Below are 57,671 nucleotides of genomic sequence, written 5' to 3' on the forward strand. Positions count from 1 at the left end.
GCTGGAGGCACTGTACCTCCGGTAGGCAGATCGGCTTTCAATTTATTTTGAAGTGTTTTGTTCCGGTCACCGCTAAGTTCCCAGAACATCGCTCCGCCGAGTCCTTTGCTTTTGATATAAGCGGTTTTATATCCAATAGACTCCGCATCGTCATAGCTAATAAATCGCTTGTTGGTCGCATTATAGAGATATGGCACCTTGGCTGTGTCATTCCAGTAACGCGTGTACCCGTTTTTGTTAATGTAGTTGGTCTCCAGATCATACAAATCAAAGGAGCCTGCTTCCCATGTTCCAACGGAAGAACCTCCCGCACAGGTCTGATACTGACCATTGCCCGCCTGTGCGCATCCATCCCAGCCGCGGCCATAGAACGGAACACCAAGCACAAGTTTAGCGGCTGGTACGCCAGCATTCAGATGCCCTTGTGCTCCGGCAGCCACATTAAATGTATTGGCATCCGGCACCCCAGCAGCTGAAGCCGCAGGGTCATAGTTCAACGGCGCGTTATGCGCGCTGACTTTTTGCCAAGCCCCGTTAAAATCGTATGTCATAATATTAATCCAGTCGACGATGGCAGCTATATTGGCAAGCTCAGTATTCGCAGCATAGGTCGTCGATGCACCGCTTGCAATCGTAAGCAGATACTTCTTGCCGTCCACAGCTCCGGCAGCATCCAACTTCTCACGGATTTTGCTCAGAAGCAGTGTGTAATTTTGCTTATCCTCAGGACGTTTGCTGTTACCATCAAGTCCGCCTGATACCGGGTACTCCCAGTCCAGATCTACCCCGTCAAAATTGTATTTCCGCAGAAAGTCGACGGCAGAGTTTGCAAATACCTCTCGCGTTGCAACAGTCGCAGCTACATCGGAGAAGCGGTTGGACCATGTCCATCCTCCCACGGAGATGATTGTCTTCAGATTAGGATTGATCTGTTTCAGCTTGTTAAGCTGATTGATATTGCCTGCAATGGGCTGATCCCACGTATCCCCTGCAAATGTCTTGCCGGTATCAATCCATGGATCGCCAAGCACAATCGTTCCATTGGGTACATTGATTGTCTGGCTCTTCTCATTCTGACACGTCCAGGTCACCGGGTTAGGGCCCGAAGGGTCCGGATTTCCATGAACACCATTCCAGCAAATATCGGCAAACGCATAGTTGATATGCGTGACTTTGGTTGGGTCGATGTCCGTTACATTATAGTTTCTCCCATACGCAGCCCAGGACGGGTAGTAACCAACAATTTTATAAGAATCTGCAGCTGCTGCCGTAGCGGGTTGGAGCACAAAAGAAGGAATAATGACGGATAAGAGCAGGGATAGACCCAGGAGAAACTTCGCGGTTTTCTTGACAGCAGTGTGTTTATTTAAATGTATCATCTAATACACAACCTCCTTTGTCGTTTGCGTACTCAGCCCGTTCAGGAACGGACGATGTGCGCTCGAAAACTGGTTATTCGTATATGCATCCCAGTTGATTGACCAGGTCATAATCCCTTTTATCCCCGCATAGCCCGCAGGCTGGAGCAAGGTATAGGAACCGCCGTATGACACACCTTTGATTAGGTAATTCAGTGCCTTTTGCAGCTCGGCTGGCGTTGTATAACCACCTCCAGCAGCCTGCTGGGAAGCCGGTACACCGATGGCAATCTGATCCGGTCGTAAGGGACTAAAGAAAGGGCCTATGCTGCCGCCTACATGAAAGCCTTGAAGCAACATCTCCGCCATGGCCACATGGAAATCAGCTGTTCCTTGGGCGTAAGAGCGCCCATCCAGCCCCACCATGGAGCCCGTGTTATAGTGTTGCACATGAAGCAGGGTCAGGTCATTACGCAATGCATGGATGACTGGCAAGTATGCTCCCCAAGGACCGCCGTAGCTCAGATATCCACCCTGTACATAGGCCGTCTCCGGCGCAGCCGTCAGGATGAAATTGGCGCCGAAGTGTGACTTAACGGCTTTCACGCCTTGGATGAGGTTAACAATTTTCGGTGTAGTTGGACTACGGAAATCGGTATCCCCTGCATTCAGAGACAGGGAGCTTCCTTCCAGATCGATATCTAGACCATTGAAACCATACGTGGAAATGATTGATTTTAACGAATCTTCGAACTGCTGTCTCTTGGTCGCATCAGTGAGCTCAATGGTACCGTTGGCTCCCCCCATGGAAAGAAGTACTTTTTTCCCCTGGCTTTGCAGATAGGCAATATCGGATTTGAATTCAGCTACCGTTGCATTGTATGGAGTAAAAGCAAGCGTTCCGCTGCCATGTGAAATCGGTTCAGCAAAGGAGACATTAATGACGTCATAGGCTGTTGATACGTTACGAAGTCTGATATTCGTTGAACCATTATCGAAGTTATGCCAGTAGCCGATCAGCCATTTGCTGCCGGTTGGCCCCGGATTGGAAGATCCATTGGAAGTTGTCACACTGAGGGAGGTGCTCGCAGCGGATATATTGCCTGCGGCATCTTTGGCTTTTACCGTAAAAGCATAAGTCGTGCTAGCTGTCAGTCCCGTGACTACAGCCGTTGTAGTTGAAGTACTTGTCACAAGAACGCCGTTCCGGTACACCTCATACCCCGCTACGCCCACATTATCCGTGGATGCATTCCAGGAAAGACTAATGGAGGTGTCCGTGATGGAGGATGAAGTCAGACCCGCAGGAACAGAAGGTGGTGCCGTATCTGGCGTTGGCGTTTCCCCTCCTGAACCTTCCCCGACGTATTTCCACAACGCGGGCACAACAGAGGGCTCCCATCCGGTCAACGCTGTGTGGGCCTGAATACACTCATAATCTTTATTTTGATATGTTACGAGGTCTCCTTTCTTGTATGCAGTGCCTGCCTGCCACTGGGCGGCGGCATCGGCTCTCGGTGCAAACCACGAAATAAGTAGAAGAAATGTCAAAGCAAATGTAATGACCGGGCGGAATCGAACAGCTTGATTCAAGCAAAATCCCTCCTGTACTAAGGATACGTTCACCTTGCAAACAAAACTTCAATTGTCCACCTGCATCTGATCTGTGATCGATTAGAGCCAGCCTCATTCAGCCATCTGATGTTGCGTGTCACTTCACTCCCTTCCCTTACCAAAATGGACCTTCCCTCTCGTGTTCTTTTTTTGCAGGCACCATCCAAATTTTACAGGGAATTTACAGATCCTCACCCTGTATTTAATCAGTAAAATGCAAAAGAGATAAGGGATAAAATAGTTCTATCGGGGGCGAAAAATGTAATATAGCGCACAAAAAAGGTTTTCTTTCAACTCCTTAGGAGACTTGAAAGAAAACCTGTGTTAGATATTGCGCAGAGAAGAGGGCGTATCTTACTGCCGCTGCTCCCCTCTCCCTTCCAAAGGCTGCCACTCATCCACGCCGGACAGAATCAGAGGTATAGTGTACTCGGCCGCTTCCTGTTCGGTCAGTATTTTGGCCCAAGGCACACGATCAGCAGCATATCCGGCACCAGGTCCGGCGCTGTTATATTCAGCATACTGAACGGTCTGCTCTGCATCTGTCTTGTTCCAGTTGTGCCATCCCTCCCGCTTCACATGAGCGCCGATCCAGCAGTTCAGAAAACAGACTTTGGCATGATGACGCCACGGTCTGCCCAGATACACCGACTGCGGCGGAGCATTGCTGGTCAGATCACAGTCCAGAAACACATAGCCGTAACGCACATCCTCCGGCGTAGAGGCTGCGGTAATCCAACCGTTCACTTGTCCATCCGCAGCCTCCGCTTCAGTCAGGCGATTCTTCGTAAAGATCTCGCAGCCCTTAAACACCACCGTAGCCGAACCAAAAATAAAATCGATATCACCTTCGATGTAACAGTCCTCGAAATACTGCCGCAGTTTGCGCCGCTCGGCACCGTCGCGTGGCCCACCAAAATAACTGCGATCCATGGGCTGCTCAGGCAGCGGGCCGGTGAAGATCGTATCCTGGTGACCGATCAAACGACAGCGGCGAAAGACCGCCCGGTCTCCATCCACATAAACGGCCAGGGCCTGACCAACCTGCTTGCCCGGCCCGGCAGCATTTACGAAGGAAATCCCCTCTGCCGTGAAATCATCGGTACCAATGAAAGCCGTATAGGAATGAAACGTATGATATGGCGACCCGTCCGGAAACTTCTTGAGTGCATGATCATCATACGTAATGATCGTCTGCTCCGCCCCCTCACCAATCAGGTGGATGCCCGGCTTCTCCATATGCAGCTTCTCATGATAGACACCAGCCTTCACTCGAATTGGAACGATTCCGATGCCATTCTCCGGCAGCGCATCAACTGCGGCCTGAATCGTCACATAATCCCCTGTCCCATCTGAAGCAACAGTCAGACAGGGAGCCGATGATTCCAATGCTGTATTTGGCAATCTCTGCTGCGTCATGGCAGTCGCTCCATTTCCAGTGCTGCCAGCAGAAGCGGAGCCACACCCATAAAGGAATCGCTTACAACCGCTTCGGTTACATAGTAGTTGTACGAGCCATCCCGATCCAGGCTTAGTCCTGCGCCATGACAGATCCCGTTTAACCGAACGCCGTCAGCCGTCTCCTCCACCAATCTGGAGGACAGTCCCTGCCATCCCTTCTCCGCCACCTCTCTGAAATGTGGCTCCAGATAACGCAACCGCACACCCTTCGCAAGCGCATATACAAACATGCTTGACCCGGATGCTTCCAGATAGTTGCCTTTGCGGAAGCCCTGATCCAGCACTTGGAACCATAACCCGCTTTCCTGCTCCTGCACGCGTACCAAAGCATGACACATCCGTTCGAAGATACCGATGATGGTTCCGCGCTTTGGATGATTCACAGGGAAATGCTCCACGCTGTCTACAATCGCCATGGCATACCAGCCCATCGCCCGGCTCCAGAAGTGTGGCGAGCACCCTGTAGATGAATCTGCCCAGACCTGCTCCTTCGATTCATCCCAGCCATGATAGAGCAGCCCGGTCCGCGGATCACGGGTCTGACGTTCGATCAGCAGAATCTGATGTGCAACTTCATCCCATAACTCGGGACGATGAAATGTCTTCGCATACTCGGACAAAAAGGGAGAGGACATATACAGGCCGTCCAGCCACATCTGGAATGGATAGATTTTTTTGTGCCAGAAGCCGCCCTCCGACGTGCGGGGTTGCCCTGCGAGCTGTGCTGCCAAAAGATGCGCCGCTTCTGCGTAACGCTGATCTTCAGCACCATCCAGTAATGTAAACAGGTTTTTTCCCTGATTAATCTGATCCAGATTATATTCTTCCAAAGTATAGGTGCCAATTGAGCCATCCGGCTGGATATACAGGTCCATATGTTTTTTCATAAAATCAACATACTCTTGTTTGCCATAATACTGCCCGGTTCGTGCCATTGCCATCAAAGTCATGCCTTCCACGTATGCCCATCGTCCCGAAGGGAACGCATGATAACCGTCCCCGTCACATTGCTGGATGATCGTTGCTGCAATTCGCTCAGACCAGGATAACTGTGTCTGTACCTGCATAAGCAATTCCTCCTTGAATGTTGTACTCACCTAATACATGTATGACTAACGGCTGTTGAATTGCGAAGGTTCAGCTTAGGCTGAATGACTACCGGAACGTCGACCTGTTCATCACGGATTAACGATACAATCAGCTCCGCTGCCTGCACGGCCAGTTCATCCAGAGACGGGCCAATCGTGGTCAAGGCCACTTCGGCATACTGCATATCCGGCAGATCATCATACCCGATTAACGAGATATCGCGTGGAACGCTGTAACCTGCCTCAAGCAAAGCCCGTAGTGCACCTCGGGTGACCAGGTTGTTCAGTCCAATAAAAGCTGTCGGCGAATCCGCCCCAAACGCATGATTACGTATGGCAAAATACCCGTCTTCCCAAGAGGAATGCGCTGGCAGCACATGGTCTTCGTTAAAATCCAGACCCGTACGCTGCAACGCTTCCCGGTATCCCTCCAGTTTAATATTCTGGGAGTTGCCGATGAATCCGATTCGGCTGTGGCCCAGCGATTTCAGATGCTCCACTGCTTTGAACAGCCCTTCTTTGCGATCAATCTTGATGTAAGGAGAGTTCGGCGCTTCATCTGTACCCAGCACAAAACATGGCATGTTGAGTGTTGCGAACTTTTTCCAGAACATCTCCCGATTGTCCAATGCATAGTCCCACAGAATGCAGCCGTCCACACGCAGCTGGCTGAAGACATCCACGCCATCATCCGCCACAACCAGGATCATCTGATATCCCCGTTTCTTCAGCTCGGTGTGCAGACGGCCGGAGATGTTAGAGAATAACGGATTGCTTAGCTCATCCAGCACAAAACCGATGATATTGCTTCTGCCCGTGGAAAGCTGCCGAGCCAGCATATTTTTCCGATATTGATGTTTCTCCGCGACCGCAAGCACCTTCTGCTTTGTTGCCGGTTTGATTCGGGGATCATCATTCAGCGCCTTCGATACCGTGCTATAGCTCACCCCCGCCAGTTTAGCAATGTCTTTAATGGTTATCAAAATCAATCAACACCTCTCATACGCCTAAAACCCTATTTCTTATTTCTGTGCAGATTTATAACGATCATATTGTGCCTGTCTGCCCGCAATAACCTGCTCTATATTCATCTTCTTCAACGTCTCAATATAACTGTCAAACTGGTCCAGACTGGCGTCACCGCTAATAAACTTGAAGTTCATCTCTTCCACATATGTGGTGATGTCAGGCATCGCCATGCTTTCCACACTCGCTTCATCCGGCAGGGCATAGACAAACGGGAACGGTTCGCGCACATACGGCTCCAGTTCTTTATCCATCTTCGCATGCCAAGGGGCTACGACGGAATCAGCAGAATCGGTGGATTGGATGTTCGGCAGATTCACCGGACCAATGCCAAGCTTCTGGATGTATTCATTGTCCTTGCCTTTGTCCGTAAATGTCTTCACGCCATTCTCTTCCGTATACGTGTCATCCTTGATGCCCCACGTATAATACGTCTGTGCTTCCTCACTTACGGCATAGTCCAGGAAACGGAAAGCAAGTTCCGGATTTTTACTATCACGTGTAATGCCAAAGATGCCACTCACTGGTGTACGTCCTACATAGAACTGATCCCCATGCGGTCCTTTCAGTGGTAAAATGCCTTTGATGATTGGCTCTTCCGGGTTGTAATCCTTGAACAACGGACTGTAGACCATCGACATATACCAGCTAAAATTAAACGTTGCTCCCGTCACATCCTGAGAGATGCGCGACGTGACCTGATCACTCGTGGTACTCGCATAATCCACCCCAAGCAGACCTTCCTTGTACAGTCCGTTCAGATAGGTCAAGTACTCCTTGTAGGCAGGCTCATAATAGCTGAAATGTACTTTGCCCTGATCGTCTGCGTAGAACTGGTTGGACAGATCAAGTCCAAATGCCGGGCCAAAGGCCATTGACACAAATTTTGCTTCCATGGACAGCGGAATCTCATCGGCTTTTCCGTTGCCGTTCGGGTCATCTGTCTTGAATTTGCGCAGCATCGCCGTGAATTCATCCAGCGTGGTCGGCTCGCTTAATCCCAGTTTATCAAGCCAGCGCACATTGACCATAAATACCGGCATGTAGTTGCGGGTTAACGTCTGCTGTGGGATATAATACATTTTACCATCTGGCGTTGTTAAACTGGCTTTAACCGAAGGTGACTTTTCATATATTTTTTTGAGATTCACGCCGTATTTCTCTACCAGTTCATTAATCGGAATGAATAGACCGCTGTTAATGTACTTCATCAGCTGATCCTGATCCGGCAGGTACACGATATCGGGCAAGCCGGTACCAGCAGCCAGCCTCGGATTGACGGCATCCGCATAGTTCTGCGGCGGAATCAGATCCCAATCCACCGTCACACCAGCGTTGCTCTCAATTTTCTTCACGATGGCTGCGGTGGACAAGTCCACATTGGTCGTCCAAGCGTTGGTGCCGAGAATAGACAGTTTGGCATCCGGTTGATCCGTCACCGGCCCTGCTCCGGTATAATTGAAGGCTGGCTCCGAACTGGACGGGGTGCTCCCCGCATCGGTTCCCGCCCCTGTTCCGCCGCTACATCCCGCCAGGCTGATTGCCAGTATCGCTGCGATTACACTTTTTCTTCCTGCCCCTTTAAATCTCATCCATCATTCCTCCTTGGTATGAACCATTTTGAACTCCCTTGAATGACATGACACTTAAGTAAGTAAAGCTATCCTTTCACGGCTCCGAGGGTGATCCCCTTAACGAAGTACCGTTGGATAAACGGGTAGATCGTAACAATAGGCAGAATGCTGACCACAATGGATACATAACGAACCTGAAGGGAGGAGACCGCCAGCGCACCGGATGTCATCGTACCGCCCATCTTCTGCATCACTTCCGGCGAAGCCATGATCAGCACTCTTCGCAGGAACATCTGTAAGGGCTGCATATCCTGTTTGCCCAGATATAATAGGGCCGTGAAAAAGTTGTTCCAGTGGAATACCGCGTAGTACAGCGTGAGCACAGCCAGTGTTGGCTTGATGATCGGAACCGCCAGACGATACAGCATCGTCATCTCGTTAGCCCCGTCTATACTGGCACTTTCGAAAATTTCATTCGGAATGCCTTCGAAAGCTGAGCGGCAGATCATGACGTTAAACGTAATCACCAGCACAGGCAGCACCATAACCCAGCGGGTGTTGTACAGCCCAAGCGAGGTAATCAGCATGTAGACGGGAATGAGTCCACCCGAGAAATACATGGTAAAGGCGATGAAGAAATTCAGCTTGCGACGTAAGAAAAACTGCTGTCTGGACAATGGAAACGCCGCAAGACATGTTGCCACGATGTTCAGCAGTGTGCCTACCACGGTGTACCAGAGGGTGTTGTAGAACGAAACCCACAACTCCTTGTATTGCAGTACCATTTGGTAACCTGACAGGGTAAACCCAACGGGCCACAATACAACTTTTTGTTTGTCGATGGCATCCACCGAGCTGAATGAAATACTAATGACGTACAGAAAGGGATACAACGTGACAACAACCGCCAGTATGGTCAGCAGGTAGACACATCCGTAGAACAAACGGTCACTTCTCGATTTTTGCATACAGGTCTCCTTTGGTCCGGGTTATAGTCTTACCAGAGTGACATCTTGGTCAGGCGGCGGGTCATGGAATTGGCAGCAAAAACAAGGATAAAGGTGATGATGGAGTTGAACAGGCCGACCGCTGTGGCGAAGCCGTAATTCTGGCCCTCAATCCCCATCCGGTATACATAGGTGGACAAGACATCAGCCGTTTCGTAGGTGGCTCCGTTGTAGAGCAGATATACTTTCTCGAAACCTACACTCATAATGCCGCCAAGCGACAGAAGCAGAAGAATGACAATGGTTGGTTTGATACTGGGAAGGGTCAGGTGCCATAACTCCTGGAATTTGTTGACGCCGTCAATTTTGCCGGAATCATACATCTCGGGGTCGATCCCCATAATGGCTGCAATGTAGATGATGGAGCTGAAGCCAAAGCTCTGCCAGATGTCGGAACTTGTGAAGATGGTACGGAACCAGCTCGCATCCATCATGAAGTTCACTTTTTCCATGCCGAGCTTGGCGATTAGCGTGTTCACAATACCGTCTGTTGGTGACAGGAAGTTAATAATCATGCCAGCTACAACAACAGTGGAGATGAAGTGAGGAAGGTACGTAACCGTCTGGGCAAATCGCTTGAATGTCCGGTTCTTGATCTCCACGATGCAGACAGCGAATAAAATCGGAATGGAGAAGCCGAACAAGAGCGGCAGGAAGGCGAGCAGAAATGTGTTACGCAGCAGTCGCCAGAAGTAAATGGAATTCACGAACTGTTCGAACCAGCGCAGTCCCACCCACTCCCCGCTGAGCATGCCCTGCCCCGGCAAGAAATTACGAAATGCCAATAACACGCCAGGCATCGGAAGGTACATGAAGATGAGGTAATACAGAAAGATAGGCGAAAACATCAGTAGCAAATATTTATCCCGTCTGATCAGGCTGAACAGCGTGGACATGCGTTTTTTCAACGTGAAACACTCCCCTTCGCTACATAATTACAACGTTTGAATTTTTGAATAAAAAGGAACCGTCATTTCACTGACGTATTTGTTATTCATCTCATTCACATTTTGTAACAACCTATACTAATCTGCATAAAAATGAGATATTTGCTTGGAATAGTCCTCCTCGCACCGTATTTCTGTCTTTTCAATACTTGCCATAACCATAATTACAACGTTGTAATTTTAATCTAAATGTATACGCTTACATAAACTTTTTCCCATCTTAGCAAAGTCTTCAATGTTTGGCAACAACAAAAATCAGTGGCATGCTGTAACGTACTAAATACAGTCTCGCATGCGCGAGACTGCCCGTTAAAATCTACACATGATTCCGATATTCCATCGGTGTCATAACATACACTCGCTGAAAGGCTCTGTAAAACTGACTGACGCTGGAAAATCCCAGTTCATAACTGATTGTGGTTACTGAATCCGTTGTATGGCGAAGCCTCTTGGACGCTTCTTCTACGCGCAAATTCAGCAGATATTGATACGGTGTTGTTCCCGTAAGAGCCTTGAAAGAACGCATAAAATGATATCGGCTCTGATGTGCAACCATCGCCATCGAATCAATATCCATTGGGCCTGTATAGGCACTGTGAATGTAATCCAACACTCGTTGGAGATGAGGATCAATGAATGTACCGGGATTTACAGTCCTTTTTCCATTTTCCTGCCCCGTCAACATACGTCTTAGATACGTCTCGATCGCCATTTCTGTTTCCTGCACTTGTAGCATTTCGGGCACATCATCTAACAAAATGGAATTCCAGCCTCGAAACAGACTGCTGATCTCAGCAGGATCAAAATTCTGGATAGGTCGAAACTCAGCTCGCCCCCCTCTTGACTCCACACCTTCGAAACTGCCTAATGGCGGTTTACGGAACTTGATCACAATGACAGCCGAATCCGACCCTATCTCAAAATAATGCTCAGTCTGGGGATGAGCAATAATCCCTATGCCTGCTTTTAGCGGGTATGCATGCCGTTCCTGTACCAGATGACATTGACCTCTGACCGGCAGCGTTAACTGATACCAGTCGTCATGTACATGCGGCTCATTCGCAAACCCTCCGGTAGCTTTCCATAATTCCAACCCATTTAGCGTCATGTTTAATTCCATCGTTTGCTCACCTGCTGACATTATAGCAAATCGTGCTCACTTTCCAAGCACTTTTCACAAAGACATGATCTGCCCCCATCTTTTATCATTGAAAAAAATAATTCGAGGTGATCTCCCATGGCTCAGGCCACTTTAAGCAAAATGCAAATCAACTCCTCCGCCAATTGGGCACTTGCCGGAGTCAGCTTCGCCCATCTGCTGAATGATGCGATGCAGACAGTGGTTCCGTCTGCTTTCCCGTTATTCCAGCAGACCATGCAGCTCAGTTTCGCCCAGATGGGCTGGATTGCCTTCACCCTGAATATTACCGCATCCGTCCTTCAGCCACTGGTCGGTTATATGTCAGACCGCAAGCCCATGCCGATCCTGCTTCCCGGAGGCATGTTATTCTCCCTGATTGGTGTTCTCGGCTTAGCCTTGTCTTCCGAGTTATGGATGTTGCTTGTTTCGGCAGCATTGATTGGCATAGGCTCATCCATCCTCCACCCCGAATCCTCACGCGTGGCTCATATGGCAGCCGGCCGTGGACGCGGAATGGCGCAGTCAATCTTCCAGGTGGGAGGCAACACAGGACAGGCCATTGCTCCATTACTGGTCGCCTTCATCCTGCTGCCACATGGACAGCGAAGTTTTCTATGGCTGATGGGTTTTGCCCTGATCGGCATCTTCATTCAGTCTTTGGTCAGTCGTTGGTACAGAGACAAGCTTGCCGAGACTCGCATTCGTCAGCAACGCCCTCTAAAATCAAGCGGCGCAGAGCCAGCAGCTCGGCCTGTAAGCCGGGGATTCATCGCTTTCACAATGGGAATTCTCATCCTGCTGCTGTTCTCCAAATTCGTATATATTGCTGGTATGACCGGGTATTACGCATTCTATTACGCCGATGCGTATGACTTGCCTCTCTCCCAGGCACAGATCTGTCTGTTTATTTTGCAATTTGCAGGCATGGTCGGAACCTTGCTCGGCGGCCCACTCGCTGACCGTTACGGACGCAAACCGATGATCTGGTTCTCCATTGCAGGCACTGCACCGTTTTCCCTGTTGCTACCTTATGCGGGCCCCGTCTTGTCCATGGTCTTGTGCGGAATGATTGGACTCATCCTGATGTCCGGCTTCAGCGTCATCATTGTTTATGCACAGGAATTGCTTCCTCGTCATATTGGAACGGTATCCGGATTGTTTTTTGGCCTGTCGTTTGGCATGGCTGGACTTGGCTCGGTTGTGTTAGGTTCCTTAATTGACGTGACCAGCATTGCGTTTGTTATCAAGTTATGTTCGTTTTTGCCACTGCTTGGTGTGTGTGCTGTATTTCTGCGCAAGGACCAACCAAGAACAGCGTGATAACCGTTGAAACCTCACTGATTTTGTGACTACAATACACCTAAGACACTCGAGGATATCAGAAGGAAGGAATAACGCATGATTATTGATGTACAGCATGTTACTTGGAAAAGGGGACCCCTTACCCTACTGAACGATGTGAACTGGCAGGTGAATGACGGTGAACACTGGGCGTTGCTTGGCCTGAATGGCTCCGGCAAAACAACACTCCTGAACATGATCACCGGATATCTCTGGCCGACCGAAGGCAAGATATCCGTGTTAGGCCATGAATATGGTGATGTGGATCTGAGACAGCTTCGCAAATCCATTGGCTGGGTCAGTTCATCTCTGCAAGAGAAATTGCATGGCACAGACCGCACGCAGTATGTCGTGATCAGCGGCAAACACGCCACCATTGGCCTGTATGACAAGCTGTCAGATGATGATCTGGATCAGGCACAGGAATTGATGCAAACGCTGGGTTGTCAGCACCTGTGGGATCGCGAATATCGTACCTGCTCTCAAGGCGAGAAACAGAAACTTCTCATTGCCCGAGCACTGATGGCCAATCCGCGCGTACTCATTCTGGACGAGCCTTGCAATGGACTGGATCTGTTCTCAAGAGAGCGACTGCTGGATAGCATCCGTGAATTATCACAGCGTCCAGATACCCCGTCACTCATCTATGTCACCCATCATACCGAGGAAATATTGCCTGTCTTTAGTCACAGCCTCCTGCTTCGCCGGGGTGAAATAGTCCATAGCGGATTAACTAACAATCTGATGAACACCGAAGTGCTGAGCAACTTTTTCGAGGCACCTGTTGAAGTGGATCGGCACGGAGAACGTGTCTATGTCAGAGCAGCGGCGGATTCATAATTGCGGGGTTATACACAGCAAACGTAACATAGGTGAAGAAACTTAACAGTAAAAGCCCAATATCTTATCCACATGTGGATAGATTTTGGGCTTTTAACTGCTATATCTAGTGTTATCCACCGTTTTCTGTGTAGAACTTTCTAATTTATGAGTATAACTTTACGGTTTCATCTATATATCTATACGTTTTACCACTATCCTATTTCCGCACGCCTAAAAACAGAAATAGCGGAATGCGTTGCCTGCGCAGATAGGTTTCCTCGTTTACAAAATAAGCACGTTGTGGTGCCGACTCGCGTAAATGCTCTACACGGAACCCTGCACGCTGCAATGCCATAAAGTATGATTCAATGGAACGATGCATCTTTTTCACAGAACCGCCCATCCACTGCTGCTCCCGATATCCTTCTACAAAATACTGATCAACCACCCAATCCGTTCGCGTCCCGGAAGGTTGCAGTGTGGACGTGATCACAGGATGTTCTACCGAGAATACAAATGTCCCGTTCTCTTTCAAAGTATTGTATATGTTGCGGAACAGGCTCTCCACATCTTCAATATAGTGAACAGCCAGTCTTGATATAACCAGATCGTACGCTCCGGCCGGGTAGGTCCAGTCTTCCATGAACGCTTGCTCAATCCGGGCATTCAATCCTTTTACCGATTCGTTAGCTGCCTGAATCATATTCACAGAACCTTCAATTCCCGTATACGTCGCACCTTCGCGCTCCCGACTCAGCAATTCTGCGGCGAACCTTGCATCTCCACAACCAAGGTCCAGTATGTTCTTGCCGGCAACATCTCCAATCAACTCCAGCATCACCGGCTTCTCCAATGTATCATTGGCATTCTCCTGCCACTGGCGACGTTCCATATACTTCTCAAAGTTCGCCTGATCATCGTAAAAGTCCGATCCTCTGTCCTTCATTCCGTGACCCTCCATTTCGGATAAGCATACTTCCTATTTACAGCCTGTAAGAGTATACAGAATATGGATGTGTCTGGCTATAACAAAAAGGCTGTTGTCTGGAGTTATCCAGCAAACAGCCTTTCTGCCTTACACTTCTACAATTTTAGTCGCTTAGCCAAAACGTTCTGTTTTGTACCATTTGCTTTCGCGTTTCCGAATCTTGTCCATAATCAAGGAGTAAAAAGCCTTGATCGAGATCAGGATGAACAGCTGTGCATACGTGAAATAGGATACGCAGGCATAGATGAAATTACGGGTATTGCTCTGTCCAATATCTGCGGCAAGTGCCAAATTGATCTGTAACACATAAATAAAGTACATGAGTGCCCAACCAATGACCAGGAACACATACGCATCGCCGGCAAACTGGAACGGTGAACTTACCTCTGGTTTAAATATGGCAATGACCCGATAGACCAGATTCACGAGAAATATAATATCCGATACAATGATCGCAAGCATAAACCAGAAATAACTGACGGCATAATAGATGACCAGCAACTTATTACGCCAACTGGAACGGTTAAACAGGTTATGGATATTATCCAGTACCACCTGGTAGTTCCCCTTGGCCCAGCGTTCGCGCTGCTTCATGTACACACTAAGCTGTTCCGGCTCCTGCTGATAAGCTTCCGCTTGCGGCGCAAGTGCCACAAACTGTCCGCGATTCAAAATCTCAAATGATAACGCCGTATCTTCTGTAATAGCTGTCACATCCCAGCCGCCAATCTCCCGGATCAACTCGGTTTTAATAATGTAATTCGTCCCCGGGATGGAACCAAGCTGGAACAATTCCCACAGACCCGTGTGATACACACGTTGCGAAGTAATGATCTCCAGATTGATGCATTTGGAGAGGAAATTCTGACCTCTGTTGCGTGCTTTGTTTCTGCCAAAAACCACGCCATATTGTTCAGGATTCTCAAGCGATTTTTGGGTCAAAAACATTAATGCATTCCGTTCAGGTGCGGCATCTGCATCGAAGATACAGATCCAATCACCTGTGGCTATGTCCAGTCCGTCATTTAATGCCCCGGACTTGCCACCTGTTCCTTTACGCTCCATTACTGTTACATTGCGATGCATATAACTGGTCTGACTGAGGAATGATCTCAGCTTCTCTGCGGTATCATCTGTACAGTTATCCGCGATCACGATGACCTGAACTTTATCCTCCGGATAATTCAGGCGCAGGATGTGCTCTACTGTCGCAACAATGACCAGACCCTCGTTATGCGCAGGTACCATGACCGTGACTGTTGGATAATGATCCATATCTTCAGGGATCTGAATGCCTTTTTTGTCCTGTTTATTAATAAAACGAATCGCACCTGCCATAATAACAATCGACTCGAATACGGCAATCCAGATACTAAATATGGATAATATTAATATAAAATCAGCCACTTACTTTCCTCCGATCATACTTGCGAATAACTTTCGACCGAAAGCGAAGGGTTGCAATTGTTAACCAAATCGTGAATACCGCAAATAAAGAACTGACGGCGATACAGATCGGGATGAACCAGGACATATAGTCCACAGCGCCTCTCTCCTTCCCGTTATATATATTCTCCGATGAGATCGGTCTCTGTGTTTCGTTCAAGGGCAGCAATAACCGCGTCAATGTCCTCGTACTTGCTGAATTGCTCCTTTTGGAATACCAGAGCACCAGAGCGTATCACCGTTTGCAGCTCATTTCCCTTTTTATCGATAATATGAAGATCCATGATGGCCTTTTTGATCCGCTGTGTAAGAAGTGGAAGATATTCCACATTCACCATAGGACATATGATGACAAATCGCCCACGATCCACGAAAAATTTATAGTCCTCATACCGAATCTGCTTCTGAATCGTACCCGAGATTTCAAGCAGGAACTGTGCATACCGGACAGAACCGAGGGATTCCATCACCAGTGGCAAAAATTCAATCTTGAACATGGCAATGCTGAATCCATACTTTTCGGAGTACCGACGCGCAAGGTTACTATGTTTGATTAACGTATCTGCCAGCGCTCCCTTATTACCAAGCGTGGTATCCAGATCGATTTCCGGGTTACGGTCCTGCATATCCTGGAGACGTTCCACTACACGTGCACTGCGCAGCAGACTTGCCTTGATGAACGCAGCCACGGCAACGTTGGCAGGGATGAGCAACCACCAGGAGAACACAAGCACATTTGCATCAGCATAAGTAACAAGCCACACAAAATAAGAAACCAGATATACAAACCCCGTCACGACGGATACACCAACAGGCAGAAAAAGACCAAAAACCAAGGCACCCAGCGACACGATACTAAAAATCAAATCCCCTGTAGTGTAGCTCTGATCCATGTACACTTTAAGATAAATCATCAGTTGCTGCACGAGGGCTAGTCCAATTAAAAGGGCATATCCCCACGCAATACGGCGGGTAGGTGCTTTATTCCTCATAGATCCTTCTCTCCGTTGAAATTATAGGACGCTTGTTCAACCTCACTTCTTTTATATCACAACAATTTATGACATGTTTAGACAAAGCTATGCTAACACATTGCAGAATTCACTAAATGACAAAATCCTTACTTTTTAATATTTTTCTGTAAATTAACTTCTCCCAACAAAGGAAAAAGATTATCAAACAGATGTGTGTTACCGTCAAATACATATCCACCTGGATAACGAGAGTCCTGACCACGCAACGTAGTCATATGGTTATACAACTGTTTGGCCCATTTTGGATCACCTGAACGAACGGCGAGTAAAATGGCAAGGCCATATACCGAGGAAGATTCATAAGATACCGCAGGTGTGCGTGATTCTCGCTTATACTGTCCGGGCAGCTGATGCCGGGTGTTGAACTCTTTTTTCAAAAAAGAAATGAGCTTGTCCGGTTTGCGGTCGGTCACGGTTAGATGATTCGCCACGATCAACTGGTCGATCAGATTCACCGTATCATCATACGTAAATTTTTTACGGACTACATCGAAGGTCTTCGGATAGAACAATCCATCGTCAGGCATCTTCTTCAGCAAAGCTTCGTACTTGGCATAGGTTCCCGGTTCCACCAACTGATGTTTTTCCATCAATTGAAGAGACGGGAGATCAACATAAACCAGGCTTAATGTATCTGTGGAGTGACCACTCGCAAAATCGTGAAAATCCACATAATATCCTTTATTCTGAACCGATTGCGAAAGTGTACGGGAAATATCCGAAGCTGTTTCCAGTTTGGCTTCTCTTCCTTGTTCCCATTGATCTGCTGCCTTTAATAAAGCACCGACAATTCGAAAATCATCGCCAAGCGCATTGGTGGTCACTTGAGATTTACCTTCGGCATCCAGCTTCCAGGCAATATATTTTTGCGGCATGAGGAAATAGGTGGTCAGCAGTTCATAGCTTTCCTCGAATAACGCCTGATCATTCTTGGCTACAGCATATTGCATCCAAAGACCAAGTGACTCAGATAAAGCCTCTCTGCCTGCTACGATGTCCGCTCTCTCTGAGGTAGCATCTTGCAAATAGGTCGCAATTGTACCATTAGGATTAGTCATATGATCTTGAACAAAGGATACCGTAGGAGATGATTCATTCATCACAAACCGCTCCTTCACAAAAATAGTTAACGCTGCCGTGATACTGACTGCCAATATGATCCACCACGTTAGCCTTTTCCGGTTTACCCGTCTCATGACGCCCTCCTGTACTGATGCTTCTCTGGCATAATGGCTCTTCTCCTTTGGATAGGTTCGGTTAGAGTCTGGGATGCAGGGGTCAAGAATCGTTCCTCTGTTCATTCCGAAATATCCATGTAGGGTCGCCGTCCACCCTTTTTGACAAATTTCCAGTCCACCTCGATATTATGTCGCATTCGACGGAGAAGCATGACCGCGGTCTCGATCTCTTCCTCCGTCAGACCATCCAGAGTCACCTGATCCGAATGCACGCCCTCTTTACGAATGAATTCCCATGCTTCAAGCCCAGCTTTGGTGGGATACAACACCTTATTCTTTTTATTACCCATTGCTGGCTGTTTAATAATGAACCCATCGGATTCGAGTTTGCTAATAGCTCTGGCCGCCGTCGTGCGATCCACTTTGATCAGTTCAGCAAGCTGATTCGGAATAATGCCCGGATTCTCACAGATTCGATACAGATATAGATATTGTCCACGGGACAGGTTCAGATGCTGAAACTCAACATTACTGATTGAATCCAGACAGCGGGCAATCATACCAATTTCACGCAGCACTTCTTTTTTCTCAGTCAACACACTCACGCCCCTATAAAATTGTTGCATTCGCAACATAATTGATGGTATAACTACAGTTGAATTAGTTTCAATTTTAAACAATAGCTCAAACCGTATATATGGAACGAAAATCGTTCCATATTCCTGTTATGTACCAGTTTATCACGTCAGGATAACATTACGATCACCCAAAGGAGAAACATTCATGAATACAACGATTGTTGAAGTTAATAATCAGGAATTGCTCGATGCCTGCTTCGCCATTCGTACGGCTATTTTCGTCGAAGAACAAGGCGTATCCGCAGCGGACGAATTCGATGCTTATGATACATTAGACGCGGAGGTGCGCCACATTCTGCTCTACGTAGACGGTGTACCTGCTGCTTCCTCCAGACTGCGCATTGTGGAACAGGTCGCCAAATTGGAACGGATCTGTGTCATGCTTGATTACCGCAAACACGGCCTGGGCCGTGTGCTGATCGACAAACTGGAGCAGATGGCTGTTGCTGATGGTCTTGAGAAAGCCAAACTGCACGCACAGGTACAAGCTTCCGGGTTCTACGAACGTCTCGGATATGCACCCGCGTCGGAAGTATTTATGGAAGACGGCATTCCCCATCTGCTAATGACCAAAAAACTGAAATAATGAAACTCCAAAAAACGCCTCCGTTATCACTTCTCAGTGATTACAGAGGCGTTTTGCATTCAGGCAACGCATTTGCGAACCCAACAACGGTAGGTGGCACGTACAAAGTACAGGCACTGATTATAACAACCAAGTATCCTAACTTACTTGCCAGATCCGCGTTGTATCTTATCCCAGTGCCAGACGGCCTGGCTCGGATTCGGCAGCGTTGTTCTTCATTTGTTTACTGCGCAACTGTCCGCAGGCAGCATCGATATCCGTACCATGTTCCATACGTACAGTGGAGTTGATGTTGCTCTTTTTGAGCGTATCATAGAAGCCCAGAATCGACTCTTCTGTACTCCGTTGATACTGACTGTGCTCATCCACCGGGTTGTATGGAATCAGATTCACACTGACCATACTTCTGCGACTGGACAACAGTTCAGCGAGCTCCGCGGCATGCTCACGTTGATCGTTAACATCACGTAGCAAGATGTACTCAAACATGATGCGTTTGTTCGTTTTAGCCAGATAATAATCCACCGCATCCATCAATTGCTCAATCGGGAAAGCCCGGTTGATCTTCATGATGTGTGTACGCAGTTCATTATTCGGTGCATGCAGAGAGATCGCCAGGTTAACCTGCAGACTGCTGTCTGCAAATTCCTTGATTTTGTCCGGAAGGCCACTCGTGGACACAGTAATCCGTTTGGCGGCAAGTGCCAGTCCTTTGCGATCCTTGATGACTTCGATGAAATCACTCATGTGTTGGAAGTTGTCAAATGGTTCGCCAATCCCCATGACAACCACGTTGGTTACCCGCTCGTCTTGACCCGCTGCATCCAGATGTCGCTGCACATGCATAATCTGTTCCACAATCTCTCCAGCGGTCAGGTCCCGGCTCTTCTTGATCAGACCGCTCGCACAGAAGCTACAGCCAATATTACAGCCCACTTGTGTGGTTACACAGACGGTAAGTCCGTATTTCTGTCGCATCAATACTGTCTCAATCAGGTTGCCGTCCTGCATCCGAAGCAGAAACTTCACGGTACCATCTGCCGATTCCTGCTTCACATGTTCGCTCAGCGAGTTCATTGTGAAGTGCTCTGAAAGAACATCCAGACATTCCTGACGGACATCGGACATCGCGGGGAAATCGTGCACACGCTCTTGATATAACCATTCCCAGATCCGGGATGCACGGGATTTTTTCTGCCCATGCTCCGGCAGCCAGGAACGTAATTGCTCTAATGTTAATCCATATATGGATGATTTGTTCATTGTATAATCCTCTTTTCGCAAAAAAGCATATGGCTTATCGGTCCTACCCAAAAAACCTCTACTCCGTATTGTCCCAAAATTGACGAGGGAAAACAAGGGCTTTTGCATTTCTTCCAAGAGGTTTTATCCATGGTAAATCTGCACAACAGACCATATTTCACCCTATCGGGTCTTCACCATTAGAAGTGAATGATACCGGATGTGTGCAGTAGAACCAGCAGAACCAGGATCGGAGCTACGTAACGCAGCATGAACAGCCACACCCGGAACCATCCGGAACGCAGGCCGGAAGCTTCCGCAGCCGTTTTCCAGAAGTATCCGGCAAAAATCGTTACAAGCAGTCCACCGACAGGCAACAGGATGTTGGATGCTACAAAGTCCATCCAGTCGAACACACTCTTCGATCCAATCGTCCATTCAGGCAGCAAGCCGAGCGACAATACCGAAGGAAGTCCCACGATGAAGACCGCTAGTGATATAACCCATACCGCACGACTTCGGCTCCAGGACAAACGTTCCATGAAATATTTCACCGGAACTTCCAGCAAGGATACTGCTGACGTTAATGCCGCAATAGCCAGCAGGATGAAGAACAGTCCACCAAACAAGAAACCAAGTGGCATTGCCGAGAAGGCCGCCGGAAGTGCCACAAAGATCAGTGACGGTCCTTGGTCCGGTGCAATACCAAACGAGAATGTTGTTGGGAAGATGATCAGACCCGCAATGAATGCATAGATCAGGTCACCTGCACCAACGGCGACGGTTGCCGCACCGAGGGATTGATTTTTATCCACATACGAACCGTAGGTTACAAGAATACCCATCCCCAGTGACAGGGAGAAGAAGGCATGTCCAAGCGCCACCAGTGCAGATTCCGTTGTAAGCTGCGAGAAGTCCGGATTCAGGAAGAAGGAGACACCTGCGCCTGCACCCGGTAATGTAACCGCACGGATCATCAGGATAATAAGCAGTACAAGCATAGCTGGAATCAGAACTTTGTTGAATTTCTCGATTCCGTTGGATACCCCTTTGGCTACAATCCAGCCTGTAATGAGGACCGCGACCAGTTGCCATACAATCGGCATATAACCACCTATGAAGGAATCGAACTGTCCGGCATAATCCGGATTGTTGAACAGTGTTCCACTGAATGACGTAATTGCATATTGGAGGGTCCACCCTGCAATAATGACATAAAAAGAAAGGATGATAAAAGGCGTCAGTACTTGCAGCAATCCGGCTGCGAGCCAACCTTTATGTCCACCTGCTTTGATAAAAGCCGTAGCTGCACTACCTCTGCCACTGCGACCAATCGCAAGTTCCGCCAGTAGCACCGGCAGACCAATCAGCAGCAAACAAACGATGAAGAGCAGGAAAAACGCAGCTCCTCCGTTTTCACCCGTAATGTATGGGAATTTCCACATGTTGCCCAGACCAACCGAACTACCAATGGCCGCCAGGATAAATCCAGCTTGAGAGAAACGTTCTCCTTTGCCAGCGTTGTCTTGATCTAGATTAGGCTTACTAAAATTCATCGTATCTACTCCATCACTTTAAAGTTTTCCCGTAATTATATACTACTCACCTTGTCAGGTCATTCGAAATCCGAAATTTGTCGAATTGTTATTTTTTTACATATAAAACATACGGAAATCTTCATCTCATAAGTTCCTTAAACACAGTATGTGATAAAGTCCGTTAGTCCAACCGTATGAAGTTTCAACAAATCCGTATTCCCAACTGTTCAAAGCCCAATAGAATCAAAAAGAGGTGTCCCCTCAGCCATTTGGATGACTGCGGAGCACCTCTCTTTTTGAATTACACTTTAATTTGAAGTAACTCGTACTTGATAACGCCCATCGGAGCATTGACATGAATGACGCTGCCCACTTCTTTGCCCATTATCTCCTTGCCCAGCGGGCTCTCGTACGAAATTTTATTATCCGCAACATCGGCCTCGGCAGGACCAACCACTTTATATTCAATCTTCTCGGCGAACTCAATGTCATTAAGCAACACCGTCGATCCAATGCTCACTTTGTTGGAGTCTATATTGTCTGAAGAGATGACTCTTGCTTTTGTCAGCATCTTCTCCAAGATCAAAATTCGGGTCTCCATAAAGGCCTGATCATCTTTGGCTGAATGATACTCACTATTTTCCTTCAGGTCACCGTAACTGATTGCGAGTTTCAGACGAGCTGCCAATTCCTTACGCTTCACCGTCTTCAAATCCTTCAGTTCGTCCTCCAGCTTTTCCAAGCCTTCCTGTGTCAAAATCACTTCATCATTAGCCATTTTTCCATCTCCTAATCCTGCTATCTATCTATATTCTAACCTATATCCACTCCAAAGGGTTAGCATACCCCGGAAAAAGAAATAGCTCATCCATATATTGTATTTCAATGAAATCAGAACCATGTCCATCTCTTGAGAAGAATTTCAAGGCTTTGTTCAATAATTGTACCGTTACAATCTGCTCAACTGATGATGTTGTTTTCATCCGTTCACTTTTACAATGAACTCAGGGCAGCAGAAGTTTATAAAAATTTGGGCTGCAGCCCACTATATGACGTGAGGTGATCTGAATGACTGAACTATTGAATACAGCTGAAATACAGGCCTATCTGAAATGGATCGGCATAGATGATATAAAGGAACCTACACTGGAATTCTTATTTGAACTCCAGCGAGCACATGTACAATATTTATCTTGGCAAACGGTCGATATTTTTGCAGGTCGTCCTGCGGAAATCAGTCTTCAAGATTCAATTCAGCTTATATTACAGGGACGTAGCGGCTACTGCTTTCATCTAAATGGTGCATTTAGTGTTCTTCTCCGCTCGCTGGGTTATACGGTTGATTGGCATCGCGGGGGAGTACAGCCTCATGGGGAACAACCCCGTGTGAACTCATTCCATCTCGGTCTATCTGTGCTTCTGCCAGATGCTGACCCGACAGTTGAACGCTGGATTGTAGATGTAGGTCTCGGCGGAATGCCCTTTGAACCTCTGCCACTTCGTTATGGAACCTATGGTTCAGCTCCGTTCACGTACCAATTGATGCCATCATCTGTTGTGGCTGGGGGATGGCGGCTTGAGTACGAGCCGAATGGGCCAAGTGAAGGTGTGGACTATGCTCCTGAAGCAATTACCAGCCTGGAAGAGTTCATTCCCAAACATGAATTCTACAGTCGGGCAGTCGAATCACCTTGGCATAACGTATTTTTGCTTCGTCAGCGGAATGAGATCCGCAGTCATGAACTACGTGGATGTATGCTTCGAACACATGATATGGAAGGAATCCGGAAAAAGGAGATCCGGAATTATACCGAGTGGCGTAACGTATTAACTGAAATATTCTATGAACCCTTGGTGAATTACAACGAACTGGAATGCCAAGATATGTGGGAGCGAGTGCAGTCTGCGCATACAGAATGGAAACGAGTACAGGAAGCATGATGAAGAAGATGCACAACCTGAGGCCTTAACATAAAAAGCGAGACAACCGGCTTGCTTTTTAGGGGCATCCGTATAGTGATGATTTGGGAGGAAGAGTTGAGGGCCCATTCCATATGAAGGAAAGTTACTGATCCACGCCGAATATGTCCTCAGGTGATTAATGATGATAACTATTCGTGTACTCCAAGTTCCAGAAGTATTGCCCGAGGCGAACTGGAACCAATTGCTGTCGCAAGTTTCTGCGGAGCGACGTGCTCAAGCTTCGCGTTTTGTGCATCAGGCTGACGCGTATCGTTCCGTGCTGGGAGAGATATTGACCCGTGTGACTTTGAGCAAGTTAACTGGACTGAGACCTGCTGAGCTTTCTTTTACCCGTAATTCCTACGGCAAACCTTCGCTCAGTCACCATTCGGATGTACAATTCAACGTCTCCCATTCTGGTGATTGGATTGCTCTGATCTCCGGCAGTACAGATGAACTGGGCGTGGATGTAGAAAAAATAGCTCCAATTGACATGCAGATTGCAGAGCGTTTCTTCTCTCCTAAGGAGAGCCAGTTCTTGGCCGCCGAGCCTGACGATCGGCGGCTGGAGACCTTCTACCGTCTATGGACGCTGAAGGAAAGTTATATCAAGGCAGTCGGTATGGGCCTGTCCATACCACTGGACTCCTTCGCCATCCTTCCCAGTGAGCGGGAAGATTGGCATTGCAAACAGGCCGGGACATATCTCTTTCTCAGTCAGCGACTGGATGATGGACATATGCTTGCAGCCTGTTCGGCTGGGGGAGAGCTGCCGAGCAAGCCGGAAATCGTAACCTTGGAGGATCTGTATACAGAGTTAGTATAGAGTGGTGCCGGGCCTCAACGAGTTGGAATCAGTTGAGTTTTGTAAGAGGGCGCCATTAAGATAATCCTGCTAATGTTAATCAAAAAAAGCTAACGACGTGAGTATCACGCGTTAGCTTTTTTGGCTTTATAACTTTACATTCACACTACGTTTACGTCTCTTACGAATTGAATAGGACTAATCCCGGCTCCGCAATTTGCCAAGCAGACGGATGATCTCAATGTACAGCCATACCAGCGTTACCATCAATCCAAATGCACCGTACCACTCCATGTACTTGGGCGCACCACGTTCAGCACCACCCTCGATGAAGTCGAAATCAAGGACCAGATTGAGGGCAGCCACAATGACGATAACGACCGAAATACCGATGCCGATCAAGCTGTTATCATGCAGATAAGGAATTGAAATTCCGAAGAAACCCAGTACAAAGCTCAGCAGATACATGATCATGATACCACCAGTTGCAGCAACAACGCCCAACTTGAAGTTCTCCGTAGCTTTGATCAATCTGGTTTTGTATGCCACCAGCAGAGCGATGAATACAGCCATGGTCAACAGAGCCGCCTGCAAGGTAATTCCGTTATACAGTGACTCATAGGTCGCAGAGAGTGCTCCCAGGAACAGTCCTTCTGCCACGGCATAGACGGGTACTAGATACGGTGCCGCTACTGGTTTGAACGAAATCACAAGTGCCAGAATGAAACCAACGATTAATCCACCATAAGCGAGCGGCATCACTTGTTGTCCGTTAAAGAACATCATCCAGGTTGCAAACGCACTGCCCAGCAGGATCACAAGTGTAATAAACGCTTTGTTCACCGTGCCGTTGATTGTCATGTAATTCTGATACCGATCTTCTCCATATCCTCTGTTTTCAAACGTGCTGTCTTTAAGTGTAGGGTTTCCGCTACGACCGATCAACACAATCACCTCTTCATATGTATTTGATATATCTGTGATACTAAGTTTGGGCGTACTACGTTTCAAAATCTACAAGCTACTCCCTCAAAAAGATCGGGATAGCACCAGAAGGAATCGGATGCAATCCTTCGATCACATCCTTACCCACTGGCGCAACACTTAGGACATATGTCCCAGACATTGCATGTTCATGTGCTTTTTAAGCGTCTTATTTGTACAAGACTTTATCTACATTGTATTTCGCACGCATCGTGTTGATGATATACGTCTCGTAAATTTCACGATCTACCGGATCTTCAACCAGGCATACTTCAATCTTCGTTACTTCTTCGCGGTGATTCTTAATTGGTGATACTGTGTCTTCAAAATGCTTTTTGATACGTGGTCTTAATTTTCGTGCTTTCCCGACAAATAACAACTCTCCAGCGGCATTGTAAAACATGAAAATCCCGCCTAGTTCCCGGGTAATCAGGTGAAAATCAGTAAATCCATAAATGTGGCTAAGCTGTGGATCAGCCTGCTTTGTGATGGTTACATCCGGTGTTGGCACGGTAATATTAATCAATAGGCTCACTTCCTCATTATCTATAGGTTTTCATCCTATCACATATTATAAAGGGACACCATTTCAATCTATATGAAGTACAATTCACGCAATTTTCGCTATTACGACAAATATTTCAAAAAAAAGGTTAACTTCCCTGATTCAAAGTGGTACTATAGGGGTATGAGGAAGAAATTGGGCACTGAGACATACGTCTTTATATCTACCTCCGTCTATTGTACCCTATGATTGAAACTCTTTTTCATGCTGAATTCTGTTACGTGATCACGACAAGAGTACAGTTAGCAAGAACCCTAGCTTATAGATTGTGGATTCATCATCTAATCGACCCTTGCAGCAAGCAAACCTAGAAAGACCTAGATTCATGATTCACTGTAGATTATAAGTATCACCTAGAAAGCCTGCAATTATAGTCGTACTGAAGTTAATAGACACACGTAGAAGGTCAGATAGCTATCGATCCTAGAGAGACTAGTCATGCAATACAACTGTAGAAATTATAGCAGCAGTACTATAGAAAATGGATCAAGTTTCACCACCAGGCCCCGGCATACTGCCAGGGCTTTTTTGCGTTTGTGCGAACAACCAACCACACACTCAGGGAAACAGAGGTATCGTGGTTCTTTCTGCGGGGTTTATAATATGGCAAGATACCAGTAGAGGGAGTGATGGGATGTATTCCGATCTGCAACTGACGGAGGACCGCCCTGTATATATACAAGTCAAAGATTATATGAAGCGATTGATGCTCAAAGGCGGCCTGCAAGCCAAACAAAAACTGCCCTCGACCCGTGAACTCAGTACACTCATGAAGGTTAGTCGCAGCACGGTCCTGCTCGCTTATGCCGAGCTTGAAGATGAAGGTCTGATCTATGCAGTCAAAGGCAAGGGCAATTACGTCAGTGCCTCCATCGAAACACCTGAGGCAGCGGCGAGCTGGGAACTGGACTGGACGACAGAGGTAAGCGAGTATGCAATTCAGGCAGAGCAGTACGATCTGATGAAGCATGGCTCCGGAGCAGAGCGCGGTGAGATATCGTTTACCAGCATAGCACCGGATGAAAAGCTGTTTGATCTGCACAACGTGAAACGGGCTTTTCTGGATCGCATGTCACTTGAGGGCGAAGTACTGCTGAATTACGGATATGCGCAAGGATACAGACCGCTGATGAACTATTTACTACGTTATATGGAGAACAAAGGTGTTGACCTCCGTGGCAAGGACATTCTGATCACCAACGGATTCACGGAAGGTTTCGACCTGGTGCTTGGAGCGTTGCGCAAAAAAAGCGGAAAAGCGCTATGCGAGAATCCAACGCACCACACGGCGATTAAAAATCTAAAATTGCACCAGTTTCAACTGACCGGTGTGAACATGGAGCCGGATGGCCTGGACTTGAAGCAACTGGAACATGAACTTGAGGCAAGTCCATATGATCTGGCATATCTCGTGCCATCTTATCACAATCCAACCGGGATTGTGACGTCCCCTGCGAAACGGGTAGAGATCATCCGGTTGATGAACAAGTATCAGGTACCGATCATTGAAGACGGTTTTAACGAAGAATTGCGATATTCCGGTTCGCATGTCTCTCCCCTGATCGCCAGCATGGGCAAAGGCAATGGACTGGTGTATCTGGGCAGCTTCTCCAAAGTCCTGTTTCCAGGCCTACGAGTTGGTTGGATTATTGCGGATGCGGCGCTGATTGATTATCTGGAGAGTATGAAACGGGCACGCAGCATCCATACCTCCACGCTGGACCAATCATTATTGTATCAATATCTGAGCAACGGTAATTTCGAGAAATATTTGAAGCGTGCTCGCACGGAGTATAAGCGAAAATATGAATTGGTTGTGCGTTGCCTGAAGCAGCATCTGCCAATGTGCCGGATTTCCGGTGCGGGTGGTCTGCATCTGTTCGTGCAGTTCCCGTCCGAATACAGAACCCGTGAACTGCTGGAAGCCTGTAAAGTGAAGGGTGTAACGTTCACACCAGGGGATACCTTTTATCTGGAACCCGGTCAGGGTGTAAACACGATGCGTCTGGGTTTCTCCAGAGTCAGCGATGAGAATATACGTAAAGGCATTCGCATCATTGGCGAGACAGCAGCTCAAATGAGATAAGGAGGATTTCACATGAAAGTTGGCGTGATTATGGGCGGTACATCTTCAGAGCGGGATATTTCACTGCTCACCGGACAGGAGATGATTGCAAACCTGAATAAAGACAAATACGAGGTTGTACCCATTGAGCTGAATACCAAGCGCGATCTAATCGACAAGTCAGTGGGGATCGATGTGGCACTGCTTGCCCTGCATGGCAAATACGGCGAAGACGGTACGGTTCAGGGCACGTTGGAATCTCTGGGTATTTCCTACACAGGTTGTGGCGTGCTGGCGAGCAGTGTATGCATGGATAAAGACATGTCCAAACAACTCATGCAGCATGCAGGTGTGCTTACAGGAGAGTGGCTACGAGTGAGTCATATTGAGGAACTGTCCTCAACTGCTGTTCAACAATTAACGTACCCTGTGGTGGTCAAACCCAATTCAGGAGGTTCCAGCATCGGTACCCAAGTGGTGAAGGAAGCTTCCGCCCTGGCCGCTGCTGTAGAGGCTGCCCTCGCCTGGGATGATACGGTCATGATTGAACAGTATATCGAAGGTGAAGAAATTACCTGTGCCATTCTGGATGGTAAGATGCTGCCGGTGATCTCCATTCGTTCGAACGCGGAGTTTTTCGATTATTCTTCCAAATATGATGACCACGGGGCCGATGAGCAGGTTGTGCAATTGCCTTTAGACCTTCACAATCGCGTTGAAGCCGCGGCCTTGGCCTGTTATCAGGTGCTCAAATGCAGCGTCTACGCGCGCGTGGATATGATGATTCGGGAAGGCATGCCTTATGTGCTTGAAGTGAACACGCTGCCGGGTCTTACCCGTAACAGTCTGCTGCCCAAAAGTGCAGCCGCTGCAGGCATTTCTTTTGCAGAGCTGCTGGATACCATTATTGAACTTTCGTTGAAGGAAAGACCCAAGGAGGATACAACATTATGAGCCTGGATGTGACGATTAGACATAGCTCCACTACCGATCTGCAAGATATGGTCATTCTGATGGACCAACTTGGTTATCCCACCACGTACGCCGAGATGGAAGAGCGCTATACCCATATCTCATCGGACGCAAACTTTACTACACTCGTTGCTGAAGCACGAGGCCGCGTAGTTGGACTGATCGGATTACAGACTTCTTATATGTATGAAAAAAACGGAAGACACTGCCGCATCTTGGCATTGGTTGTACACGACCAGTTCAGGGGCTCAGGCATCGGCCGTCAGCTCATTCTTGAAGCCGAACAATGGGCAGCCACGCATAACGTGGATTCCTTGTCTCTGAACAGTGGCAATCGCCCAGAACGTGAAGCTGCACATGAATTCTATCGTCAGATGGGCTTTACAGCCGGGAGTACCGGGTTTAGCAAAAAGCCGCAAATTCTACAGCACACTTAACCTGCCGGATACGGGATACGCCCCCTTAAATATCACACCAAAAAGAACGCCCCATCCGCACATTGGCGAAAAAGGGCGTTCTTCGGTATATATCTATGTCGCATCGATGTGCTGTTGATGATTATGGGATCAATATTTGGCTGACTGCGCACCATCAATCGGAATAATGGCTCCATTGATAAATGGTGCTTCGCCGGACAGCAAGAAGGCAACGAGACGCCCTACTTCCTTCGGTTCACCCAAGCGCTTCGCCGGGTTGTCCTTCACGAACTCTTTGGATGCTGACTCCCAGTCATTCGGATTGATCTGTTTGAACGAGCCGATAACCATATCTGTCAGAATGGCTCCGGGTGCAATTGCATTAACGCTGATCCCATGCTCGGCGTATTCAATCGCTGCATCTTTGGTCATGCCGGCTACGGCATGTTTGCTCGCTCCGTAGGCAACCAGGTTTGGCACGGCGCGAATCCCTCCAACAGAGGACGCGTTCACGATGTAGCCTTCGCCCTGTTTTTTCATCACAGGTAGAACGTGCTTCAACCCGAAAAATACACCCTTCAGATTGATATCGATAACTTTATTGAACATCTCCGTCTCGTAGTTCTCGATCAGGTTTTGCTTGCCTTCAATGCCTGCATTGTTGAAAAATGCATCGATACGCCCAAATTCATTAACCGTATCACTAACATACTTTTTTACAGCTTCTTCATCCGATACGTCACCTTCGATTAACAGAAACTCGGCATGCTGTACCTCTTCCGAGATCACACGCTTGGTCTCTTCCAGCGCCTTCATGTTCACATCCACTAGGGCAAGCTTCGCCCCTTCACGTGCAACTTCCACAGCAGCTGATCGTCCAAGACCGGAGCCACCGCCTGTAATCAGTACCACTTTACCCGCAAATCGTTCAGTCATAATCCATAGACCTCCCTTTGCTGTTTTGACATCCTCCATACGTAAATACCCATTTCTTCATTTGCTCTAATCTAAGAGGGAACAGTTACAGCCATCATCTCAACCGGATTAGTATGCTTCCGTATGGGCCCTGCCATTCGTCCTCAGGACTTCATAGCCTCATAGGTTGCAAGTAATTTCTCTACTTCTACTCCGTTGATCTTCATCCCGTTCACTTGACACTGTTCCAACTGTACTCCAGATAGATCGCAATCGATAAAACGACTTCCCCCAAGATCACAATGCGCCCACTGCATGGGTACACGGTCAGATCCAAGATGTGTGTCCTGGAATTGAACGCCATCCAAAGCACAAAATTCAATCTTGCTATCAGTTAGGCGTAAATCAGCTAGCAATATATTGGTCATATTTAAATTGGTAAATTTGCTTCCACCCAGGTTGCAGTCGGTAATCCGACTATTGGTCAGATTACTGGTGCTGTAACGGACTGAGTCCAGATTAGCTTGAACATATTCAACCACCGACTCACCCGAGTCCTTGGCTAATGTCTCATCACATGTTGGATCAAAAGAATCAACGGACATGTTCTTCTCATATACAAACTCATCCTCAGATGCATAGATACAAACATATCCCATTTTTTCGTAAAAATGATGATTATCCAATTGCCGACCTGAGGTCTCCAGCTTCCAGGTTTCAATCTGCGGAAATTCAGCCTCAATAAGCCTCATGACTTGAGTTCCAACGCCACGTCCCTGGCATACGGGGTCAATATAGATCTTATCGATCCTGGCATGTTTTCGTCCAAGCACGTTAACACTCACTCCGCCAATAGCGCATCCATCTGATTCTACAACATAATAATCCCATTCACGGATCACGTAACGATGCATGCGAACTGACGAATAATCAGGCGGGCATAGATTGTTATCGATATCCTTCTCATTATCCGCCCAGACTTTTATGACATGATCAAAAGCACGAGTGCAAATCTCTGTAAGTACAACAGCATCTTCCTGCTGTGCTCGTCGTAAGCGAATTTCAGAATGTACCTGCTTCGGTTGCACTGGTTCGGTCTTTACTTTGAGCAGTTCAAAATAATCGTAGCACTCCTTGTCCATAAGCATTCTGCGAGAGATATAACGAAAACCCGCATGCTCAAGAACTTTGCGTGACGGCTGATTGAAGGGCTTCACAATGCCCACAATTCGATCCAGCAAGGTATGCTCAAATAAATATGCTGTTAGGGCATGCACCGCCTCTGTGATATATCCTTTATTCCGGTAATCCCGGGAGATGGCGTAGGCCACTTCACGGTCATCCCGATCCAGCAGTTCATTTGGAAATACGCCACACCAACCAATGATACGCTGATCTTTATTGTGTACAACAGCAAGCAGGATGCGTACATCTTCCGGGTTAAACTGTTCGTAACTGCCAACGACAAATTGTAAAAATTCACGCAACTGCTCCTCGGTCATCTTCCAATCTGGCAGGACATCTGTGATTTCAGGTTGTTGGGTTAATGCATACACGGCAGCCTGATCTTCAAGCGTAAATGGACGCAACGTAACGGAGTTTGAATGGATGAATAATTGACTTTTCATATACAACACCTCTGGGGATTTATTTAGGATGAAACGACAAAGAGGAGCACCTCCAATAGAGGCACTCCCCGATCCGTTTCATCATTTCAGAAACGCCGAAGCTCCTCGTAATGGGTCAAAAGGAGACACGTATCCCGTTCATGGTCAAACGGAATTTTTGCGGTGTTCTTTTCACGATCATTACGAGAAATCTGGCATACTCTGAAATCCCCTCTCATACTAAGGATTACTTATAACGTCTCACTTAAGGACGGTCAATGTAAATCCAGCCTGTTTCTTGTTCCTTATCTACAGTAGCTCCAAGGGATTCAGCCATAAAGCGCAGCGGCACATACGTCTTGCCGTCTTTGCCTACATAAGCGGATTCCACCATGGTTACTTCTTTACCAGCAACGGTTGCCTTCTTGGAACCTACGGTCAGGACAATCTCATCACCAGTGATGTCGTCAATGACAACGATTTGGTTCGAGCCTTTGGTCCATTTCACTTCAGCATCCAATTCTTCAGACACGTAGCGAAGCGGTACAAATGTTGTGTTCTTAACAGTGATCGCCCCAGCGTATTCATCATCCGGGAAGAGCACTACACTTTTACTCGTGATCCCAGCCTCATCTTTCAGCAATTGGTATGCGAGTGAACTGGAATCAAAATTGCGCAGCATCTGTCCAGGCGTAATATCATCCTTCATCAGATCCATAACGCCGCCCGATACATCCACTTCATCAACTGCAACCGTTCCACCGATATTCCACTGTTCACTATCTCCACTTACCGTTACAGAGTTTACCGGCAGATCCTCAGAAGCAGGCAGTGCTACTTTCAGTTCAAAGTTTTGCTTGCGAATATCCAGCTTGCTGTCGAGATAAAAGTCCAATTTCAGTTTGGTTTCTGTGCCAAAGACCGTTTTGAATTCAGGAGTCTCATTCAACAGGTTGTTCAGCTCCTGATCATAATTGACCAGCATACTGTCCAGTCCTACTTTGATGATGGCATACAGAGACGCAACGGCTTCATCTTTCGATTCAGGAACGATCGAATTCAGCGTGTCGTCTCCCCCACCTTCTACCTCATTCACTGCTTCCAGTACAGGGTAGAACACATCGTACAGATCGCCAATCAAATCTTTCAGTCCTTGCTCATCCTTCGAAATACTCGTCAGGAACGGTTTAACCATGGCAAGCATCTCTTCACCACTAACTTCCAGATGCAGCTTGGAGAGGCTAAGTGCTTCGCCATTCACGGATTCCTGTACCGGTGTTACGGAGATGTTCTTCGGATTGGACAGATGCTTCAGGACAAAAGAGAACAGTTTCGGGGAAATTTCCTCGAGTTGTTTCTCCAGAGCCTTCGTATCTACCATCGGAAGCGCCTGTGCATCCTGGAACGTATCCAGAGACATGTACAGCGGTTTCTGGGCTCCGTCCAGATCAATGACCAATTGGGACTCATTCATGGACACGTGGAAAGGTAACTTCGTTCCCTCCATGCTCAGTGTACCTTTGATCGATGCTGTCTTCGCATCTTTCATTTTGGCTTGATCAATATCCAGGGAAATGGAATTAATTAGTTCGATCATTTCAAGGTCTTTCTCTGTAGCAAATTCCTTAGCCGGTTCTATGTTTATATTCATGGATTGTCTGGATTCACCGGACTTGATACTCGCGCCATTGGCCATTGCTTTGCCAACGTCTACTCCACCCACAGCCTGACATCCTGTAAGAACAACCATTAAAAGTACTAGTGGCACTGCCATCCATTGGACTAACTTCCGATTCGTAATATGAACTCCTCCTTAGAAAAATATGGTTCATTTCCATTATGAAGGTATAGGTAATTCTTGTAAACGGATACGCAAAAAAATAAACCAAAAGGCCGGAACATGTCCGACCTCTGGTCTATCTATATTTCAACATATCGTATGTTTCGATAAAACATCCTGCTTCATTGTGCAATGCTGGGAGTTATTCTTGCTCCTGATCTTCTGCGAGTTTCTCATCCGTTTCTTCATCTTCCGCAGTTGCGGGAGTCTCGAATTGATCCGGCTCGTCCTCTTGAATCGCTTTGTTCTCTTCGTTCTGATCCTGTGTCATATCGCATTCCCTCTCTTCTACCGGATTGTCATGTCATCAAGGCCTGAGCCTTGTGTCTATCAATAACCCGAATAGGCGTAGTTCAAACCTGCCTCAGTGTCAGCCAACCATTTTCCATCTTAATTTCAATGCTCACTTAGAAAACATAAAAGATGATCCCGTTCCCACTTGCAGCCGTGGCCTGAAATAAGGCCTGGACATCATCCACAGTCTGAACGATCTCCTGAAATGTCTCTTCCGCGTCCCAATCTTCCATGACAGGATAGACGCCTTCAGCGATCATATGGTCAAGGCTATACCGCTCCTTTAATTCTTCCGGTGTGAGCTGTTCCAGTGCCATGTAGGCTTCCAGCACCTGCTCGTTACTAAGCAAAAACAGATCCATATCCGAATAGTTTCCCACGTATTGCTCACCTGCGAGAGGCACAACATATCCCAGGGGCGGCTCCCCTTCTACCAAGTTACCGTTCAGCGTGAACTGCAGCATTTGCCATGTTTTATCGATATCCAGATCCACTGCACAATCATGCACACTAACCTCACCTGACTTGATGGATTCAACTAGCTCCTCAGTTACCACAAGATATCTGCCGGACATTCCCATACCGCTACCCCTCCTGTGTAATTGATTCTGTTGTTCCCCATTAACCGTGCTTGATGTAAAAGAATCGGGGTAATCCCTATCAAGGAGGGCGTACACATGAAAAAATTTGATTACAGCCTCAATTATGAAGAGCTTGATCTGCGCAAACATCCTGAGCTGTACACCGTAGGCCGGGGAGAGCAGGGTGTTCTGATGGTAGAGCCGTACAAAGGCGAGATTCTGCCACACTGGCGGTTCAAAACACCCGAGATTGCGACAGAGTCATCGGAGAAGATCTATGAGCTATTTTTGGAGTATAAGAAAAAGGGAGATTTTGTGGGTATGGATATGGCTCGCAAATTTCTCCAGATGGGTTATACACGGGCTAGACGGTATACGAATCACAAAGGAGGACGCAAATACTCAAAAAAGGATGGCTCAATCTTGCCCTATCAGAATGATAAGGTGAAGGCAGAAGCCGCGGCCATATTCAAAGCGCAATGGGAGATCGTCAAGACCGATCCGGACTATGTGAGGATGAAGAAGGAACATCGTGAAAAGTACGAGTCTGATGAGGCGTAGGATCAACGGTGAAAAGATTGACTTATGGAAACATTTGTCTCAGAATCGATCTTGTTACTGTACATTTTCAACCATTATATTGGAGAAGAGAGGCGCATCCCATTATGACAGATTCGTTCATCCACTTAAACACAGGCCAGAATATCAGTATCAACGAATTCGCCCAACTTCAGGTAACCATTCAATGTACATCATCTCCTTCTCCCTTGGATGTTAGCTGCTTTATGGTGAATGAAGAGGGGAAAGTCCCATCTGACGACTATTTTGTATTTTATAATCAGAATGCCGATCCCCATCAAAGTGTGCTCCTGCAACAGGCAGAGGAACTGAAATCCTCTTTTGTACTGGATACAAATCAATTACGGCAGGCCCCTGTGGAAAAATGTGTGTTTACGGCTACTCTGGATGCGGGAGGCACATTCGCCGATGTTCAGGCATGTCAGGCGATTGTACAAGCGGGTTCCCAGCAGATCACCTATGAGATCACACAGGTCACTGCGGAAACAGCACTTATTCTCATTGAAATCTATAAGTATCGTGACGGGTTCAAAGTTCGGGCGATTGGGCGAGGTTTCTTTGGTGGATTGCAGCCGCTGGCAGAGTCCTTCGGTGTTGAAATTGAGAGTAACGACACCTCGGAAGCCGAACAAGTTCTTCTCACGGCACAAGCTGAAGTAGCAGCGGCCTCTCCAGAAGTCTTGGCACCTGTTGCTGCACCAAACACGATTCATCCGCCGCTTAACCTGACCAAGATCGATCTCCTCAAGCGTAAAGTAACCCTGTCTCTGCAAAAGAAAAAGATCGAACCTATACAGGCACGTGTTGCCGTTGTGTTTGACGCATCAGGTTCCATGTACCATCTGTATCGCAAAGGCATCGTGCAAGAAGCCTTCGAACGTATTCTGGCGATTGCATCAGCTTTTGATGATAACGGAGAGCTGGACGTCTGGTTCTTCGCCAAAGACTTCTTGCGTGCACCTAGCGTCACCGCCAGGGATTTCGAGAATTATATTGAACGCACATATACGCTGGGAAGCAAAGGCGGTACCAATAACGAACCTCCTGTGATGCAGGATGTCATTCGCAAATACACGATCGAGGAACCCGATGTGAAGATGCCAACGTATATTATCTTTTTTAGCGATGGCGGAGTCAGTCAAAAAGGGAAAATCATGCGGCTTATTACCGAAAGTTCAACCAAAAACCTGTTCTGGCAATTTGTTGGCCTAGGCCAAGCCAATTACGGTATTCTCGAGAAACTTGATGACATGACTGGACGTTTCATCGATAATGCTGATTTTTTTGCTCTCGACGACATCTCCAAGATCAGCGATGAAGAATTGTACGATCGTCTCCTCACTGAATTTCCAGGTTGGATAAAGGAGGCTCGGGCCAAAGGCATTTTGGCCTAAAGCTTTTACCCTATACCCCTAATCAGGCTTGTACTTTTTCTGGTTTAACACCCTCGGAACGTGGACGGAGCATACTTCCTACGATTCGCAACATGGACTTGCGTGGTATGAGGCGGGTGAACTGTGCTGTCCAATAATTCCTGGCCCCCGGCACAGCATAAGGTTTGCCTGACTCGAGTGCACTCATGGCCACCGCCACGACATGCTCAGGGGTATCACGTTTACCCACCGAGGCTTCCTCAGCACCCACTACATCAAAGAACGAAGTCTCGGTTGAACCTGGGCATAGTGCCAAAAACTGAACGCCACGCTTCCTGTTTTCTTCGTATAATGCCTCTGTAAAAGAAAGTACAAATGCCTTTGTCGCTCCATACACAGCCATATAAGGATCAGGTTGAAAGGCAGCCGTCGACGATACATTAATGACAGCACCATTTTTCTTCTGTAACATGCCTGGCAAGAAAAGATGCGTCATGTTTGTCAAGGCGAGCACGTTCAACATAATCTCCTCCTGTTGCCGGGAACCATCCAGTTGTTCAAAACATCCATGGGTAGCAAATCCCGCATTGTTGATCAGCATATCGATGTGTATTCCCCGATTCTGACATTCCTCATATACGTTCTGAGGTGCCTCTACTTCGGAAAGATCCGATACGATTACCTCAGCCCTTACTTGATATGTACGTTCTATGCGTTCTGCCAATTGATTCAGTTTGGATTCTGTTCTAGCCACCAGCACGATATTTTTACCCTTAGAAGCCATCTCGAGTGCAAAAATTTCCCCAATACCTGAAGAAGCACCTGTAATAAGTACCCATTGATGCTGTTCCTTTATCATCTCTCATCCATCCTCTGTGTATAATTTAAACACTTGTTTTCATTAGGAAACATTGTTTCTGTATAGAATCATCGTAACCAAAACCCATGACGCTGTCAAATGCATTTGTTAAATTTGAATCTAGAACGGGGTGCTTACTTACTAAACTCGGATTAAATTGACGTTATCCGGCGTAAAACAGTAGAATGACCTTAAGAAAAGGAAACGTAGTTTCTGTTCAACAACAATACGGTTACGAGGATGAAATCAATGAAGGATCTTAATTCGGGTTCTACGGAATCTGCACATACGGTAACAACCTTTCAGGAAGCCAGACTGCAGCACTCGGATAATCTGCGGCAAAATATTGTGCATGCTGCTGCTGCTTTACTGCAAGAGCATGGACCAGAAGCCGTCACAGTACGCCGTGTAGCTGAACGCATGGAGTGCTCCACCAAAATCATATATAATCTCTTCGGCAAAAAAGAAGGGTTAGCCAAACATCTGTATTTAGAGGGATGCTCCCTCATGGCCCAGCGTTTTGAAGCTATGCCCCGGCAGGCATCGTTCGAACAATATTTCCGTGATCTGGCCCACGTCTATTGGGACTTCGGCATTTCTCAATCCAGCTTCTATCAGCTGATGTTTGGAGGATCTTTTTCCGAATTCAAACCAGATGGAGAGACCTTACAGGGAACAGCAACTGCACTGAAACAAGTGTCTGCCTTGGTTGAGGTAGCGATTGAACAGGGAATGCTTCAGGTGCAAGATCCCCTGCTTGCGGTTCGGATGATCTGGGCTCCCTTACACGGTGTTATTCATCTGTATTTGGGAGGCCATATTGAGAGCGAAGAAGCTGCCAAAACCCTCTATGATCATACGTTGTCCATGGTTATACGCTCCCTTGTGAGTACATCTGCGAATGGGTAAGCATTAAACCTGTGCTGTTTTAGATACTTTTAGAAGATAAACGAAAAAGGAGCAGCCCCATTGGCGTAATACGCCTAGGGCATGCTCCTTTATTTGGTTGACTCATCTAGTTCCGTAACGGTTTCAGTCGATTAACGTGCCTCTTCGTTCTCAGCTTCCCAACGTGCAATTTCTTTACGCACGATTGGAGCGACTTCTTTACCAAGCAGTTCGATCGCTCTCATGACCTCGTTGTGCGGCATGGTTCCGAGTGGGGTGTGTAACATGAAGCGTGTAATCCCAACTTCTTTGCGTAGGTAAATAATTTTCTGAGCTACGGTATCCACATCACCTACATACAATGCACCTTCCAGGCTGCGCGCCGCATCAAATGTCGCACGGCTGTAGTGTCCCCATCCACGTTCACGACCCAGTATGTTCATGACCGCTTGCGCTGGCGGGAAGAACTTCTCCACGGCTTCGTCTGTTGTATCGGCAATGAAGCCGTGAGAGTGAGAAGCAACGGTCAGCTTGGAAGCATCATGTCCTGCATGTGCAGCTGCTTTCTTGTACAGCTCCACCAGTGGTGCGAATTGCACCGGACGGCCACCGATAATGGCAAGCACCAATGGCAAACCGAGCAATCCTGCACGAACGACGGATTCCTGATTACCACCACTGCCAATCCATACCGGAAGTTTCTCCTGTACCGGGCGCGGGTAGATGCCCAGATTGTTAAAGGAAGGGCGGTGTTTGCCTTCCCAGGTTACTTTTTCCGAATCACGCAGTTTGAGCAGCAAATCGAGTTTCTCGTCGAATAACTCATCGTAGTCGTTCAGATCATAGCCAAACAGTGGGAACGATTCGATAAATGATCCCCGCCCTGCCATAATCTCTGCACGCCCGTTCGAAATGCCGTCCAGTGTCGCAAAATCCTGATAGACCCGTACCGGATCATGCGATGACAGCACGGTTACCGCACTCGTCAAGCGAATATTCTTGGTCTGTGAAGCTGCGGCCGCCAGAATGACAGCTGGTGATGAAGCGGCGTAGTCGGCACGATGATGCTCCCCCACGCCGTATACATCCAGACCTACCTGATCTGCCAAAACAATCTCTTCAACAACATCCCGAATACGCTGCGCATGACTGATAAGTTCTCCTGTTTTTACATCCGGATTCGTCTCCACAAATGTACTAATTCCGATTTCCATTGTCTGTTCCTCCCTGGTATGAAGCGATCCGTTATTCATCTTACCTATTGTAAGTAGATCACCTTTTGTTATGTATCTTAATATTGAACTATTTTGATGAAAAACACAAGTACCCCCTGTTTCCAGAGGGCACATTTATGTTTATTTTCTATAGATTACAGCTTATCTATACTTAGTTCCATCAGGTTGGCATTAATTACAACACCGGTCTGTTTCATAAAATTAAATCCCAGAATTCCGTCAATCTCCAAACCACAATCCATATTTCCTATTTCAACTTGAAATTCATTAATCGTTGTTCCATCTGAAATTTTCATCGAGGACCTCTCATGCCAACATATCGTTCTCTTGCCACAACTTCTGGACGTGAAGTGTGAAAAAAGCAGTATTCCCGTCTGGGATCTTCCTGATGCAATTCACCATAACGTTTTAGTGCCTTTGTAGAATCATCAAATGAATCAATCACTGCCATCTCTTCAATGTAACGCTGGCCTTCTCTAGAATGCGCCTTGGTTGCCTCAAAAACGACCCACTCATTAGGGAATCGCTCCTGAACTTCCTTCCATTGCATAGTGACACCTCCAGACCATTAGATAGAGATATTATATCATGTGGAAACAGTATTCCACGGGCTGAAATTCTAAAATACATAGATTTTTAGAGCATTGCCTGTAAGTCTATTATTTCTTCCTCCCGATGTACAGCAAATGAGACGAGATTCCCAATATGGAAGGGTCTTTGGCGGCTTCAATCATATATTGCATGAGTTCATCATACTCGCCACGCTCTTTCCAGTATTGCTGCTGCTCGTCCGTAAGCATCGCTCTAAGGCTAGATGAACCAATTAAATCAACGGTTTCAAATCCATGTTGCTCCATGAAGGGTGTAACGTCCTGAATATTAAAATAGTATGCTCCCGTAAATCGTCCTTGATCCTGATGATCGAATATACCCTTTTCCACAAAAGAACGGATGGCTGCCATGTTATCATTCGGCTTCCAATGCTGCGGGGATTGCAGCGAATTGATACTCATGCGCATTCGGCTTTGCATGGCTACAAACACCACGCCCCCTCGCTTGGTCACACGGTACAGCTCCCGTACAGCAGCCGTGCGCTCTTCGTCTGTCTGCAGATGGTATAACGGCCCCAGCATGAGGGACGCATCGCACGTCTCGTCAGCCATACCGGAGAGCGAAGTCGCATCGAGAACATGGAATCCATCGAATTGTTGTGTCAAACCAAACTCCTGAGCCTTTTGCCGCGCAGTATCCACGGAGGAAGGTGTCAGATCCGATAAAGTGACCTTGTACCCCAGCTTCGCAAGCTCCATGGCATACTTTCCTGGCCCTGCGCCATTATCCAGAATACAACCAGTAGCGGGGAGATGTTCCCTGATGTAATGCATGTTAATGATGAATTCAATTGGTTCCCGCTCCAGTCTGCCCCACTCATCAAACCCGGAATAATATTCAATAATATGATCTCTCTTCAACGCTCTGACACCTGCCTTTTCTTATATGTAGACTACTCATCCATGTTCAAAAAAATTAAATTCCAACCAGTATATATCTACTAAATATTTCCTGTCAAACAAAAAACGTTCAATTCCCATTGAATGCGGAACTGAACGTTTCTCGATCTTATATCTTTTTCACAAACTCAGACTTCAACTTCATTGCACCCAAGCTGTCGATCTTGCAATCAATATCATGATCCCCATCAATCAGGCGGATATTCTTCACCTTCGTGCCCTGTTTGACCACGAGCGAGCTACCTTTTACCTTCAGATCTTTAATGACGGTAACGGTATCGCCATCACTTAGCACATTTCCGTTGGCATCACGGATTACTTTTGCATCCTCTGCATTCTCATTGTCTGCTTCCAAAGACCATTCATGCGCGCACTCCGGGCAAACCAACAGGTTACCATCCTCGTACGTGTACTCTGAATTACATTTGGGGCAGTTAGGCAAATTAGACATATGTATTAAACTCTCCATTCTACGATTGGCATTCCCGCAAGTATACGGGATTTCGACGGTATATTCCATACGCTTGGTCACTGCATGGATGGATTTAAACCAAATTTAAGGTTCATGCATCCCTCACTTTAAGGGTAACTACTTATGATGTAACTAATAGATACGCACTACACATACATGAATTTTAATGTCTCTATGAATGTTATTATATTTAATACCAAAGGAGTTCCTGCTCATGTCCTCATATGTTTTCCCTGTGCAAATGGCTTTTTTGATCTTTGTTGTTGCGGCCATGTTCTTGCTGGTTCCGTGGTTGATCTATGGGTATCGTAAAGACGGTTTCTTCAGCTGGTCACGGTTTGGCATCAGCTTTTCATTTATCTTTTATATTCTGGCCGCCTATTGCCTCGTCATTCTCCCGTTTCCAACTACGCGAGATACCTGTGCGCAGCAAGCCGCTGACACGATCTACTACAATCTGGTTCCATTCACTTTTGTCAAAGACATCATGAAGGAAACACCCATTGTATGGACCCAGCCTTCCAGCTATCTCAGCATGATTCAGGGCAGAGCCTTTCTGCAAGTTCTATTTAACGTCCTGCTTCTCATGCCGCTGGGTGTATATATCCGTTATTTTTTTCAAAAGAGATCATTCTGGAAGTACGCCCTGCTTGGTGGATTAGGGCTTTCCTTATTCTTCGAGATCACTCAAATCACCGGATTCTACGGGTATTATAATTGTCCTTACCGCCTCTTCGATGTAGATGATCTGTTATTGAATACTTCGGGAGCAGTCATTGGATTCTTCACAGCGCCCATCCTGCTTGCTTTATTCCCATCACGTGCAAGCATTCAGGCGAAGAGTGAACAGATCGTGGAGCAAAACCGAGTGTATACTATGCCTCAATTGCTCGCGTTAATTATTGATGGAGTCGTTGTTGTCTTCCTTTCGAATCTGATATCAATCTTCACAGCATCTGATGTGATCAGTGATGCGCTAAGTACATCCATTGCTATGGTCATTGTACTGTTCTTCATACCTTGGGTGCGAAATGGGGTAACTCCAGGCTCGGCCATCTTGCGATTCCGCTATGTGAATCGTCAGACCGGCACACCTACCAGTGAATCGTTATTCAAAAGATTTGCCGCACTCTATGTTCCATGGCTGCTCGTTACGATCATTCGCTTGGTCAACGATTATGCTTTTTCAGGTCATCAGGATGTTATGCTTCAGCCTTATCAAATGTGGATCTCCTTGGGGACATTCGGTATCTATATGTTAGTCTACGCCGTACTCTTTGTTCATGTCTTGATCGTACTCTTCTCCCGTGGAAAACGTTCCTTCTACTTCGATGAGGTGTCCCGCACACGTGCCTCTCGTAAATAATGTTTGGAGTATAACGGCACAATGTACCTCTTCAGTGCTTACGTTCTGCTTATTATTCAGCCGGATTACAAAAAGAGGACGTTCATTATGAGATGAACGTCCTCTTTTGATCGGGCGCATAGCAGTTATTCAGAGTATCCATTCAAATAATCAGCCTGGATTATAACCCTAACAGCTCTCGCTTGGCTGCATCCGGATCATGTATGACCTCAATCTCATGGTTGAAGATTAGTGTCGCACGATCCTGCTCATATTCAGGCCAGTTCACACCTGCAACTTCAGGTTGGCCATTCTTGGCAAAGGAAATCCAGGCATCCTGTACCTTGAGGGCAAGTGCCGCCGCGGCTTCATCCGGCTCTGCATTCATGAATTTGAGGACATGCAGTGTATTAAACACAAAGAACATTTCGATGCTGTGAATCGCTCTTTTTAACAAGGGATGTTCCGGCATCACCCAATCAAATCGATACATCCACACCGGGGCATACTTCTGCTGTGCCGCAGCATATTGCAGCGCTGACCGCCAGAAGAACATATCGGTCATGACTTGGGCTTGTCCATCTGCCGTTTTTGGATAATTATCCGCGATGGCTACCCGGTTCTCCAGATCTGGCGTCATAAAGTCTACGCCCTGAACCATATCGATTTCTTTTGAAAAAGGTACATGTGGCTGGATAAACAGTGCACCCTCGTGTAATGTCGTACCAATCAGCACCGGAATATCCTGCGCTGAGCCTTCACTCACTGCCTGAAGTGGCATCTGTGGTAGTGTATTCCCATCCAACACAGGTTGGAACAACATTGCCATGCCTGCACCGCTCTGCTGTTTGACCGTTTCACCCGCTGCAATAATCTGCTCTACAGGAATTGTATTTAACTTCTGCAGGTTGTCCCGGTCCACCCCAAGAATCTTTAACATCCCTTCCCGCAACGCTGAAGCTTGCTCTGCCGGCATGAACTGGGATGCACCGCTCTCCATAATGGCACGTTGGAACAGTCCTTTGGCCGCTGGCATCGCCATCAGTGCTGCAATACTCATGCTACCTGCTGATTCGCCGAACACCGTAACTTGATCCGGGTTACCACCAAAAGCAGAGATATTATCCTTCACCCACTGTAATGCCGCAACCTGATCCAGCAGACCTGCATTGGATACATATGAATCACCTAATGGAGCCATATGCAGGAATCCCAAAGGTCCTAATCGGTAGTTGATCGTCACAACGATGACGTCCCCCCGAACCGCTAACTGTGTACCATCATACATTGGCTGGCTACCTGAACCTGTTACAAAGGAACCACCGTGAATCCATACCATGACCGGCAGTGGTGTTGCTCTTTTTCCCTTAGGTGCCCAGATGTTCAGATATAAACTATCTTCTGACTCATTCGGAATTTCTGTCTGGCCTTCTGGTTGATGATTTCGTGGTTGTATATTCTCAGGTCCAAATTGAGTGGCCTGTCTGATTCCATCCCATGACTCGGGCTGTACCGGAGCCTTGAAACGCAGCTCACCTACCGGAGGTTTCGCATAGGGAATGCCTTTCCATACGCTTGCATCGTGCAAAAGTTCGCCTTGAACGGTACCATATGTCGTTTGAACTTGAAGTTCTCTCATGCCACTTCTACTTCCTCTCCGTAAATAGGTTAAATTAACGAGTATGTGCATATCATGTGTACTTATTTGAGTATAGTTTGTAATCATACCCATTTACAACTTTACCCAACTCTAGCCTCCCCTGCTACGTTTCACGTGGAACTTTATGGGGTGGATGATCTGATACATATCTTTAAGATGAACACCAAAAAGGCCACCCATTAAGCAATGTCATCAAGTTTAACTTGTCTTAATGGCATTGACCCTTAGAGTAACCCTTTCCTTTTTACCATCCAAATAACTACCCTTCTACAGGATAACTTACCGTAAACTCAGCACCCTCAATCCATTCGCTCGTAACAAAGTTCCGCCCCTTTACAACCACTCGATCCTTATAAACCTCCACATGAAGACCTTCGCTGCCCTCCAGATGTTCATCCTGATCCGTCCATAGATAACCTACAGACGACGCATTGAACATGGTTGGCATGTGGCCTGCACCATCGTACATCGTATGCTGTGCTTCCAGTTGCCAATGGGTATGACCGGAGAAGAGAATCACTTGCGGGTAATTGGCCAGAACGGCCTTGAGTTCCGCATCCTGATTCACACCATACCAGCCTTGTTCCTTCATCGATCCTGCTACCGTATCCATAAGCGGCTGGTGTAAGAAAAGGAAGATGGGATGATCTAGTGTTGCACGCTCAGACAATTTCGCATCCAGCCACTCCAATTGTTCGGCCGACATATCACAATCCTTCGGATGAGGTTGCTCGGTGCCCAGGAAAATATAATGATACCCATCAATCCAGTGATCGTGATAAGAGCCCTTCATGCCGGTTGTCCCTTCAAAATCACTTAATCGACGCAGCCATAACCCTGCGACTGTAATGGGGTCCACTCCTGAAGAGATCGGTCCCCCATCTTGGCCCTCCTGCTCAGAAGTTACAGCAGACAACGTATAGGTCCCGCCGGATAGTTTCTCAATTAGTGCAGCTGATTCAGCAGCGGTTTGTTTTGTGACCAGTTCCATATCTGCTTCCTGCTCCAACAACTCGGCTACTTCACCTTCTTTCATCTCAAGCAAAACGATCGGCGGATCTTGCCATACCACGGCTCCAATATCATGGTTACCTACCGTGTACCGGATGTCCGGCAAACTCTCCGCATGCTGCTTCCATATGCGTTGCAACTCACGATATTCGCTCGGCAGCCCCCGATCCGTCACATCGCCCACATGCATAATCCCACTGCTCCCCTGACTAAATGTAGCTATGTCGGCTAATGCTTGGTCCAGATGCCGGTTATGAATATGGTCTGCCTCATCTCGCACATGTGTGTCCGTAATGACCTGGAAGCTAACAATAGGTTGCTCCGGTGTATGTTCATTTCCCATCAAGAATCACTCCATTTCAGTCCAATAATGCCAATCAGAATAAAACCGATCCAGACCATCGACGTGAGCCGCAGACGTTCACCAAAAAAGTAATGCCCCACGACGCCAATAAGCGTAATGCCCACGCCAGACCAGATCGCATAGGCCACAGCCAGCGGCATATACTTCACTGCAAAGTTGAGAAAGGTAAAGCTTGCTCCATAACAGACAAACATCAACACCGAAGGCCATAACCGCGAGAATCCATCCGATACTTTCAGCAAGATGGTAGCGCTCAGCTCCAGCCCGATGGCCAGTGCCAACAGTACCCAGCCCAAGTAGGCGTGACTGTTTGTCATCGATTCAGCCCACCATTCAGCAATTCATGGAAGGATTGAATCGTTCTATCCGCCAAGCGGATTTTTCCCGGTTCTCCAATGCCCATCCTGTACCCCGCACCAGCGGTTCGTGCCATCTCCATGTCTCCGTCCGTATCTCCAATGACCACGGTATACTGCACGGATACACCCAACCGTTCACAGGCAAGCAGTAGCATATCGGGAAAAGGTTTGCCCCGCTCCACCAGATCTGTACCAATCACCACGTCAAAAAAGGAATCCAGTCCCATCCACTGTAAATGTTTAATTGCACTGGGTGTATCATCTGCCGTCACGACACCCATAGCGACACCTTCGCTACGGCACTGTTCAAGGAATTCTTGAACTCCCGGTAACGGACGTGCCGGACGATGCTGCTCCATCTCTTCCTCCGCTCGCGCCAAACACTCCCGGACTATAATCTTGGATTCCGCCCAGCTGAGACCCGCACGATATCCATGCCACGTCAGCACGGCATACACTTCATCCATCGTGCCCATCGCAAGCGGACCCCGCACATCATACCCATTCATTCGGCCTTGATCATCGTGGAATGTACCCCAGATCTGTGGGAATTCATCTGTGTCGATACGGAGTCCTCTAGTCGCTAACTGTTTTCTGAAGTCATTCAACACACAATCGGTCCAGAATCCCCACATTCCCGTAAAATCAAGCAATGTCCCGTCCTTGTCAAACAAAACCGCTTCAATCGGATTCGGTAATCCGTCCACATACGTCTCATCTTGCATTGGTTAAACTCCTTGTCTGCGATCTTGTATGAACGGAAAGGACGGTACAGCATGTACCGCCCTTATCGCGTGAGTCAATTGCCTGTATACGTTTCTTATTTCGTTACCCGATCCAGTTCCTTCTGTGCTTTCTCTTTCGCTTCCTTCAGCGCTTGTTCCGCTGGCATATTATTGATCTGTACCTGATCAGCTGCATCTTTTAAAGCATCATTGATCTTGCCACCCGTTGGATCCTGGAAGGGAGCCGAAGCGTGAGCTGCCTGTTGCAGTGGTACGGTGATCTGTGGATTTTCCTCACTGAATTTCATGAACTCTGGATCTTGTTGGGCCGATTGACGTACTGCGATATATCCGGTGTTCATGGACCATGAAGCTGTGTTCGAAGTTTCAGAGAAATACGTAAGCCATTTATAAGCTGCCTGCTGTTGCTCTGGACTCGCTGCTGACGGAATACCTGCCGAAATGGCACTTGCTACCGGTTTTCCTTCACCAATACCTTCCCAGCCTGGTTGTTGCATCGCAGCGACTACGCTAAAGTCCAAGTCGCCTTGGTCACCACTAGATCCGGTATAACCTGCTGCTTTATTTTTCATCACATCATCAATCGTTTTGTACCAGTACTCCCAGCCCTGACCTCCATAATGAATGCCCATAATCTTGTCTTCGTTAATCCATTTACGGAACAAGTCCCATGTCTCGATCCATTCCGGAGAGTCGATCATAACGGTTTTGCCATCGTCGCTAAGAATCTGTCCGCCCTTACCCAGCACGGCATCAATCATATTGTCTCTACCCCACATCGGTTCCCAACCGTAGAAGGTGGTCTTGCCATTTTCTTGTTTGCTCATCTTCGCAGCCGCCTCAGCCAGCTTCTCCCATGTCGTCAGAGTTGCTGGGTCGATTCCGTTCTCCTTGAACGTATCCATACGGTAATACATGATCTGAGTTGTACCATACATTGGCAAAAAGTATTGCTTTCCATCCACCTGTCCCTGGTTCAGGAATGTCTGAATGAAATCGTCTTTCTTAAAATTCGGATCAGCTGCAATCATCTCATCCATGGGTGCATAATATCCTTTGCGTGCCCAGTCTATATTGGAGCTGAGTACAGCGGCTGGAACCTTCTTGGAAGCAATTGCTGCTTGCAGCTTCTGTTCCGTTTCCGTGTAATCTGCTTGTACAATCCCTTTTACAACGACTTCGTTCTGGGAGGCGTTGAACGCATCAATCGTCTTTTTCATGTTATCGCCCAGATTACCACCCAGACCATACCAGAACTCAATCTCCACCGGATCTTTCGCCTGAGCTTCGGTTCCACTGGCAGCAGCCGTCGTGCCTGATTCTGCGGGTGCTTGTGTTCCACAAGCGGTCAGCAGTGCAAAGCTGGTCGCAAGTACCAGCGACATGCCACCCTTCCAGTTCAACCTCAATCTCTTTTTCCATGTCATGCTTGCCTGACTCCAATTCATTGTTGTTCCTCCCGTTTTAGGTGAATGGTAGTGCATATCAGTTCTTGTTAACACCAGCCGTAATATTCACGCTCTGCATGATCGTCTTCTGGGTGAACAGGAAGAGAATAAGTAGAGGTGCGATGGTGAAGGCACTCGCAGCCATAATCTGTGGCCAAGCAAGTCCATATGCCCCGCCTTCTACAAAGAAGCTACGCAAACCCGCCGATACCAGCTGTAAATCAGGGTCTTTGGTGATGAGCATAGGCCAGAAATAGTTGTTGTACTGTTCAATAAACGTAATCAGCACCATCACGGCGAAGCTTGAGCGAACAAGCGGCGTAATAATCGTCCAGAGAATCCGGAAGTGGGATGCACCATCCAGTTGTCCGGCTTCCACCAATTCATGAGATACCTGCATGAACGCCTGCCGGATCAGGAAGATCGAGAACACGCTGACACAGTTGGATACAATCAAGCCTGTGTAGGAATCCAGCAGGTTAAGTTCGCTAAGTACCAAGTAACTAGGCAGATACACAGCCGTACTCGGTATCATATAACCCACCAGAATCAGGGATGTCAGTACACCTTTGAGACGGAATTTCATATGTGTCAGGGCGTACGCCATCATACTGGAGTTGACGATCTGAAATAAACAGATGGCTAAGGCTACCCCGGTACTGTTCAGGATGTAACGGGCAAATGGTGCCGCATTCCAGGCATCCACATAGTTGCTCCACAGGAACGTCTCCGGCCAGAAGGTCGGCGGAAACTGCCAGATCTCATCATTGGTTTTGAACCCGCTAATGACCATCCAATAGAAGGGAAAGGCTGTACCCAGCGCGATAATGGCTAACAGAAGGTAGCGGATTAATTTACTTATTTTAAAATTCGGTTGTGACACGTTCTGCAACTCCTTGCGCTTCATCCATTTAGACTTTTTGTTGGGCAATGTCATTGTCATTAGTAGTGCACCAGACGTCTGCCAAGCAGGAAGGATACTCCCGACAGCAACACGCAGATCAGAATGATCACAACGGCGATGGACGAAGCTTCACCTACGTTAAAGGATTCGAATGCAGACTGGTAATACATGTACAGCAACGTTCTCGTTGATCCCGCCGGTCCACCCTGCGTCATGACATTGATCTGGTCATAGGCTTGCAAGAACTGGATTGTAAGAATAATCGAGAGAAAAAATGTTGTTGGTGAGATCAGCGGCAATGTGATACTTCTGAACTTATCCCAACCGTTTGCACCATCGATTGAAGCTGCTTCGAGCAGATCGGAAGGTAGATTTCGTAGCGCAACGAGATAAAATACCATTGCCCACCCAATCGACTTCCAGAGCGTGACGATCAGAACAGCAACCAATGCCCAGTCCGCGTCACGCAACCAGCCGATCGGAGATACGCCTACCCAGCCCAGCATCAGATTAGCGAGTCCCACTTCGGGCTCAAAGATCCAGGACCACGCAATGGACACCGCAACTGTCGGGGTGACCCAAGGTGAGAACAGTAACGTCCGGAAGATGCCGGATGATTTGATCTTGCTATTCATGAGCATCGCAAGTGCCAATCCGCCCACAATAGTTGGGATTACACTCCCCAGTCCGAATAACAAGGTGACTTTCAATGATCGATAGAATTCAGAGTTTGTCAGCAGATAACTGTAATTGTCCAAACCAACGAACAACTTGTCCGGGCTCATGAAGTCCCAATCGGTGAAACTGAGATAAACGATATATCCCAGAGGTCCCAGCCAGAAGATCAGCAATGGGATTAGAGCTGGCAGCGTGAATAGTACCGCCTCAGACTCCCTCCATAGTTTTAAACGCAAATCCCCCACTCCTTACTGTCCAATTTTTCTTTAATGATTGGGAATTTTTGAGTATAATCAGCTTTATATTTATTCTGTACAAAATTGATTGTACACTCGTATTGAAAATTCTAATTCCGGCTTATGTTAAAATTGGAGCAAGTCATGTAAAATATGAGGCAGCTAGTGGGAACGCTATCATAAACCAGAGGTGACATTGTGGGAAAAGAAACCGCCGGGAACCCGAATCATTCTTCGTTACCTGATCGGCATGCGCTGAGGGAGAGAGTCATTGCGGCCATCGCCAATACGATGGATCTATATGGGGTTAATCATACGTTTGGCAAATTATACGGCATCATGTATTTTGAGGATCGACCGATGACACTTGAAGAGATGAAAAACTCGATGAATATGAGCAAGAGCAACATGAGCTATGCGGTTCGTTCGCTTACAGAATCACAGATGATCTATAAACTGGAGGAAAAGAAGGAGCGCCAGGATCAATATCTGGCTGAGACCGACTTCTATCGTACGTTCCAGAATTTCTTCGGGGCCAAGCTCCAACGGGAAGTAGATGTCATGTTAGAAGGCATTCATGAGGTCATTCCTGACCTGTCGGCAATGATCCTTTCGGAACATACCTCGTCCAAAGATCGAGAGGATGCACTGCGTGATCTGCACAAACTCCAACATGCGGAGCAATACTACGTCTGGTTACAAGGATTCGTGGATCAGTTGCGGGATGGTAAGTTTTACGAGAATGCTGCACACACGCCCGATAAAGAGTAGTACAACTGAGTGAACAGAATAACTAATGGGTGATCAAGCGCTAACCAACCTAGACCAATGTTAAGTCACACTAAAGCGCAAAAAGGAGCTGTTCCTAGCCAATGTATGGCTTTTGGAACAGCTCTTTTTTTATTCTATCTATTGTATTGTCATATCCTATCCGTCATTAGGGGTTCTCTTTTCCATATGCTACTGCATTAATGACCCCTTTTTTCTTTTAAAAGTATTACTTTTGCGCTGCGGCTTCGATATCTGCATATGCCCAGTGTGTTGCTGGTACATCACTGAACGTTAGCGTAACTGCGCCAGTTAGGGGTGTCCGGTTGAACAGTACGTTCAACACTTTCACCGCTTCCGCACGTGTCAGCTTGCTATCCGGTTTGAATGTACCATCGTTGTATCCAACCATCAGGCCAGCCGATTGCACGTATGCAATCGCATCTGCTGCCCACAGGTCTGCGGATACATCTGTGAAGGACACTGCTGTACCATTCACTGTTGTATTACTCGCTTGTTGCTGCATCCAGCGATAAGCAATGGTAGCCATCTGTGCACGGGTGATCGAACCTTTCGGTGCAAATTGGGTGTTACTCATGCCGTTCATGATGCCAGCGGATTGCGCTTTTTGAATCTCACTTGTTGCCCAGTGTGTTGCAGATACATCCTTGTAGCTCACGCTATTCACGGAACCTGCTGCCGCTTCAGTTGGAAGATTGCGAGCTAGCATGGCTGCCATCTGTGCACGTGTTACGAATGCATCCGGGCGGAAATCCGCACCAAATCCTTGGATGTACGGTTGATGTGTACTTTGTGAAGCTTTCAGTCCATCCACAACAACGAGGGTGAACGTACTGAATTTTGTTACGGTAAATTCGATGCCTTCGCTATTATCCGCGAGTTGCACCAGTTTGCCTTGAATCAATTCTTTTGTGCCGTCACTGTGTTCGATATAGATCGCCAGGTTGTCCAATGCTTGCTGACGAGCAGCCGGATCGGTTGGCAGACTATCACGCAGTGGCAACGTGAGTGTCACTTCACGGCTCTGCATATTCGTGTCGATCTCTACCGGACGAGCCAGTACACGCACATTCGTATTCGGAGCAACTTGTTGAATCAACTGTTCTTTCTTCGCACGTTCTTCGACTTCTTTGCGCTCCGATTCCTTTTTCAGTGGAACCACACGGAAGTACAAGTCTTGATCAAATCCGGCGATGGAATTCGTTGGAACGGAAATCACTACATTTTCAGTGGAAATCTCCAGCTTAAGTGAACCATCTTTCAATTCTTTCACCGCTGCTTTAGGCAGTTCAATACGTGTCTCGGACACGGAATCTTTGGTATCTGGGATGACAATGCGTGCGGTGTTCATGTTCAATTGTTTCGCTTTTCCCACCGATTCCTTGGCAATGGCTTCGGTCATTTTCACCAGATCTTTGATCGTGCCGTTGGTTTCGGTTGTACGTGTGATCGGTGTTTTGGTCAGGTTGGTGCCGTTTGTTCCATTAACATCAACCACGATCTGCTCTTGTTTCGTTGTTGGAGCAGGTGTAGACGTTACTGGCGTAGTCGTAGATGATCCGCCACCACCACCTGTGTTTCCACCCGGGTTAGGCGTTGGAGTATTGCCATTATCTGTGCTGCTATCACCATTCTGTGTAAAGACAAACTTCACAGCGCGGCCTGGCAGTTCATCGCTGATTGCTTTGTAACGAACCCATACCGTTTTGTTGCCGCTAAGGTCCATTTTTTGAATGAAGGCAACATCAATCCAGTGCAACTTATTGTCGAAGGAAATCTCCATCGTGTTATCCAAGCCCGTTAGGGTGTTATTGATGTCATTGCCCTTCACGTTAGGAGCCGTAAAGAATCGGTTAAATACATATTGCAGATTCCCAACATCCTCATAGCTGTCTTGTTCATTTAGGACCCATTCAGCCAATTCCTTCTGGGCTTCAGGACTAAGTTCTGCTCTTTTGGATAAATCAAGAGCGCCTCTAAGATTAAATTTGTATTTGCTGAAGAATGCTTCACCTTTAATCTGATCTTTCATTGCTTTATCAAGCCATTGATCCATTCGCGGTATAGAGGTAGCTTGCTCAAATGAATCGATAGGCATAGAGAGGAGATTCAGGACAATATCAGGCTCAACAATATCCCCTTTAGACACTCCTTCCAACCTTTCGAATGCAACTAGATGCAAGTAATTGAATGTCAGTACACCTTTATCTACTTTGCTACGTTCCAAATGTTGTTGTCCAAGGCTGCGTAACATATATGTCTGTTGGTCATTAAAGTGATTAGGTCCATTTACTAATTGCTGAGCGAGCAGATCCAGCTTATTCCTAAGAACACTGAGTTCCCTCTGCTCCCAAACAGATTGTGCCAATACACCAAGTTCAATCATATATTGGACCTGTTCTTTGTTTTTGTAATCTTTATTTACATATTCAATCAAGAATCCCGCAATGAAATCTCTAACTTGCAAAGACAAAGCACCATATCCGTTAGGAAGAGTGATACCCAGATCTGGATCTTCCATAGCCATTCGCATAGCCGCTATATTACTGTTGCTCTTTGCAGTATTTAAGACACTCAATGGATCGCTTTCGTTATCATCCGGGAAAAATTTATTAAATGCAGTCTGAATTTCCTCAAAACTTGCATATCCACCAAGGGGTCTCTCACTAAGCATATGGTCTGCCAATTGTTCTTGCTCTTCGGAGGTAAGATCATTCAATTTGCTAACATCCAAAGGGAATTTTCCAAGTGGTTTTTCTTGGTTTTCTTCTTTGGAATTATACGATTCAATATCTTCTTGAATTTCTAACATATTTATTAACTTGTTCACCATCTCTTCTACTGTTGTTACCTTGTTAATAAAAGGGGTGTCTTCCAATGCAGATTTTGTATAATCGAGTATTTGTGAAATATCAAGATTTCTGGTGAGTTTACCCTCATATCTGAAAGCTGCCATACGTCTTTCAATTTCAGAGGAATCAAGATAATAGTGGATACGTTCATAGTACTCATTATCTTCTTCCTGGTTATGAAATTGTAGCTGTAGTCTCTCTGCTTGTTTATTAAAAAATGCATCAAGGACTTCTCTGGAGTCAAGTCCACCAATTTCTCGAGGAAGATTCCGAGCTTGCAAGGCTAATTGCACTACATATTGGACTTGTTCCTTACTCTCATATCTACTAGATGCTGGTGGGCTTGACTCCTTTAACATGTACTCTGCAATCTCATATTGCTCATCCTCAGACAACGATTCAAAATCGGGATCAGCTAAGAAGTCTTTGTTACTAAACAGCTCCATTACTTCTGGTATAAAATCGGTGTAATTATCCAAAACTTTTCTCTCTTTAACATCGTTGAATTGCTCCAACGGACTCAGCAGTGTATTCGGATTGAATGATTTCATCTGATAGGAGGCTTCCATATCATCTTGATCTACAACCATCACATTATAATAGAGCGTTTCGCTGGTATCTAAACCTTGAAATATTTTGAAGAACGTATCGTCATTAGATGTTGAACCCAACACCCAATCCTCATCTCCATACTCTAGATTGTCCCTGATCTCTGTCATGTTGTTCAGATTAGAAGTATTCGAAACAAAGACCTGATATTTTAGGTTACGAGTTTCAGTGGTGTCAGAGAAACCAGCGCCCCAACGCACCTCTATGTTATTATCATCAGTAAGCTTGACAGTAATTAATCCATTTTTGCCTGGCACAGGGCTTGAGCCACCTGCACTAACCTTCCCTGCTGGTGCCAACCATGGAGCTATTAACACCATAATGAGCATCAAACTAATTATTTTCCTGTAATTCATGTACTTGATCCTCCCCATCTCATGTTTTTTACATATAAATTCAATCCATCTGATACGTAAGGCCTATTGTAGTGCACTGCGATAAACAGAATCTAAACAAAAAGAGCAAATAAAAGGAAAAAGATCCACCCTGTAGTACAAAAATAGGATAGATCTCAATTTTTTTCGCCAAAATTCATCATTTTATTTTAAAAAAAGTATTCTTCGGGACCTATATAGCTCCGACTCTTAAATCAAGGTGTACCCGCCATCCACATACAATGTGCTGCCCGTCGTGAACGTATTGGTCATCAGATACGTAACTGTATGTGCAATTTCTTCATTGTGCCTTCAAGGGTAAAAATAACGCGAACGACGCGACTTGAACGACAACTATACAATGGAACTTCACAGCAAAAAAGACGAGAGACAGATCACCTGATATCAGGCATATCCGTATCCCGTCTTTGTCACATCACATTTCAATCCGCAATCCGACCCTATACGATCCAGATGGTCACTGACCTAAGAAAGCAACCCCAGCTTCAGTACTCTTGCAATATTCTCGGCGGTACGTTCCACATTCTCCGGGCCTTCTCGCAATAGTCGATCCAGATCTGCTGCCCCAGGCACAATACCAAATATGGCATCGATGCCTTCCGCGTAGAGGGTGTCAATCCCTTCGCCCACACAACCTGCAAGGGCAATCACAGGTTTACCTGCTTCCTTGGCTGCCCGAGCAACACCATAGGGGGTCTTGCCAAATTTCGTTTGGAAGTCGATACCGCCTTCACCCGTAAATACCACATCCGCAGCAATCAACTTTTTACGCAACTCAGTATATTCAATGACAATCTCAATCCCTTTACGTAATACAGCCTGTGTAAAAATCAAGAGTCCTGCGCCCAATCCACCAGCCGCTCCCGCTCCTTGTACATCTCGGATATCTTTGTGTAGCTGCCGTTTCACTACATCTGCATAATGGGACAGATTCGCATCCAGCTGTTCAACCATCTCTGGGGTAGCCCCTTTTTGTGGTCCAAACACCCTTGATGCGCCATGCTCCCCACATAGGGGATTGGTCACATCACAGGCCACAATGAACTCCACTTCTTGCAAACGCTCATCCAGACCAGATACATCAATCTGAGCCAGTTGATCCAGAACCCCGCCACCACGCGCAAGCGGACGACCCTCTGCATCCAGAAACTTCGCACCAAGCGCTTCAGCCATGCCAGCCCCACCATCGTTGGTCGCGCTACCACCAATACCAATGATGATCTTGCGTATGCCAAGGTCCAGACATGCGCGAATCATCTCGCCTGTTCCATAGGTTGTCGTCCGGAGCGGGTCCTGGGTGTCCTTGGTAACCAAGTGGATGCCGCTGGCCGATGCCATCTCGATGGCCGCCGTTGTTCCGCCACCCAGAATGCCATACTGCGCAGTGACTGTCTGGCCCAATGGTCCGCTCACCTCGTGCTGGTGAAGGACGCCGCCGGAAGCGTCCACAAGGGACTGCACCGTACCTTCTCCACCATCTGCCATAGGTACATGAATATAGTCTGCCGTCGGATATATTTTACGCAACCCTTTTTCCATCGCGATACATACTTCTTTCGCTGTCATGCTTTCTTTGAACGAATCCGGTGCCAGAACAAATGTCTTCTCTCTAGTCTCTCTCATATCTTAAAGAAGAACACGGTTTTCCATAATATTTTTCATGCTGATATGGGATTTGGAGGGTCCCAGCTTCACCAGTGAATCCTGAAATTCGGCAAGTTCTTCAATGGACGCCGTCTGTACCTTGATCAGATAGTTATACTCACCGCTAATCCGATAGACATCCGTGACTTCGATAGCCTGTTCACAGAACTGGACCAACTCGTCGCAATGCTCTGTTTTGAGCAAAATAAATGTCGTGGTTCCACGGTTCAATTGGGCTAGATTATAGATGGTCGAATATCCCGTTATTACACCTCTCTCCTCCAGTTTCAGAATTCTTTCCTTAACCGAAGGTTGGGACATGTTAATTTCTTTGCTTATCTGTGCAACGGGGATACGTGCATGATGTTGCAACAAGCGCATAATCTGCTGATCGATTTCATCTATCATGTGTTCCATTTGCAAGACCTCCGAGTCGTCGACTTATTTAATAAGGTTTCCCTGATAAATTAGCTAAAAATAGTTAGATTTTATCTCATTATATCCTTTGATATTGTATGGTTCCAATGCGTTATCAACCCTATAATTTAGAATACAATCTGAAGAAGGAGCGATGTAATGTGAGTGTTATTGGACTTGCACATGTAGCCATTCAGGCTCGTAATTACGAAGATACTCTGGCGTTTTATACAAAAGTATTGGGATTCAAGGTCGGTCACTC

Annotated in this window: 54 protein-coding genes and 1 pseudogene (2 of these 55 only partly in view); 14 read left to right on the forward strand and 41 right to left on the reverse strand. The window is 47.0% G+C overall.

Annotated features, from left to right (window positions below):
* The 9 genes from MHI55_RS30115 to MHI55_RS30155 all read right to left on the reverse strand — a co-directional run.
* On the reverse strand, positions 1-1,379 hold the 5' portion of the coding sequence (locus MHI55_RS30115) for a glycosyl hydrolase family 18 protein (protein WP_340388029.1). Its footprint begins 721 nt before the window's first position; only the first 1,379 of its 2,100 coding nucleotides appear in the window; its start codon is at positions 1,377-1,379; its stop codon lies beyond the left edge, outside the window.
* Positions 1,380-2,951: a glycosyl hydrolase family 18 protein gene (locus MHI55_RS30120; RefSeq protein WP_339190643.1), complete on the reverse strand. Its 1,572-nt coding sequence runs from the start codon at positions 2,949-2,951 to the stop codon at positions 1,380-1,382.
* Between the two features lie 375 nt (positions 2,952-3,326).
* Positions 3,327-4,391: a pectinesterase family protein gene (locus tag MHI55_RS30125; protein WP_339190641.1), complete on the reverse strand. Its 1,065-nt coding sequence runs from the start codon at positions 4,389-4,391 to the stop codon at positions 3,327-3,329.
* Positions 4,388-5,500, reverse strand: coding sequence for a glycoside hydrolase family 88 protein (locus tag MHI55_RS30130; protein WP_339190639.1), 1,113 nt, complete (start codon positions 5,498-5,500; stop codon positions 4,388-4,390). Before MHI55_RS30130 ends, MHI55_RS30125 begins: the two co-directional genes overlap by 4 nt.
* A 26-nt stretch (positions 5,501-5,526) precedes the next feature.
* Positions 5,527-6,504, reverse strand: a complete 978-nt coding sequence (locus MHI55_RS30135) for a LacI family DNA-binding transcriptional regulator (RefSeq protein ID WP_339190637.1) — start codon at positions 6,502-6,504, stop codon at positions 5,527-5,529.
* A 39-nt stretch (positions 6,505-6,543) separates the two neighbouring features.
* Entirely contained in the window at positions 6,544-8,139 is a 1,596-nt protein-coding gene (locus MHI55_RS30140; protein ID WP_036612220.1) for an extracellular solute-binding protein, read from the reverse strand.
* A gap of 68 nt (positions 8,140-8,207) precedes the next feature.
* Positions 8,208-9,089, reverse strand: a complete 882-nt coding sequence (locus tag MHI55_RS30145) for a carbohydrate ABC transporter permease (protein WP_036612222.1) — start codon at positions 9,087-9,089, stop codon at positions 8,208-8,210.
* Positions 9,090-9,118: 29 nt separating this feature from the next.
* Entirely contained in the window at positions 9,119-10,036 is a 918-nt protein-coding gene (locus MHI55_RS30150) for an ABC transporter permease subunit (protein ID WP_340388031.1), read from the reverse strand.
* Between the two features lie 355 nt (positions 10,037-10,391).
* A complete protein-coding gene (locus MHI55_RS30155; RefSeq protein WP_340388033.1) occupies positions 10,392-11,195 on the reverse strand; it encodes a helix-turn-helix domain-containing protein in 804 nt (267 codons plus the stop codon).
* A 117-nt stretch (positions 11,196-11,312) separates the two neighbouring features.
* On the opposite strand from MHI55_RS30155, the gene MHI55_RS30160 reads away from it, so the two are divergent.
* Positions 11,313-12,536 (forward strand): MFS transporter, encoded by a 1,224-nt coding sequence (locus tag MHI55_RS30160; protein WP_340388035.1) that lies wholly within the window; start codon positions 11,313-11,315, stop codon positions 12,534-12,536.
* A 78-nt stretch (positions 12,537-12,614) separates the two neighbouring features.
* Positions 12,615-13,397 (forward strand): ABC transporter ATP-binding protein, encoded by a 783-nt coding sequence (locus MHI55_RS30165; RefSeq protein ID WP_307415615.1) that lies wholly within the window; start codon positions 12,615-12,617, stop codon positions 13,395-13,397.
* 199 nt (positions 13,398-13,596) lie between these two features.
* Here the strand turns inward: MHI55_RS30165 and MHI55_RS30170 are convergent, their stop codons facing one another.
* From MHI55_RS30170 to MHI55_RS30190, 5 genes are all read right to left on the reverse strand, one after another.
* Positions 13,597-14,325: a class I SAM-dependent methyltransferase gene (locus MHI55_RS30170; protein ID WP_340388037.1), complete on the reverse strand. Its 729-nt coding sequence runs from the start codon at positions 14,323-14,325 to the stop codon at positions 13,597-13,599.
* 153 nt (positions 14,326-14,478) lie between these two features.
* Entirely contained in the window at positions 14,479-15,774 is a 1,296-nt protein-coding gene (locus MHI55_RS30175; RefSeq protein WP_340388039.1) for a glycosyltransferase, read from the reverse strand.
* Between the two features lie 155 nt (positions 15,775-15,929).
* Positions 15,930-16,805: a diguanylate cyclase gene (locus MHI55_RS30180; protein ID WP_340388041.1), complete on the reverse strand. Its 876-nt coding sequence runs from the start codon at positions 16,803-16,805 to the stop codon at positions 15,930-15,932.
* A gap of 128 nt (positions 16,806-16,933) precedes the next feature.
* Positions 16,934-18,043: a glycosyl hydrolase family 8 gene (locus tag MHI55_RS30185; protein WP_340388043.1), complete on the reverse strand. Its 1,110-nt coding sequence runs from the start codon at positions 18,041-18,043 to the stop codon at positions 16,934-16,936.
* A 101-nt stretch (positions 18,044-18,144) separates the two neighbouring features.
* Positions 18,145-18,585 (reverse strand): MarR family transcriptional regulator, encoded by a 441-nt coding sequence (locus tag MHI55_RS30190; protein WP_256720070.1) that lies wholly within the window; start codon positions 18,583-18,585, stop codon positions 18,145-18,147.
* Between the two features lie 223 nt (positions 18,586-18,808).
* Between MHI55_RS30190 and MHI55_RS30195 the strand changes: the two genes are divergently transcribed.
* On the forward strand, positions 18,809-19,249 hold the full coding sequence (locus MHI55_RS30195; RefSeq protein WP_340388045.1) for a GNAT family N-acetyltransferase: 441 nt from the start codon (positions 18,809-18,811) through the stop codon (positions 19,247-19,249).
* Between the two features lie 168 nt (positions 19,250-19,417).
* Here the strand turns inward: MHI55_RS30195 and rlmN are convergent, their stop codons facing one another.
* The 3 genes from rlmN to greA form a co-directional block, all read right to left on the reverse strand.
* Positions 19,418-20,512 (reverse strand): 23S rRNA (adenine(2503)-C(2))-methyltransferase RlmN, encoded by a 1,095-nt coding sequence (gene rlmN, locus MHI55_RS30200; RefSeq protein WP_340388047.1) that lies wholly within the window; start codon positions 20,510-20,512, stop codon positions 19,418-19,420.
* Positions 20,513-20,691: 179 nt separating this feature from the next.
* Positions 20,692-22,047: a sodium-dependent transporter gene (locus MHI55_RS30205; protein WP_076329216.1), complete on the reverse strand. Its 1,356-nt coding sequence runs from the start codon at positions 22,045-22,047 to the stop codon at positions 20,692-20,694.
* A gap of 283 nt (positions 22,048-22,330) precedes the next feature.
* Positions 22,331-22,807 (reverse strand): transcription elongation factor GreA, encoded by a 477-nt coding sequence (gene greA / locus MHI55_RS30210; RefSeq protein WP_036612258.1) that lies wholly within the window; start codon positions 22,805-22,807, stop codon positions 22,331-22,333.
* A gap of 290 nt (positions 22,808-23,097) precedes the next feature.
* On the opposite strand from greA, the gene MHI55_RS30215 reads away from it, so the two are divergent.
* Together MHI55_RS30215 and MHI55_RS30220 are read left to right on the forward strand one after the other, a co-directional pair.
* Positions 23,098-23,970 carry an arylamine N-acetyltransferase gene (locus MHI55_RS30215; protein WP_340388049.1) on the forward strand — a complete coding sequence of 291 codons (873 nt, stop codon included), beginning with the start codon at positions 23,098-23,100 and terminating at the stop codon, positions 23,968-23,970.
* Positions 23,971-24,130: 160 nt separating this feature from the next.
* The gene (locus tag MHI55_RS30220; RefSeq protein ID WP_339190623.1) at positions 24,131-24,817 is read left to right on the forward strand and encodes a 4'-phosphopantetheinyl transferase superfamily protein; all 687 of its coding nucleotides are present in this window, start codon (positions 24,131-24,133) and stop codon (positions 24,815-24,817) included.
* A gap of 177 nt (positions 24,818-24,994) precedes the next feature.
* Here the strand turns inward: MHI55_RS30220 and MHI55_RS30225 are convergent, their stop codons facing one another.
* Positions 24,995-25,741, reverse strand: a complete 747-nt coding sequence (locus MHI55_RS30225; RefSeq protein WP_036612268.1) for a Bax inhibitor-1/YccA family protein — start codon at positions 25,739-25,741, stop codon at positions 24,995-24,997.
* Between the two features lie 208 nt (positions 25,742-25,949).
* Positions 25,950-26,306 carry a nucleotide excision repair endonuclease gene (locus MHI55_RS30230; protein ID WP_036612270.1) on the reverse strand — a complete coding sequence of 119 codons (357 nt, stop codon included), beginning with the start codon at positions 26,304-26,306 and terminating at the stop codon, positions 25,950-25,952.
* A 673-nt stretch (positions 26,307-26,979) separates the two neighbouring features.
* On the opposite strand from MHI55_RS30230, the gene MHI55_RS30235 reads away from it, so the two are divergent.
* The 3 genes from MHI55_RS30235 to MHI55_RS30245 are packed head-to-tail and all read left to right on the forward strand — an operon-like array spanning position 26,980 to position 29,819.
* Positions 26,980-28,431, forward strand: coding sequence for a PLP-dependent aminotransferase family protein (locus MHI55_RS30235; protein WP_340388051.1), 1,452 nt, complete (start codon positions 26,980-26,982; stop codon positions 28,429-28,431).
* A 12-nt stretch (positions 28,432-28,443) separates the two neighbouring features.
* A complete protein-coding gene (locus tag MHI55_RS30240; RefSeq protein WP_340388053.1) occupies positions 28,444-29,364 on the forward strand; it encodes a D-alanine--D-alanine ligase in 921 nt (306 codons plus the stop codon).
* On the forward strand, positions 29,361-29,819 hold the full coding sequence (locus MHI55_RS30245; protein ID WP_339190620.1) for a GNAT family N-acetyltransferase: 459 nt from the start codon (positions 29,361-29,363) through the stop codon (positions 29,817-29,819). The genes MHI55_RS30240 and MHI55_RS30245 overlap by 4 nt, the downstream gene beginning before the upstream one ends.
* Positions 29,820-29,948: 129 nt before the next feature.
* Here the strand turns inward: MHI55_RS30245 and MHI55_RS30250 are convergent, their stop codons facing one another.
* From MHI55_RS30250 to MHI55_RS30270, 5 genes are all read right to left on the reverse strand, one after another.
* Positions 29,949-30,734, reverse strand: a complete 786-nt coding sequence (locus tag MHI55_RS30250) for a glucose 1-dehydrogenase (RefSeq protein WP_076251972.1) — start codon at positions 30,732-30,734, stop codon at positions 29,949-29,951.
* A 143-nt stretch (positions 30,735-30,877) separates the two neighbouring features.
* The gene (locus MHI55_RS30255) at positions 30,878-32,341 is read right to left on the reverse strand and encodes a GNAT family N-acetyltransferase (RefSeq protein ID WP_339190617.1); all 1,464 of its coding nucleotides are present in this window, start codon (positions 32,339-32,341) and stop codon (positions 30,878-30,880) included.
* Between the two features lie 244 nt (positions 32,342-32,585).
* Positions 32,586-34,094, reverse strand: a complete 1,509-nt coding sequence (locus MHI55_RS30260; protein ID WP_339190615.1) for a copper amine oxidase N-terminal domain-containing protein — start codon at positions 34,092-34,094, stop codon at positions 32,586-32,588.
* A 208-nt stretch (positions 34,095-34,302) separates the two neighbouring features.
* Complete coding sequence (locus tag MHI55_RS30265) at positions 34,303-34,431, reverse strand: hypothetical protein (protein WP_017691584.1); 129 nt, start codon at positions 34,429-34,431, stop codon at positions 34,303-34,305.
* Between the two features lie 136 nt (positions 34,432-34,567).
* Positions 34,568-35,035: a YfbM family protein gene (locus MHI55_RS30270; RefSeq protein WP_339190613.1), complete on the reverse strand. Its 468-nt coding sequence runs from the start codon at positions 35,033-35,035 to the stop codon at positions 34,568-34,570.
* 96 nt (positions 35,036-35,131) lie between these two features.
* Here MHI55_RS30270 and MHI55_RS30275 point away from each other — a divergent pair, with 96 nt between their 5' ends.
* Both MHI55_RS30275 and MHI55_RS30280 read left to right on the forward strand, forming a co-directional pair.
* A complete protein-coding gene (locus MHI55_RS30275; protein ID WP_340388055.1) occupies positions 35,132-35,596 on the forward strand; it encodes a DUF4385 domain-containing protein in 465 nt (154 codons plus the stop codon).
* 104 nt (positions 35,597-35,700) lie between these two features.
* A complete protein-coding gene (locus MHI55_RS30280; protein WP_340388057.1) occupies positions 35,701-37,008 on the forward strand; it encodes a VWA domain-containing protein in 1,308 nt (435 codons plus the stop codon).
* 22 nt (positions 37,009-37,030) lie between these two features.
* On the opposite strand, the gene MHI55_RS30285 is transcribed toward MHI55_RS30280, so the two are convergent.
* Positions 37,031-37,846 (reverse strand): SDR family oxidoreductase, encoded by an 816-nt coding sequence (locus MHI55_RS30285; protein ID WP_340388059.1) that lies wholly within the window; start codon positions 37,844-37,846, stop codon positions 37,031-37,033.
* Between the two features lie 249 nt (positions 37,847-38,095).
* Between MHI55_RS30285 and MHI55_RS30290 the strand changes: the two genes are divergently transcribed.
* Positions 38,096-38,755, forward strand: a complete 660-nt coding sequence (locus MHI55_RS30290) for a TetR/AcrR family transcriptional regulator (RefSeq protein WP_340388061.1) — start codon at positions 38,096-38,098, stop codon at positions 38,753-38,755.
* Between the two features lie 131 nt (positions 38,756-38,886).
* Here MHI55_RS30290 and MHI55_RS30295 read toward each other — a convergent pair whose 3' ends face one another.
* The 5 genes from MHI55_RS30295 to MHI55_RS30315 form a co-directional block, all read right to left on the reverse strand.
* On the reverse strand, positions 38,887-39,948 hold the full coding sequence (locus tag MHI55_RS30295) for an LLM class flavin-dependent oxidoreductase (protein WP_017691578.1): 1,062 nt from the start codon (positions 39,946-39,948) through the stop codon (positions 38,887-38,889).
* Positions 39,949-40,103: 155 nt separating this feature from the next.
* Entirely contained in the window at positions 40,104-40,265 is a 162-nt protein-coding gene (locus tag MHI55_RS30300; protein WP_340388063.1) for a hypothetical protein, read from the reverse strand.
* Entirely contained in the window at positions 40,262-40,519 is a 258-nt protein-coding gene (locus tag MHI55_RS30305) for a hypothetical protein (protein WP_047840923.1), read from the reverse strand. Before MHI55_RS30305 ends, MHI55_RS30300 begins: the two co-directional genes overlap by 4 nt.
* 109 nt (positions 40,520-40,628) lie before the next feature.
* Positions 40,629-41,441 carry a class I SAM-dependent methyltransferase gene (locus MHI55_RS30310; protein ID WP_340388065.1) on the reverse strand — a complete coding sequence of 271 codons (813 nt, stop codon included), beginning with the start codon at positions 41,439-41,441 and terminating at the stop codon, positions 40,629-40,631.
* Positions 41,442-41,589: 148 nt separating this feature from the next.
* Complete coding sequence (locus tag MHI55_RS30315; RefSeq protein WP_169482263.1) at positions 41,590-41,931, reverse strand: zinc ribbon domain-containing protein YjdM; 342 nt, start codon at positions 41,929-41,931, stop codon at positions 41,590-41,592.
* Positions 41,932-42,166: 235 nt separating this feature from the next.
* Here MHI55_RS30315 and MHI55_RS30320 point away from each other — a divergent pair, with 235 nt between their 5' ends.
* Positions 42,167-43,318 carry a VanZ family protein gene (locus MHI55_RS30320; RefSeq protein ID WP_340388067.1) on the forward strand — a complete coding sequence of 384 codons (1,152 nt, stop codon included), beginning with the start codon at positions 42,167-42,169 and terminating at the stop codon, positions 43,316-43,318.
* 160 nt (positions 43,319-43,478) lie between these two features.
* Here MHI55_RS30320 and MHI55_RS30325 read toward each other — a convergent pair whose 3' ends face one another.
* The 7 genes from MHI55_RS30325 to MHI55_RS30355 all read right to left on the reverse strand — a co-directional run bounded on the left by MHI55_RS30325 (position 43,479) and on the right by MHI55_RS30355 (position 50,703).
* Entirely contained in the window at positions 43,479-44,936 is a 1,458-nt protein-coding gene (locus MHI55_RS30325) for a carboxylesterase/lipase family protein (RefSeq protein ID WP_340388069.1), read from the reverse strand.
* A gap of 280 nt (positions 44,937-45,216) precedes the next feature.
* The gene (locus tag MHI55_RS30330) at positions 45,217-46,311 is read right to left on the reverse strand and encodes a metallophosphoesterase (protein WP_340388071.1); all 1,095 of its coding nucleotides are present in this window, start codon (positions 46,309-46,311) and stop codon (positions 45,217-45,219) included.
* Positions 46,311-46,649 (reverse strand): multidrug efflux SMR transporter, encoded by a 339-nt coding sequence (locus tag MHI55_RS30335; protein ID WP_083684565.1) that lies wholly within the window; start codon positions 46,647-46,649, stop codon positions 46,311-46,313. Before MHI55_RS30335 ends, MHI55_RS30330 begins: the two co-directional genes overlap by 1 nt.
* Positions 46,646-47,416: an HAD family hydrolase gene (locus tag MHI55_RS30340; protein WP_340388073.1), complete on the reverse strand. Its 771-nt coding sequence runs from the start codon at positions 47,414-47,416 to the stop codon at positions 46,646-46,648. Before MHI55_RS30340 ends, MHI55_RS30335 begins: the two co-directional genes overlap by 4 nt.
* Positions 47,417-47,511: 95 nt before the next feature.
* Positions 47,512-48,885, reverse strand: coding sequence for an ABC transporter substrate-binding protein (locus MHI55_RS30345; RefSeq protein WP_192135348.1), 1,374 nt, complete (start codon positions 48,883-48,885; stop codon positions 47,512-47,514).
* A 37-nt stretch (positions 48,886-48,922) separates the two neighbouring features.
* Positions 48,923-49,768: a carbohydrate ABC transporter permease gene (locus tag MHI55_RS30350; RefSeq protein ID WP_223199815.1), complete on the reverse strand. Its 846-nt coding sequence runs from the start codon at positions 49,766-49,768 to the stop codon at positions 48,923-48,925.
* A 59-nt stretch (positions 49,769-49,827) separates the two neighbouring features.
* Positions 49,828-50,703: a sugar ABC transporter permease gene (locus MHI55_RS30355; protein WP_340388075.1), complete on the reverse strand. Its 876-nt coding sequence runs from the start codon at positions 50,701-50,703 to the stop codon at positions 49,828-49,830.
* Positions 50,704-50,901: 198 nt separating this feature from the next.
* On the opposite strand from MHI55_RS30355, the gene MHI55_RS30360 reads away from it, so the two are divergent.
* Positions 50,902-51,474: a transcriptional regulator gene (locus MHI55_RS30360; protein ID WP_340388077.1), complete on the forward strand. Its 573-nt coding sequence runs from the start codon at positions 50,902-50,904 to the stop codon at positions 51,472-51,474.
* Positions 51,475-51,700: 226 nt separating this feature from the next.
* Here the strand turns inward: MHI55_RS30360 and MHI55_RS30365 are convergent, their stop codons facing one another.
* From MHI55_RS30365 to MHI55_RS30380, 4 genes and pseudogenes are all read right to left on the reverse strand, one after another.
* Positions 51,701-55,309, reverse strand: a complete 3,609-nt coding sequence (locus MHI55_RS30365) for an S-layer homology domain-containing protein (RefSeq protein WP_340388079.1) — start codon at positions 55,307-55,309, stop codon at positions 51,701-51,703.
* A gap of 228 nt (positions 55,310-55,537) precedes the next feature.
* A pseudogene (locus tag MHI55_RS30370) lies at positions 55,538-55,633 on the reverse strand (dehydrogenase); the annotation flags it as partial.
* Positions 55,634-55,813: 180 nt separating this feature from the next.
* On the reverse strand, positions 55,814-56,971 hold the full coding sequence (locus MHI55_RS30375; RefSeq protein WP_340388081.1) for a glycerate kinase: 1,158 nt from the start codon (positions 56,969-56,971) through the stop codon (positions 55,814-55,816).
* Between the two features lie 3 nt (positions 56,972-56,974).
* The gene (locus MHI55_RS30380; RefSeq protein ID WP_036671743.1) at positions 56,975-57,409 is read right to left on the reverse strand and encodes an Lrp/AsnC family transcriptional regulator; all 435 of its coding nucleotides are present in this window, start codon (positions 57,407-57,409) and stop codon (positions 56,975-56,977) included.
* A gap of 161 nt (positions 57,410-57,570) precedes the next feature.
* Here MHI55_RS30380 and MHI55_RS30385 point away from each other — a divergent pair, with 161 nt between their 5' ends.
* Positions 57,571-57,671: the 5' end (the start) of a VOC family protein gene (locus MHI55_RS30385; protein ID WP_340388083.1), read on the forward strand. The gene runs 361 nt beyond the window's last position; 101 of the gene's 462 nt are visible here — the first part of the coding sequence; the start codon lies at positions 57,571-57,573; its stop codon lies off the right edge, out of view.

This window comes from Paenibacillus sp. FSL E2-0151 (assembly GCF_037993015.1).
GTDB classification, from domain to species: Bacteria; Bacillota; Bacilli; order Paenibacillales; family Paenibacillaceae; genus Paenibacillus; species Paenibacillus amylolyticus.

Excerpts from the sequence above, each read along its gene's own strand:
- MHI55_RS30145 (WP_036612222.1), bottom strand. The coding sequence starts at position 9,089 with ATGCAAAAATCGAGAAGTGACCGTTTGTTCTACGGATGTGTCTACCTG.
- MHI55_RS30300 (WP_340388063.1), bottom strand. The coding sequence starts at position 40,265 with ATGAAAATTTCAGATGGAACAACGATTAATGAATTTCAAGTTGAAATA.
- MHI55_RS30285 (WP_340388059.1), bottom strand. The coding sequence starts at position 37,846 with ATGATAAAGGAACAGCATCAATGGGTACTTATTACAGGTGCTTCTTCA.
- MHI55_RS30235 (WP_340388051.1), top strand. The coding sequence starts at position 26,980 with ATGTATTCCGATCTGCAACTGACGGAGGACCGCCCTGTATATATACAA.
- MHI55_RS30240 (WP_340388053.1), top strand. The coding sequence starts at position 28,444 with ATGAAAGTTGGCGTGATTATGGGCGGTACATCTTCAGAGCGGGATATT.
- MHI55_RS30375 (WP_340388081.1), bottom strand. The coding sequence starts at position 56,971 with ATGAGAGAGACTAGAGAGAAGACATTTGTTCTGGCACCGGATTCGTTC.
- MHI55_RS30320 (WP_340388067.1), top strand. The coding sequence starts at position 42,167 with ATGTCCTCATATGTTTTCCCTGTGCAAATGGCTTTTTTGATCTTTGTT.
- MHI55_RS30275 (WP_340388055.1), top strand. The coding sequence starts at position 35,132 with ATGAAAAAATTTGATTACAGCCTCAATTATGAAGAGCTTGATCTGCGC.
- MHI55_RS30220 (WP_339190623.1), top strand. The coding sequence starts at position 24,131 with ATGATGATAACTATTCGTGTACTCCAAGTTCCAGAAGTATTGCCCGAG.
- MHI55_RS30335 (WP_083684565.1), bottom strand. The coding sequence starts at position 46,649 with ATGACAAACAGTCACGCCTACTTGGGCTGGGTACTGTTGGCACTGGCC.
- MHI55_RS30245 (WP_339190620.1), top strand. The coding sequence starts at position 29,361 with ATGAGCCTGGATGTGACGATTAGACATAGCTCCACTACCGATCTGCAA.
- MHI55_RS30290 (WP_340388061.1), top strand. The coding sequence starts at position 38,096 with ATGAAGGATCTTAATTCGGGTTCTACGGAATCTGCACATACGGTAACA.
- MHI55_RS30380 (WP_036671743.1), bottom strand. The coding sequence starts at position 57,409 with ATGGAACACATGATAGATGAAATCGATCAGCAGATTATGCGCTTGTTG.
- MHI55_RS30195 (WP_340388045.1), top strand. The coding sequence starts at position 18,809 with ATGAATACAACGATTGTTGAAGTTAATAATCAGGAATTGCTCGATGCC.
- MHI55_RS30260 (WP_339190615.1), bottom strand. The coding sequence starts at position 34,094 with ATGGCAGTGCCACTAGTACTTTTAATGGTTGTTCTTACAGGATGTCAG.
- MHI55_RS30215 (WP_340388049.1), top strand. The coding sequence starts at position 23,098 with ATGACTGAACTATTGAATACAGCTGAAATACAGGCCTATCTGAAATGG.
- MHI55_RS30255 (WP_339190617.1), bottom strand. The coding sequence starts at position 32,341 with ATGAAAAGTCAATTATTCATCCATTCAAACTCCGTTACGTTGCGTCCA.
- MHI55_RS30205 (WP_076329216.1), bottom strand. The coding sequence starts at position 22,047 with ATGAATTTTAGTAAGCCTAATCTAGATCAAGACAACGCTGGCAAAGGA.
- MHI55_RS30265 (WP_017691584.1), bottom strand. The coding sequence starts at position 34,431 with ATGACACAGGATCAGAACGAAGAGAACAAAGCGATTCAAGAGGACGAG.
- MHI55_RS30130 (WP_339190639.1), bottom strand. The coding sequence starts at position 5,500 with ATGCAGGTACAGACACAGTTATCCTGGTCTGAGCGAATTGCAGCAACG.
- MHI55_RS30190 (WP_256720070.1), bottom strand. The coding sequence starts at position 18,585 with ATGATTGCCCGCTGTCTGGATTCAATCAGTAATGTTGAGTTTCAGCAT.
- MHI55_RS30270 (WP_339190613.1), bottom strand. The coding sequence starts at position 35,035 with ATGGGAATGTCCGGCAGATATCTTGTGGTAACTGAGGAGCTAGTTGAA.
- MHI55_RS30140 (WP_036612220.1), bottom strand. The coding sequence starts at position 8,139 with ATGAGATTTAAAGGGGCAGGAAGAAAAAGTGTAATCGCAGCGATACTG.
- MHI55_RS30170 (WP_340388037.1), bottom strand. The coding sequence starts at position 14,325 with ATGAAGGACAGAGGATCGGACTTTTACGATGATCAGGCGAACTTTGAG.
- MHI55_RS30330 (WP_340388071.1), bottom strand. The coding sequence starts at position 46,311 with ATGGGAAATGAACATACACCGGAGCAACCTATTGTTAGCTTCCAGGTC.
- MHI55_RS30325 (WP_340388069.1), bottom strand. The coding sequence starts at position 44,936 with ATGAGAGAACTTCAAGTTCAAACGACATATGGTACCGTTCAAGGCGAA.
- MHI55_RS30280 (WP_340388057.1), top strand. The coding sequence starts at position 35,701 with ATGACAGATTCGTTCATCCACTTAAACACAGGCCAGAATATCAGTATC.
- MHI55_RS30125 (WP_339190641.1), bottom strand. The coding sequence starts at position 4,391 with ATGACGCAGCAGAGATTGCCAAATACAGCATTGGAATCATCGGCTCCC.
- MHI55_RS30160 (WP_340388035.1), top strand. The coding sequence starts at position 11,313 with ATGGCTCAGGCCACTTTAAGCAAAATGCAAATCAACTCCTCCGCCAAT.
- MHI55_RS30365 (WP_340388079.1), bottom strand. The coding sequence starts at position 55,309 with ATGAATTACAGGAAAATAATTAGTTTGATGCTCATTATGGTGTTAATA.
- MHI55_RS30305 (WP_047840923.1), bottom strand. The coding sequence starts at position 40,519 with ATGCAATGGAAGGAAGTTCAGGAGCGATTCCCTAATGAGTGGGTCGTT.
- MHI55_RS30185 (WP_340388043.1), bottom strand. The coding sequence starts at position 18,043 with ATGAGACGGGTAAACCGGAAAAGGCTAACGTGGTGGATCATATTGGCA.
- MHI55_RS30180 (WP_340388041.1), bottom strand. The coding sequence starts at position 16,805 with ATGAGGAATAAAGCACCTACCCGCCGTATTGCGTGGGGATATGCCCTT.
- rlmN (WP_340388047.1), bottom strand. The coding sequence starts at position 20,512 with ATGAACAAATCATCCATATATGGATTAACATTAGAGCAATTACGTTCC.
- greA (WP_036612258.1), bottom strand. The coding sequence starts at position 22,807 with ATGGCTAATGATGAAGTGATTTTGACACAGGAAGGCTTGGAAAAGCTG.
- MHI55_RS30340 (WP_340388073.1), bottom strand. The coding sequence starts at position 47,416 with ATGCAAGATGAGACGTATGTGGACGGATTACCGAATCCGATTGAAGCG.
- MHI55_RS30315 (WP_169482263.1), bottom strand. The coding sequence starts at position 41,931 with ATGTCTAATTTGCCTAACTGCCCCAAATGTAATTCAGAGTACACGTAC.
- MHI55_RS30165 (WP_307415615.1), top strand. The coding sequence starts at position 12,615 with ATGATTATTGATGTACAGCATGTTACTTGGAAAAGGGGACCCCTTACC.
- MHI55_RS30345 (WP_192135348.1), bottom strand. The coding sequence starts at position 48,885 with ATGAATTGGAGTCAGGCAAGCATGACATGGAAAAAGAGATTGAGGTTG.
- MHI55_RS30250 (WP_076251972.1), bottom strand. The coding sequence starts at position 30,734 with ATGACTGAACGATTTGCGGGTAAAGTGGTACTGATTACAGGCGGTGGC.
- MHI55_RS30155 (WP_340388033.1), bottom strand. The coding sequence starts at position 11,195 with ATGGAATTAAACATGACGCTAAATGGGTTGGAATTATGGAAAGCTACC.
- MHI55_RS30295 (WP_017691578.1), bottom strand. The coding sequence starts at position 39,948 with ATGGAAATCGGAATTAGTACATTTGTGGAGACGAATCCGGATGTAAAA.